Here is a 49,363-nt window from a genome sequence, read left to right as displayed (position 1 = left end):
GCGAGCCGAGGGATCTCCCGCGTCGGCACCGCGCCCGGCGAATGGGGAGGAGGCATGACTTCGGTCGCCCGGTATGAGGGGCCGAGCCCCTGAACGGCTATTTCAGCTTGGTTTCCTTGAAGACGACGTGCTTGCGCGCCTTCGGATCGTATTTGCGGAACTCAAGCTTTTCGGTGGTCTTACGCGGGTTCTTCTTGGCCACATAGAAGTAGCCCGTGCCCGCCGTGCTCTGGAGCTTGACCTGGATGGTTGCCGGCTTTGCCATGGGTCGGATCCCGCTTGCGTAATGGGTCGAGGAAGAGCCGCGCACCATACGCCGAACGCGGCCGATGTCAAGGATGTGTCCACCAAATGCTCAGCGATAGGCGGCATTCGCCCCCACCAGGCCGATGGCCCGGGCGTACAGACCCGGATCGCGAATCAGCCGCCGCGCCACGACCTCGTCCAGGCCGTCCGGCTCATGGTGCTCGGCCGGGCACAACGCCCGCAGGCGAAGGCGGCGCTCGGTGTCCTCGAAGGCGGTGTGGCGCCATGACGACAGCCGTCGGGCGATGGTGTCGGCGTGGCCGCGCACATCGGCCAGCACGCGCTCGACCATCGCCGGCTCCGTGCGCCGGGCGCGGCCGCTGGTGCAGGCCACGGGGGGCACGCCCAGCCCGTGCAGGACATACCCGGACGGACTGTGAAACCGAGACCAGGTGAGTGTGATCTCGCCGCCGTTGGGCAACTGGACAACCGTCTGCACCGTGCCCTTGCCGTAGCTGGTGGTGCCGATGACCACGGCCCGGCCACCGTCCTGCAGGGCGGCGGCGACGATCTCGGCCGCCGAGGCGGACTCGCCGTCCATGAGGACGACGATCGGCAGGCCACCGGCGATGTCGCCGCGCGTGGCGCTGTAGTACTGTCGCGCCTCCGGATGGCGGCCGCGCGTCGAGACGATGGTCCCTTCGTCCAGGAACAGGTCGGCGACGGTGACCGACTGGTCCAACAGGCCGCCCGGATTGCCGCGCATGTCGATGATCAGGCCGCGCGTGTCGCCCCAATGGCGCGCCTCGCGCACGGCGTCGGCGACGGCCTCGGCGGTGGCCTGGTTGAAACTGCTGAGGCGCAGCACCGCGATCCCGTCCTGGCGGACCAACTCGACCGTCGGCATGACGATCAGGCCGCGCTCGACGGTCACCTCGACCAGCGAGTCCCGCCGGATGGTCAGCCGCACCGGCACGCCCACGGGGCCGCGCAACAGCGCGCGCACCGTCTGGTTGGTCGGCCGGGTGAACGGGACGTCCTCGACGGCCACGATCCGGTCGCCCGCCTTCAGGCCGGCGCGGTCGGCGGGGCCGTCGGCCACCACCTCGCGCACCATCACGGCGTCGGTCTCGTCGATCTCGAACAGAATGCCGATGCCGCCGAACCCGTTGCGGGTACCCCGGTTCAGGCGCGCTTCCTCGGCACCGGCATAGCGCGAGAAGGGGTCCAGGCTGGCCAGCGCGGCATCGAACAGGGCGTCGTACACCGCCTCGGCATCCGCCGCCGCCAGCGGCGGGGAGACCGCCCGCGCCGCCTGGATGGCGTCGATGCTCAGCCGCGCCCAGTCGCTGCCGCGTCCGTCGGCCGGGGTCGGCAACGCGGCCACGGGCTGGTCGTCCCGCGACAGGGCGAGCACGCCGTCGCGGATGCCGAAGTCCAGCGCCGGGTCGATCCGGGTGAGCCCGTGCAGGCCGGCGCTCACGAAGGTGGCCATGTCCACGGGTTCGATGTAGCGGCTGGACACGGCGACATAGCCGTGGGTGAACAGGCGCTGGGCCTGTTCGCGGGTGAACGGCTCCGGGGGGATCGGGCGGGCGTCCGTACTCGGCGATCCCGGCGTCGGCGGCAGCGCGCGCGGCGGCGCGCAGGCGGCCAGGAACAGGCCGGCCAGGATCAGGCCGACCAGCACCAGGAGCCAGGACACGGGGCGAGCAAGACGACTCATCGACGACACGGCTTCATTCTGTCGAGGGGAGAGGGCCGGACCACTCGGATCCCGGGCCGCCGCCCGCGCCGATGTGAGCCTGATCCGCACTGTACGGGAAAAGGGTTAGGAAATCACTACAGGGGACGGTGGCAGGGGCGGAGCCGGATCGACCACGACGAATCGGAGCATCACATGGGGTGGGCAATTGGGGACAGGACGCGTATCGTGAGATCATCCGTGTCAAACGCATTCCCGAGGCAGCCATGGCGACACTGGTGACCAGCAAGGGTCAAGTGACGATTCCCAAGCCGGTGCGCGACCGTCTCGGCATCGGTCCGGGCAGCGCGGTCGAGTTCGAGGTCGCGCCGGACGGCGGCATCGTTCTGCGCAAGGCGGATCAGGGGCCGGTTCGGCCGAGCCGGTTCGAGCGGTTGCGCGGCACGGCGACGGCCGGGCTGACCACCGACCAGATCATGGCCCTGATGCGAAACGAGGACAGCGCGGGGTGACGCTGGTCGATACCAACGTCCTGCTTGATGTTGCCACCGACGATCCGGTCTGGGCCGAATGGTCCATCCACCACCTTGATGCCGCCGCCGTGGCTGGCCCTTTGGCCATCAATCCCGTCGTCTACGCCGAAGTATCTGTTGGATATGAGCGGATCGAAGCGCTTGATGCTGTCCTTGCGGACATCGGGATTGGCATGGAGGACATTCCCCGTCCGGCGCTGTTCCTGGCTGGCAAGGCTTTCCGGGCCTATCGTTCCAAAGGGGGCGCGCGAACCAGTGTGCTTCCGGACTTTTTTATTGGCGCCCATGCCGCCGTTCTGAACCGGCCGCTCCTGACACGGGATGCCCGCCGGTACAGGACATACTTTCCGTCCATCACCCTGATTGCGCCGTGACGGGCGTCTGGAACGGCCGCCATTCGCCCTACCGCCGTCCGCCAGCGCGTTTCCCGGGACCCCGCCGCACCGCCGGGGGGCGCCCCCGCCGGCCTCGGCCCGGGCCGGACGACGGGGCGGCGTCCTCGTCATCCTCCAGCAGCTCGAACAGCAGGCCGCCGGCGATGGGGTCGGCCTCGCGCAGGCGCACGGTGACCGGTTGGCCCAGGCGGTAGACGCGGCCGTGCTCGCGCCCTTCCAGGCAGCGGGCCTCCTCGTTGTGCCAGTAGAAATCCGCCGGCAGGGTGCTGATGGGGATCAGGCCGTCCGCGCCGGTGTCGTTCAGGGTGACGAACAGGCCGGCCCGGGTCACCCCGTTCACGCGGCCGGTGAAGGTCGCCCCCACCCGGCTGGCCAGGAAGGCGACGGTGAACCGATTCACCGCGTCGCGCTCGGCGGCGGCGGCGCGGCGTTCGGTCGAGGAGATGTGGCCGCCGATCTGGGCGAACTGATCGATCTGGTCATCCGCCAGCCCGCCGTCACCCAGCGAAAGGCCCCGGATCAGCGCCCGGTGCACCATCAGGTCGGCATAGCGCCGGATGGGCGAGGTGAAATGCGCGTAGCGCCGCAGCCCCAACCCGAAATGGCCGATGTTGTCCGGATTGTATTCCGCCTGCGCCTGGGCGCGCAGCACCACCTCGTTCACCAGGTGCTCGTGCTCGGTGTCGCGGGCGTGTTCCAGCACGCGGTTGAACAGCTGCGGGGTGAGGACCTGCCCGGGCGCCAGCTTGATGTCCAGGGTGCGCAGGAAGTCGCGCAGCGCCGTCAGCTTCTCCTGCGACGGCTCGTCGTGGATGCGGTACAGGCAGGGCTGGCGCACCCGCTCCAGTTCCTCGGCGGCGCAGACGTTGGCGGCGATCATCAGTTCCTCGATCAGCCGGTGGCTATCGTAGCGCGGACGCGGCTGGATGTCGGCGACGGTGCCGTCCTCGGCGACGATCACGCGCCGTTCCGGCAGGTCGAGATCCAGGCTGCCCCTCTTGCGGCGCGCGCCGTCGAGCGCCTGGAACACGCCGTAAAGTGGGGTCAACAGCGGCTCGACCAGCGGACCGGTGGTGTCGTCCGGGCTGCCGTCCACGGCCATCTGAACTTGCGTATATGTCAGCCGCGCCGCCGAGCGCATCACCCCGCGCAGGAACCGATGCCGCAGCTTCTTGCCGTCGGCGTCGAACCACATCTCGACCGCCAGACAGCCCCGGTCCTCGTGCGGGCGCAGCGAGCACCAGCCGTTGGACAGCGCCTCCGGCAGCATGGGCACCACGCGGTCGGGGAAATAGACCGAGTTGCCGCGCCGCATGGCCTCGTCGTCGAGCGCGTCGCCCGGGCGCACGTACCAAGCCACGTCGGCGATGGCCACCATCGCGTGCCAGCCGCCCCGGTTGGTCGGCTCGGGATCGGGCTCGGCCCACACCGCGTCGTCGAAGTCGCGCGCGTCCTCGCCGTCGATGGTCACCAGGGGCACGGCGCGAAGGTCCTCGCGGCCGTCGGGCGGGGTGGGACCGGCCGTTTTCGCCTGATCCTCGGCTTCGGGCGGCCACTCGGTGGGAATGCCGTGGCTGTGGATGCAGATCAGGCTGACGGCGCGCGGGTTGGCGGTGTCCCCCAGGCGGTCCAGGACCTTGGCCATGCGCAGGCCATAGGTGCGGCCTGGCACCACCTCCGCCTCGACCAGTTCGCCGGCCTCGGCGCCGTTCCGGTCACCGCCGCGCACAAGGTATTCGTTGCGGTCGCGCTTGTTGGTGGGGCGCAGGCGCCAGCCGTCCGGCCCCTCGGCCAGCACCCCCAGCAGGCGGGTGGGGGCGGAGGCCAGCCGCTTGATCGGCTTGGCGGTGTAGCTGGTTTCGCCGTCGCGGGTCAGGCGCGCCAGCACGCGGTCGCCGACGCCGACGGCGGTGGCGTGGCGGCCCTTCATTTGCAGCACCAGCACGCGCGGCGGCGGCCCCAGGTCCTCCGTGTCCCAGGTGTCCGGGCGGGCCAGCAACTCGCCGTCCTGGTCGGTGGCGTGGATGGTCAGGACGGTCACCTCGGGCAGCGTGCCCGGCGGCGCGAACCGCCGCTTGCGGCCTCGCTGGATGTGGCCCTCGTCCTCCAGTTGCTTGAGCATCTGGCGGAGTTGCGGGCGCTGTTCCGCGTCCAACTGGAAGGCGCGCGAAATCTCCCGCTTGCCCACATGGTCGGGGTTGTCGCGGATGTAGTCCAGCACCTCCGCCCGGGTGGGGAAGGGCGCTTGCTTGGTTGGCTTGGCCGGGGGCACGGGCATATCCCAACGCGGGTGACGGCGCCGCATCGCGCCGCGCCCCCACCATGGGGAGCGGCCGCGGGCGGGTCAAGGTCGCGGGCGCCGCGCCCTCACCGCAAAAACGGATTGCTCATCCGCTCTTGGCCGAAGGTGGAGGTGGGGCCGTGGCCGGGGACGAAGGTGATGTCGTCGCCCAGAGGCAAGAGGGTGTTCATGATGGATCGGATCAGGGCGTCGGGATCGGACTTCGGAAAATCCGTCCGCCCGACCGAGCCGGCGAACAGCACGTCGCCGACGAAGGCGATGCGCGCCTGGGATTCCACGAACACCACGTGGCCGGGGGTATGGCCGGGGCACAGGTACACATCCAGCGTCAGGCCGCCCACTGTTACCGTGTCGCCCTCCTCCAGCCACCGCGTCGGCGTCACGGGGGCCGGTGTCTCCGGCCAGCCGAACATGCGCGCCTGCTGGTCCAGTTGATCGATCCAGAACGCCTCGTCGCGGTGCGGTCCCTCGATGGGCACGCCGAGGCGGTCGGCCAGGGTTCCGGCGCCGGCGATGTGGTCGAGGTGGCCGTGGGTCAGAAGGATCTTTTCGAGGGTCACGCCCTTGTCGGCCACCACGGACAGCACGCGGTCGATGTCGCCGCCGGGGTCGATCAGGGCGCCGGTCATGGTCGTATCGTCCCAGATCAGGGAACAGTTCTGCTGGAACGGTGTCACGGGGACAACGACGACGCTGATGGCCATGGCGGACTCTCCGGTGCGGTCGGCGGGGCGAGGCTGGTCTGTGGGGCGACCGTACAGAACCCCGTGAAGAACTCAACCCGTCGCTGGGGTGGTCCGTCTTAGGGGGGCCACTTCTATGATGCCATCATGGACGTGAAGGCCCGTGAGTCGTCGTTGCGGGCGCGCGTCGTCACGGGTGGACGCGTAAACCAGGATCCGATCCACCCGAACGGGGTCCGACGGGCCTGATCCCAAAGGCATATTTCCCCACAAGGGCTTTGGTACTATTCTGCCATAGGCGCCGACAGAGTCGTGTCGGGACGCGGCCGGTGTCACAGAACACGGGTCGTTGGGCGCGAACAGGCGCCGTGACGGTGCGGAGGCGCGCGTCGTGCGGGAAGGCAGCATCGGGCAGACAGCGGACAGGCCGGGACAGAGCCCGACACCCCAGCCTCGGCCACACGCCACACGGTACCGTCTTTGGCGGCGTCTGCTGCCGCCGCTGGCGATCGTGCTTGGCGTGCTCGTGGCGTTGCTCGGCGCCGTCCTGATCACGGCCCGCAAGGAGGCCCTGGATACCGAAAGCCAACACGCGTTCCAGGACACGCTGGGCGACCTGGCCGACACCGTGGCGTATCAGGCCGATGCCATGGACATGCTGAGCGCGTCCCTGGTGCGGCTGCCGGAGTTGCAGCGGTCCCTGCGGGCGCTGAACCGCCAGGCCCTGTACGACCGGTTCCTGCCGTTGTTCGAGGACCTGCGAACGCGCCACGGCATCACCCACTTCTATTTCCATCGCCCGGACGGCGTGGCCCATCTGCGTCTGCACCAGCCGGACCGCTACGGCGACGAGATCTCGCGGGTCACGCTGCGCGAGGCCCGCCGCACCGGCGATGTCGCGTCCGGGGTCGAGCTTGGGCCGCTGGGAACCCTGACGCTGCGGGTCGTACGGCCGGTGACCGAGGGTGACGTCACGGTCGGCTATGTCGAACTGGGCCGCGAGATCGACGAGGCCCTGGACCACGCCCACGGCGTGGACGGCGTCGAGCTTGCGGTCCTGATCGACAAATCCCTGCTGCGTCGGGAGGACTGGGAAATCGGCATGGCCATGCTGGGGCGCGACGCCGCGTGGGATCGCTACCCGAGCCATGTCTTGATTTTTGCGTCCGACGAGGCCGTCACGGGCGCCTGGGACCCCGTCTTCCGCTCGCTCACCACGGCCGGCGCCGACGTCGCGCCCGACGGCTTGGTGCAGTTCCAGGGCGGCACGACGCTGTGGCAGGCAAGGGTGGTTCCCTACCGGGATGCCGCCGGGGCGGTCGTTGGGGCGATCGTCATGGCCCGGGATGTCACGCGGGCGGTGGCCGCGTTCCAGTCGCGGGTCGTCGGGATCGTGGCGGTCACCGGGTTGGTGCTGGCGGGGCTTGTGTTGATGCTGTCGGTGATCCTGCGGCGGGCCGAAACGGACGTCGTGCGGCACGAGGCTGATCTTGCCGCCAGCGAGGAACGCCTGCGCGCCACCCTCTTGTCCATCGGAGATGCCGTGATCAGCACCGATGCCCAGGGCCGGCTGGTGCAGATGAATCCGGTGGCGGAGGCCCTGACCGCGTACCCGCAAGGCGAGGCCGTCGGCCGTCCGCTGGACGATGTGTTCGTCATCCAGGATGCGCGGTCGGGGCTGCGGATTCCCAGTCCGGTCAGCCAGGTGCTCGACAGCGGGCAGGCCGTGGAGTTGGGCAACGATACCCTTCTCGTCGGCCGCGACGGGTCCCGATTCCAGATCGCCGACAGCGCGGCGCCGATCCGCGCGCGGGATGGGACCATCCTGGGCGTCGTGCTGGTGTTCCGCGACGTGACCGAGATGTATCGGGCGCGCCAGGAGATCCAGCGACTCAATGAACGCTTTCATGTCGCGGCCGACTCGGCCGGCATCGGCGTTTGGGATATGGACCTGTCGACCCGGGTCCAGACGTGGGACGATCGTATGTTCCCTTTGTATGGGCTCCGTCCCGGAGAGGGAGAAAGCACTTACGAGGCCTGGGCGCGGCGTGTCCATCCGGATGACCGCGAGCAGGCGGTCGCGGATACGGAGGCGGCCATCGCCCGTGGGACTCGGCTTGAGACCAGTTTCAGGGTCCCCCGGCCGGACGGTTCGGAGCGGCACCTGAAATCGTTCGCCCACGTGGTGCACGATGAGAGCGGGCAGCCCGTTCGTCTGGTCGGCGTCAACTACGACATCACGGAACGGCGGCATCTCGAAAACCGCCTCCGCGCCTCGGAACGACGGTTCCGCGATATCGTCGAATCGATGTCCGACTGGGTGTGGGAGGTCGACCGCGAGGGTCTGTTCACCTATGTGTCCGACCGGGTGGCGGTCTCCATGGGGCACACGCCCCAGGAGCTTCTCGGGCTGCGGCCACGGGATTTCATCGACGCCGACGACGCGGACCGTTTCGAGGACATGTTGCGCGGGGCCGCCAGGAGCGGCGAGGCCTTCAAGGGCTTCGACGTCTGGGCGCGGACCAAGGCGGGCGCGTCCGTGCGGCTGCTGACGAACGGCCTGCCGGTGTTCGATGATGTCGGCGTGTTGCGGGGATTCCGGGGCACCACGACCGATGTCACCGAACAGCGGCGCATCGAGGACATGTTGCGCCTGCGCACGCGGGCGCTGGACGCCGCCACCAACGGGATCCTGATCACCCGCGCCGACCAGGACCAGCCGATCGTCTCCTGCAACCCCGCGTTCGAGCGGATGACCGGCTACACACAGGCGGAGGTCGAGGGGCGCCCCTGCCGGTTCCTGCAGGCGGATGGTCAGGAGGCACCCGATCTCGGGGCGATGATGGCCAGCCTGATCGACGCCGACCTTGCCGGCGAGCGGTCGTTCAGCCTGTTGCGCCTGCTGACGAAACACGGGGAGGCGTTCTGGTGCCAGGTCGGTCTCGCGCCGGTCGGCGACGAGTCGGGCCGCCCGACCCACATCGTCGCCGTGCTGGAGGACGTGTCCGAGCGGATCGCCCGGGAGCAGGACCTGCGCGACGCGCGTGAGCAGGCCGAAAGCGCGAACCAGGCGAAATCCGCGTTCCTGGCCCGCATGAGCCACGAGCTGCGCACGCCGCTGAACGCCATCAACGGCTTTTCCGAACTGATGCAGCAGAAGATTCTCGGGCCGCTCGGCCACGAGCGCTATGAGGAGTATGTTCGCGATATCCGGGCCAGCGGCGAGTATCTGCTGTCGCTGATCGACGACGTGCTCGACATGGCGAAGGTCGAGTCCGGGCGCATCGTCCTGCGGGAATCACGGGTGACGCCCCACGAGGCGATGTCCGCGATCCTGACCATGATGCGCCGGAGGGCCGAACAGCGGGACCTCACGCTCTCGGTCGACATCGACGAGGCCGCGCCGGACCTGTGGATCGATGCCCGGGCGTTCAAGCAGATGGTCAGCAACCTGCTGTCCAACGCGATCAAGTTCACCCGCGCTGGCGGGCGGGTCACGGTCGGTCTGCGGCAGCGCGAGGACGGCGCGGTGGCCCTGCGGGTCGAGGACACCGGCATCGGCATCCCGCCCGAGGACGTGGCCACGATCTTCGAGCCGTTCCGCCAGTCGCGACTGACGCAGGACTCGCCGGAGCGGGGGACCGGCCTCGGTCTCGCCCTCGTCAAGTCGCTGATCGACCTGCACGGCGGCGAGGTCACGCTGGACAGCACGGTCGGTGAGGGCACGACGGTCACCCTGGTGTTCCCGGCCCACCGCGTGCTGCGCGCGTCGGGCTGATCAATACCGTCCGGACTCGACGATGCGGGTCAGGGCCGCCAGCACGGCGGGATCGTACCGGTCCGGCATCTTGTTCAGGATGTCCAGGATGTCTGTCGGTCGCGCGCCCTGGCGGTAGGACCGCTCGGCCGTGCGCGCGCTGAACACGTCGGCGACGGCCAGGATGCGGCCGGGCAGGCTCAGGGTCTCGCCGGTGCGACCGTTCGGGTACCCGGAGCCATCCATGCGTTCGGTGATCTCCGTCAAGGTGCGGCTGATGGGCAGGCTGGTGTGCAGGTCGTCGAGCAGTGCGCAGGCGTGCTTGATGTGCGACTGAAGCACGGCCCGTTCGTCCTCGGTCAGGCGTTCCGTCTTGGTCAGCAGGTCGCGCGGTACGAACAGCTTGCCGACCTGCGAAACCTGAGCGGTCAGCTCGATGGTCAGACGCGGGTCGCCGTCGACGCCCATCTCGTCGGCGATCAGCAGGGCAATCCGCTCCATGCGCGCCGCCTGGTCGGCCAGATAGGGGTCGGCGGCGGAAACCGTGCGGCTCAGGGCGCGCACGACGGCCCGTTGCAGGGTGTCCGTCCGCCTCCGTTCGTGAACCAGATCGGTGACGTCCTGGATCAGGATCACCCAGCGGCTGTCTTCCGCGCCGCTCCGGGCGAGCGGGTTTCGCAGCACCATGACCCAGCGCGACTGGCCGCCCAGGGTGCACGAGATCGGCTTCGAGCGCCGTCCCTCCGGTGTGCCCGCCAGCAGCAGGGTGGCCGTGTCACGGTCGTCGAGAAGGGTCACCAGTTTGTGACCGAGCAGCCCGCCGAGCGAGGCCCCGACCAGGTCCCGCGCGGCTGCGTTGGCGTGCAGCACGCGAGCTTTGGCGTCGACCACGAACAGGTACTCCGTAATCCCGTCAACGATGGTGTCGAGCAGATGCCGCTCGGCGGCCATCTGGGTCGCGAACTGCTGGTACTGTTCGGCCAGGGTCCGGTTGTTCTGGGTGCCCTGCCGCCAGGCGACACCCAGGATCAGCATGACGGCGGTGATGGCGGCGGCGCCGGAGAGCAGCCGACCGGCGATCAGGGTGGGGCGGCTTTCAGACAGGATGGCGTCCAGGGGCCGAGTATAGCGAAGGTGCCACGACAGCCCCTCCGGCTGGCGTATCAGGGACAGGACGGGCGCGTCATCGGGCGCCGCTTTCGGCGGCGCCACCGGCGCCGCCAGGGCCTCCGTGTCCGGCCAAACGACATGGACGCGCTCGCCCGGCAACGCCAAGGCGTCGGGTTCGTTCAGGGCCTCGGCCAGAGAGACGACGGGAAAGCGGCCCGCCATGACGCCGACCGCCCTGTCGGGCTCCTGGAGGGAGGCCACCGGGACCATCACGTCGACCGCCCGTGTGCTGGGGTCGTCGGCTTCGGCGATCACCGCCCGTCCCGTCTCGGCGGTGGTCTGGATCGCTATTCCCGGCCGCTCGGCCAGATCCGGACCCGCGTCGCCGACCACCAGCCAGGGCACGCCGTCCGGATGCGTCAGGGTCAGCCCGGTGGCGCCGAACGCCGCCGCCTGCCGGTCCAGCGCCGTCCGCAGGAAGGTCAACTCCGTGGAGACCGAAACCTCGCGCCCCTCCGCCCGCGCCGCCCGCAGCTCGGTGGCGATGATGCGCAGCGCGTCACCCTGGGCCAGCGCGCTCAGGCTCTGCTGGCGGCCGACCAGCCAGTCCACGACGCGGTCCATGCGGCCGGCCAGCACGGCCTCGGCCCGCGCCTGGGCGGCGCCCCGCAGGCGGCCCCGCTCGGCGTCGACGGTCATGGTCGTGAACACCAGGCCACCCGCGAGAACCAACGCCCCAACAACCACCGCCAGCACGAACACCCAGATGGGCGGGCCGGACCGGACCGCGCGATCCGCGATCGACTCGTCCGGCGACCGTGCCCCATCGGCCGGGCGATGCGTCGAGTCGAGGGTATAGGCAGACGTGTCGCTCATTCGGGGAGTCCTTCCCGTCGCAAGAGGGACGGCCGATCCATCGGTCCGGCGGGCGCGGTTGTGGGCGTGACCGCGTCGGGGAAGTACAGCCACCGGCCGGCGTGGTCGACGGCGTACAGTGGCACGAATGCCGGCTCGTCGCCGTGGGTCAGGGGATGCACGCCGTACCGCGTCATGGCGATGGGACCGGCCGCCGTCTCGATCAGGATCACGTACAGGGTATCCAGCGTCAGGGTGTCGCGGGCCATGGCCAGCCGCAGGGCCGAGGGGGCCAGGCCGGCCGCCCGCAGGGTGTAATACCGGGCCAGGGCGAGGGCGCGGGCGTCGCGCTGGCCGCCGACCAGGATGTCGCGCAAGGTCGGCCAGGAACCGGCGGGCGGAGCGACGTCGTCCGTGGCTTCGACGCCCAGCAGATCATCAAGGAACTGCGCCGCGCGGCGGGCCATGTGTTCCGGCGGCAATAACGCCAGCCCCTCCACCCGGTTCAACCAGACCGTTTCGATCAGCGACAGGTCGTCGCAAGCCGCTTCGAGGCAGGCGGTCGCGCGCTCCAGCCAGGCATCGAACGCGTCGAGCGCGGTGCGCCAGTGGGGAAAGGCGGACAGGTCCGGGGCGCGCACCGACACGGTGCCCATGATGTCGGGGCGCGCCTGGTCCGCGGGCGGCGGGGGCTCGTCGGCCCGCGCGGTGCCGCTCGCCAGCACCAGGACAGCGGCGACGAGCAAGGCAACACCGAGTGGGGAGCGAAGCGGGGGGACGGTGGCCATGCCTAGCGCTCCGTCAGGGCCCGCGACTGGGTCTTCAGGATCGGTTTCAGCAGGTAGTCGAGGATCGACCGCTTGCCGGTGAGGATGTCGACGCTGGCCACCATGCCCGGCATCAAAGGCAGTTCCTCGCCCTTGCGGGTCAGCTTGTTCTCGTCGGTGCGCAGGGTGACGAGGTAGTAGCTCTCGTCCGTCTGTTCGTCGACGATGGTGTCGGCGCTGATCGATTCCAGCGTGCCCCGCAGACCGCCGTAGATGGAAAAGTCATAGGCGGTGAACTTGATCATCGCCTCCAGCCCCGGACGCAGGAAGCCGATGTCCGAGGGCCGGATCTTGGCCTCCACCAACAGGGTGTCGTCCACCGGCACGATTTCCATGATGTCCATGCCCGGGCGGATGACGCCGCCGATGGTGCGGATGTGCAGCGTCTTGACCAGGCCGCGCATGGGTGAGCGGATTTCGGTGCGTTGCACGCGGTCCTCGGCGGCGGTCAGGCGCTCTTCGATCGCCGCCAGTTCCGACCTGGCCTCGTTCAGTTCGGTGCGCGCCTCGGTGCGGAAGGCGAGGTACTTTTCCTCGATCCGCTGGGTGGCCTCCTGAAAGGCGGCCTCGGCGCGCGGCTTGGCCAGTTCCGAGGCCTGGATCTCGCCTTCGAGGTCGTTGGCCTGACGGCGCAGGCGCAATAGGTCGATGCGCGGCACCACGCCGCTGTTCACCAGCGGGCGGGTGATGCCGATTTCCTCATGGATGAGGGCGAGGCTCTCGCGGGACTGCTCGATCTTGTTGTCCAGTTCCAGCAGTTCCTGGCGGCGTTGCGCCACTTGGTCTTCCAGAATGTTGATCTGGACCTCCAGGCTTTCCCGGCGGCTCTGCATCAGGTCGCGTTCCGCCCGCGCGACGTCGGGGGCCTTGGCCACGAATTCCGCCGGCAGGCGCAATTCCGTTCCTTCCACTTCCGCCGTCAGGCGGGCGATGCGGGCGATGAGTGACGTTCGGCGGGCCTGGATCTCGCCCAGGTCGGAGCCGAAGCCGACCGAATCCAGGCGCATGAGGATCTGTCCGGCCTCGACCAGCTCACCCGTCTGCACCAGCAGGTCCTTGACGATGCCGCCCTCGAGATTCTGGATCACCTGAACCTTCGAGGACGGAATGACCCGACCCTCGCCCCGGGTCACCTCGTCGATGTGGGTATACTTGGCCCACAGGACAGCGACGACGAAAAAGACGATCACGAGGAAGAGGATCACATAGGCGAGGCGTCCGGGACCGATGGTTTCGGCCTGGATACGATGGCGGGCGAAGCGAAGATCCTTCCATGAGGTGGTCATGACGACTCTCCGCGATGGCGGCCGAACGGACCCGGTCGCGCCTCCGTGGGGGTGGCGCTCGTGCCGGGACGGGGCCGGCCCTGCGCCGTGGACGGCCGCGCCGTCGGTGCCGTGGCCTCGCTGTCGTCAGACTGTCGGTGTCGAATGGATTCGGCCCGGATGGATTCGGCCACAGGCGGCGGCCACTGGCCGTGCTCTTCGCTGGCGGCCTCCCTCGCCGGGGCGGTGCGGGGCGTCGAGGGGGGCCTGTCGCCCGAGCGGGCCATGGCGCGGTCCAGCGTTTCATCGAGAGGCCGGCTGTGCGCGGCTGCCGCCTTGGCTGGTGCCGGAGCCTTGGCCGGGGGCGCCACGGCGTCGCCCTCGGGGGCGGGCGATGGCGGTGTGGGACGCGCTTCGGCCGAAACGCGCGCCGGCGGACGGGCCGGCGGCCCCGGTGCGGCCGTGGGGGCATCGGCGGCCGGGGGCGGTGAGTGTGGCGGCTCGGGCGACCGGGCCGGTTGGGGGTGCCGGCCGGGCGGCTTCGCCGGGCGCGCGCTCTGTTCCTGACGTTTGGTCCGGGCCGCCTGCATGGCGGCGGAGATGGCTGGCGAGACGGGCCTGTCGGAGGCCTGCTGCCCGGCTTCCGGCGTTGGTCGTGTCGAGACCTTGGCCCGGGGGCCGGGGCGCGGCGGGCGTTCATCCCTGGACGGGCCTTCCGGTGCCGCCGGATCCGGCTTGGCGGTCGGCTCTTCGGTCGACTTGGCGGCACGCTCGGGGCGTTGCAGGCGACCCGTCACCGACCGTTTCCCGGGTGTGTCGGACCCCGCAGGCACGCTGCCCGGCACAAGCTTCGGCCGCAGGTCGCTCACCGGGCCGTCGGCCGCCACCTCGCCCCGGCGCATCACGATCACCCTGTCGACGACGTTCAACAGCGAGGGCCGGTGGGTGATGATGATCAGCGCCTTGTCTTTCAGCGAGGCGCCAAGGCGTTTCACGAACGCATCCTCAGCGGCCATGTCCATCATGCTGGTGGGTTCGTCCAGCACCAGGATGGGCGGGTCTGGCAATAGGGCGCGGGCCAGGGCGATGGCTTGGCGCTGGCCGCCGGACAACAGACAGCCCCGTTCGCCGACCGGCATGTCGTAGCCCATGGGGTGGCGGCTGATGAAGTCGTGCGCGCCGGACAGCTCGGCCGCACGCAGGATCATGGCGTCGTCGGCCTCCGGGGCGCCCATGGCGATGTTCTCGCGCACGGTTCCGGTGAACAGCACGATATCCTGAAGGATGACGCCGGCGGTGCGGCGGATGTCGGCCGGGTCGATCTGCTGCAGGTCGGCGCCGTCGATCTGCACCGATCCCTCGGTCGGGTCATAGAGGCGCGTCAGCAAACGGGCGATGGTCGACTTGCCGGAGCCGATAGGCCCCATGATGGCCACCCGCTCGCCCGGTTCAACCGCGAACGAGATGTTGCGCACGGCCGGCGTCTGGGCGTTCGGATACGTGAAGGTGACGTTCTGGAAGTCGATGCGTCCGGCCATGGCCGGGCGGCTGAGGAACTGTTTGCCGCGCGGCCGATCCACCGGCAACGCCATGATCTCGTCGATCGCCTTGCGGGCTGTCGCGGCGTGGTGCAGGCGCGAGACCAACCCGGCGACCTGGCCCAGCGGCGCCATGATGCGTCCGGTCAGGATGGTCGAGGCGATCAGCCCGCCCATGGTCAGTTCGTTGTTGGCGATCAGGTAGACGCCGATGATGACCACGGTCACCGTGACGATCTGTTGGACCAGGGACGAGTAGTGAACGCCGAGCCCGCTCAGGAACTTGACGCGGGCGCTCAGCCCGGCGGCCTCGCCGGTGAAGGCGTCCCAGTCGCGTTGCATCCGGCCTTCGGCGCCCAGGCTCTTGATGGTGTCGAGGGCCGAGATGGCCTCGACCAGGATGCCGTGCTTTTGCGCGTTGCCCTCGATCGTCTTGCGCGTGGCCTGGCGTAGCGGGGCCTGCAGTAGCAGGCCGCCGATGATCACCACCGGCACGGCGATCAGCGGCACGTAGGCGGCCGGACCGGCGATCAGGTAGATCACGCCGATGAACAGGAAGATGAACGGGATGTCCACCAGGGCGACAACGGTGGCCGAAGTGAAGAAGTCGCGCACCGCCTCGAATTCCTTCAAGCGATTGGCGAAGGCACCTGACGAGGCGGGCCGCGCGCCCATGCGGACGTTCATGGCGTGGCCGAAAATGATCGAGGACATGACCACGTCGGCGCGCTTGCCGGTGTGGTCGATCAAGTAGGCCCGTAACAACTTCAGGACGAAGTCGAACGCGTAGACGATCGCCACGCCGCTGGCCAGTACCCACAACGTCTCCAGCGCCTGGTTGGGCACGACGCGATCGTAGACGTTCATGGTGAACAGGGGGCCGGCCAGGGCGAACAGGTTGATCATGATGGCGGCCAGGATGACGTAGAAATAGACCGGCGCCATCTTGCGCAAGGTGGACCAGAACCAGTTGCCGCGCGGCTCTTCCGCGCGTTCGTCCATCTGGCCGCGATAGGTGATCTCCGGGCGCGCCAGGATGGCGTAGCCGTCGTACCGGTCCTCAATGGCTTTGCGATACAGGATTTCTGTGCCGGTGCCGGTCTCGGGCAGCAGGACCTCGTACTCGTCCCGCTGCACCTGCCTCAGGACGACGCCTGTGGTCCGTCCCTTAAGGAGCAGCACGACCGGGTAGACGTGCTGGGGAATGTCCTTGAACGCGCGCCGCACCACGCGGGCGCTCAGGCGGGCGCGTTCTGCCGCCACCGGGAACAAGTCCGGGGTCAGCCTGTTGTTTTCCAGCGGCAATCCGGCCGTGAGCGAGGCGGCCGACCGGGGCCGCCCGTGCAGGCGACACAGCGCCATCAGGGCGCCGAGCAGCGGGTCGGCCGTTTCCGGCTTCAGGTCGGTGGGACGCAAAGCCCAATCGGAGTCCGCGTTGGTGTCGGGGCCAGATTCCGACGGGGACGCGGGATCGGCGGACGCCGCCGTATTGGGAGCCGCCATCGGGCTTGGCGGGCTTGTCTCGGCCGGCGCTGGGGGCGTCTCGTGTCGTTGCTTTCGTTTGCCGAACATCGTTGGAGCCGCCGTTGTTTGGTTTGACACGCTTGGATGGGTGTTGCGCGCGAGCCGATGTCTTCACTCCGCTGCCGGCTCGGGCGCCACGGGACGTGCGGCGGGTGGCCGGGCGGCGGGCATGGCGGTGATCACGGCCGGGCCGGACAGAACCAGTTTGATGACGTCCGACTGCCGCCGAGTGTTGGTCTTGCGAAAGACCGATTTGACCTGGGTGCGGATGGTGTTGAGTTGCTGGCCGCGCGTGGCGGCGATCTCCTCCAGGGTCAGACCGCGCGCCAGCCGGGCCACGATCTGCGCCTCGGAGCGGGTCAAACCGTACAGGCTCATCAGGCGGTCGTCACTGATCGAATAGTCCGCATCCGGATCGGCGATGAACAGCGCGGCGCCCGGATGGGCGGGACCGGCCGGCACCAGGATAACCGACAGCGTCCTGTCATCGTCGCGCGAGCGCACGGCGATGGCGCCTTCGTTGACGCCGTCGCCGCTGTTGGAAGCGGTCTCCCCGGCCACGGCGGCGATGGCCTCGCGCAGCCGCGCCGTGTCGTCCCCGCGCGCGGCAACTAGAAGGCCCTCGCGCGTGCGTGTCAGTGCCCGTCCGTCCGCGAGCAGACGTGCGGCATGGGCATTGGCGTGAACAATGCGTCCGTCCGGGCGAGTCAGGATCAGCGCCAACGGCAGGCGGTCGAGCATCCCATAGGCCGCGCGCCGCGACCCTTCCGCGTCGTGGGCCATGGCATGGCGCACGCGAGCGCGGTTGATGGCCCGCGCCAGGGCGGATGGCGTGACATCGTCGAGTGCCACGACCTCGTTGACCCCGGCCCGCATCAACGCCTCCTCGCCCTCGGCCGTCAGGTCCTTGACTACGGCCGTCGTGGCGGCCGCGCGTGGGGGCAGGTCCGGAGACGATTGGCTCCCCGGGTCATTCAGAAGCAGAACCATCGGCGCGTCGGCCGCCTGCGCGATCTGTGTCGGCGTCGCAAGCAGCCGATACGGAATGCGCGCGTCGTCCAGGGCCGCCCGCAGGCGCGCCGGGTCGCCGGCCAGGGTGGCGAGGACGATGGACGTTGACATACTGTCTTGGTCGAGCATGGGTTCGGCTTTCTTTCCCAACACCAGCGGTCTGGATCCTTCGGCGATCGGGGCGGCAGTCCTTGCCACCGAGCGTGATCTCCTGCGTGTCGACCGCAGGCGGGACCCATCGTCTGCCCGTGCAGTTTAACACAGCTCGACAGGTTTCGAATGTGCTTATCCATGTGATCTGTGTCACATGAGGTGCATCCGACGATCTGTTCCGTCGGGAACGCGGGCCGCGCTCACGAATTGCCGGCCGCAGTGAGGCGTGGCACCATGTCCATTGAACAGCCGGAGCACGTGTGTGGTCTTCGGCCATGTCCGTGTGGCCGGTCTGGGTACCGCCACGCGGGCGTGTCAGGGAGGACGACCGGTGAGCGACGACAAGGGAACCGGCGGCCGCACTGCCGACGCCGAGGGGGCTCGGCCCGATGATGGCCTTGAGGCCGACGCCGGTGCCCGCCGCGCGCGGCTGCGGATGCTGGCAATCGCGGCCGTCCTGGTCGTGGTGGCCGTGGTGGGCGTTGCCCTGGTGCTAAGATTCATCGGCGCGGAACGCGACCGCGAAATCCAGAACTGGCAGGTTCGCCTGGGTATCGTGGCCGATGGGCGCGCGGGGGCCGTGACCCAGTGGCTAGACGAGCAGACGGCGGTTCTGACCCGATTGGCGAGCAATGCCAATCTTCAACTCTATGCCATGGACCTCGCCGGCGGTGGCGCCGACGACCTTGATCAGATCGAAGGCAACTACATCCGCAATCTGCTCAACGCCACCGCCGACCAGACCGGGTTCGTGCCCAATCGCCTGTCGGGGCGCGTCGACGCCAACATCGGCGCGCCGGCGAGCGCCGGGCTGGCGATCGTCAATCCGGCCGGCGGGACGATCGTCGGCAGCACGTACATGCCGCGCCTGCCCGACGGATTCGGGCCGATGCTCGCCCGGGCGGGGGAGGGGACCACCGCTATCCACGGGCCGCGGATCGGCCCCACCGGCGAGCCGCTTCTGGCCTTTGCCGCGCCGCTGTATGCCGTGCAGCAGGACGCGGCGGCGGGCGCCGAGATCGGCTTCGTGGTCGGTCTGCGGCCGTTCGATCGTACCGTGTTCGACCTGCTGGTCCAGCCGGGCACCATCTGGGAGAGCACCGAGACCAACCTGGTGCGCCGGCGCGATCGCTCCGTCGAGTACATCACGCCGCTGTCCGACGGCACGCCGGCGATGGGCAAGACCTTGTCGACGGACACGCCGGAGCTTGCTGCGGCGCGGGCGCTGGCCGAACCGGGCCTGTTCGGGTTCGGCCGCAACCACGCCGGCGAGGACGTGCTGTTCACCAGTCGCGCCATACCCGAAACGAACTGGGTGCTGGTGCATTCCATCACCGAGGCGGAGGCCCTGGGGGCCGCCGAGGCCCGGCTGAACACCCTGTTGATCGTGTTCCTGTTGGTGATCGCCGGCATCTTCATCGGCGCCTTGGCATTGTGGCGGCATGGAACGTCGGTGCGGCTGGGCGAGATCGCCGCCCGGCACAAGATCGCGGCGGACCGCCTGCACAACTACATGAAGTTCATTCGCGTCGTGACCGACGGGCAGCCAACCGCCATCGCTTCGGTGGACGAAAAGGGCCGATACACCTTCGCCAACATCGGCGCGACGTGGAACTCGGGCCTGACGCCAGACCAGGTTGTTGGCCGCTCCATGGTCGAGGTGATGGGGCCGCACACGGCCAAGCTGTTCCAGGATCTGAACACGCGGGCCTTCCTGACCGGCGCGCCCGTGTCGGAGGTGCAATCCCTCGATCAGGGGGGGCGCACCCGCATGATCAAGTCCGATCACATTCCGCTGGCGGCGGATCGGGACCATCCACGCTCGGTGCTGATGGTGCTGGAGGACGTCACCGACCTGATGGCCGAACGCGAACGCCGCGAAGCAACCATGCGCGACCTGGTCGGCACCCTGGTCAGCCTGGTGGACCGGCGCGATCCCTTCTCGGCGAACCATTCGAGCATGGTCGCGGAGCTCGCCAGCGCCATCGCCGTCGAGATGGGCGAACCTGACGAGACCCGGCGGACGGTCGACATCGCCGGCAACTTGATGAATCTGGGCAAGATCCTGGTTCCCGAAGCCATCTTGACCAAGACCGGCCCGCTGACCGATGCGGAAAAGACAACCATTCGCGACTCAATGGTGCAAACGGCTGACCTTCTTGCGTCCGTGCGCTTCGACTTGCCGGTGGCCGAGACCGTGCGCCAACTCCAGGAACGCTGGGACGGTCAGGGCTATCCGGACGGCCGGGCCGGCGAGGAGATCCTGTTGAGCGCGCGGATCGTCATGGTGGCCAATGCCTTCGTCGGCATGGTCAGCCCGCGCGCGTTCCGCGATGGCTTGCCGGTTGAGCAGGCGTCCGCGGAGATGCTCAAAGGAGCCGGCGCCCAATTCGACCGGCGTCCCGTGGCCGCGCTGTTGAATTACCTGGAGAACCGGGGCGGGGCCGAGAGATGGCGTGACATCGATGGCAAGACCGGCACCGCGTGAGTGGCGATAATGCCACACCCACCGGATTTGGCACGAAACCGCGCGGCCCGACCCAGGGATGGGGCGCTATCCGGGCCGTGCCCATCGTGGACTGTGTAGCTGTTCAGGGTGGTTTTCCATGTACTCTTTTGCGGGACCGGCGTGCCGACGGTCATCGGGGCGGCGCTGGTGGCCGTTGCGGGGTGTGGGAGCCAATAAAAAGGACCTTTCGAAAGTCATACGGCCACCGCGCTTTACTTTGTGTGTGGCGAGTAGCGGCGTTTCTATGCAGGATATACCTGTTGATGGGTGTGCGTTTTTGAGGCACCTTAATAGTTCCTGTGTTCTTTCGGTTGTGCTTTAGTTAATTGACAGAACATGGTCACTTGATCTAATCATGGTTCTCGACTCTTTACCGAACGCAAGTGCCGACGGACCCCGCGAATCCGCACTGCCGGGGCGGCTTGTCACAACGGAGGAAATCATGCGTCTGTGTAGGCACCTGTTCTTGGCCACCACCGCGCTGACGATGCTGGGGGCGCTGCCGGCCCAGGGCATGTCGCTGCAGGAAGCCGCGTTCCAGGCCACCGCGACCAACCCGCAGATCGAAGCCGCCAAGGAAAACCGTCGCGCCCAGGTGTTCGAATTGAGACAGGGGCGAGGGCTTTACTTCCCGCGCCTGGATGTCAGCGCCGACGTCGGGCCGGAATGGACCGAGACGCGGGCCATCGATGAGAAGACCCTGCTGCGCTACGACACGCAGATTCGCCTGACCCAGCTTCTGTTCGACGGCTTCGACCGCGAGGCCAAGATCGAGCAACGGGCCGCCCGCCTGGATGGCGCCTCCCTCCGCGTCGAGGAGCGGGTCGAGACCCTGTCGCTGGACGCGGCAGAGGTCTACATGGACGTGCTGCGCTACCAGGAACTGCTCGACATCGCGGCGGAAAACATCGCGGTCCACGAGGATATCCTGTCGCGCGTCGGCCAGCGCGTGAACGCCGGCCAGTCCGGCGTCGGTGACCAGCAACAGACCGAAAGCCGTCTGTCGGCGGCCCGCGACACCCTGGTCAGCGCCGAACAGGACCTGGCCGACGCCCGCGCCCGGTTCCTGACGATCGTCGGCAGCGAGCCGGAGGCCCTGTCGCCGCCGCCGTCCCTGGAGTCGGCGCTGCCGGCTTCGGTGAACGAGGCGGTTGTCTATGCCGTCAACAACAGCCCGACTTTGCGGGCGCGGGCGGCCCAGATCGACGAGGCCCGCGCGGCCCATCGCGAGGCCGGCGGCGCCTACTATCCGACCATCGAACTGGAACTGCAGCACAAGCGCAACCACAACGTCGACGGCGTGGAAGGCATCAACAACGACGCCAGCGCCATGGTGATGCTGTCCTGGAACCTGTTCAACGGCGGCATCGACACGGCCCGCCGGGTCGAGATGTCGCACCGCATCGGCGAACAGCGCGCCGAGACCATGCAGGTCGAGCGCGCGGTGGCCGAGGAAACCCGCCTGTCGTGGAATGCTTTGGAGTCGGCCCGCAACCGGGTGGCCATCCTGCGCGATCAAGTGGCGTCCAATACCGAGGTGGTCGATACCTATCGCCAGGAGTTCCTGATCGGTCAACGTGATCTGCTGGATTTGCTCGACAGCGAGAACGAACTGTTCCTGTCCCGCAGCGCCCTGGTCAGCGCCGAATACGTCACCGACTTCGCGGTCTACCGCATCCTGGCAGTGATGGGAGCGCTGTCCTCCGCCCTGGGGGTCGCCGATCCCGAGGAGGCCGCGGCCGACGCCCGGGCCGGCGCCGGGGTGGTGCCGGACTACGCCTTCGGCGACCGCACGGTCGAGGGGGTCACCCGTCCGGCGCCAGACATGCAGGTCCGCGCGCCGGCGTCCGCGCCCGCCGCTGAGGCGGTGGAGGTCTCGCACCGACCGGCGCCGGTGCCCGGCACCAAGCCGACCTCGACCCAGTAGTCAGACTGTGTCCGCGCCCTGGCGGTTGTGTTCCCCGGGGCCGGACGGCTGTCATGTTCACACGTCTCCACCAGTGTTCGAGCGAGCCGACGGGGTGGCGCAAGACCCCACCCCAACCCTCCCCGTAAACGGCTATCATATTCACACTTCTTTTCCCGCCAAGCTGGGGTTGACGGCCCCGGCGGAAAATGGCCCGTCATTGCGAACCCTCGTCGCAAGACGAGGGTGAAGCAATCCAGAGCGTAAAACGCAGATATCCGCCCTGGATTGCTTCGTCGCTGCGCGCCTCGCAATGACGATCTGAAGAAAAAATGTGTGAATCAGATAGGTAAACGGGGAGGGGGTCCGGCCTGCACCCTCTTTGCGGGCCGTTCTCCAGCTCGCCGAAAAGTGCCTGCCGGAACTCCTCCCCCATTTAAGGGGGAGGTCGGGAGGGGGTTCAGGCGGCAAACAACGGCTTTGGATGTGTGTGAATCGGATAAGGGCGGACGGGGCGGCGGGGCGCATCAAGGTGGGCGGTCGTGCGTCGGCAGGTGCGCGGCCTCGGTCCGCGCGCGACGCAACGCCGCCAGGCCATCGGCGTCCCCCAGCGCCCAGACCCCGCCGCCGATCAGGCCGGTCACCACGGCCGACGCCCCGTACAGCAGCGAACAGGCCAGCGCCGCGTCGGCGGGCAATCCGACGATGCCAAAGCCGAGCACCAGTGCGCCTTCGCGCAGGCCCCAGCCGGCCACCGACACCGGCACGGCGGCGGTCAGGATGGCCGGCGGAAACACCAGGGCGATGGTGGTCCACGCGGCGTCCGTGCCCAGCGCCAGCGCATACAGCCAGACCACCGTGATATCGATCAGGTGCGGCAGCAGCATCAGGCCCAGCACCGGCGGCAAAGCGCGCCGGCTGCTCAGCACGCGCCACGCCGAGCCCGACAGGGCGACCAAAGGCCGGACGGCCGCGCGGTCAGCCAACGCCGACGGCAGCCAGCGAAGACCGAGAAGCACCAGCAGGCACCCCAGCCCGCCCAGCACCAACGTCAGCAGGCCGCGCGCCACCAGCGGGTCGTCGGCACTGGCCGCCAGCACCGGCAGGCCCAGCACGCACAGCAGGATCAGCCCGAGAAAACTGAACACCCGGTCGACGATCAGCGACCGCGTCGCCAACCCGAGCGGCAGGCCCAGCCGCCAGCCGTTCCACACCCGCAGCGCGTCACCGCCGATGGTCGACGGCATGGCCTGGTTGCCGAACAGTCCCAGCAGCACGTTGCGCCATGTGACCGTGAAGGGCAGGACCTGCTCGTGCACCGACAGCACCAGCCGCCAGCGGGCCGCCGCGCCGACCGCCTGGACCTGAAGCAGCAGCAGCGCCGCCCCGCCGGCCAGCGCCACGTCGGCGTCCAGGCGCGCCCACAGCGCTCGCAGGTCCACACTGGCGAGGATCACCCCCAACAGGCCGAGCGACACCCCGGCCTTGAGCAGGGGCAGGATCGCGGCTCTGGCTTTCATGGGCCACCATGGGGTCGGCCGTGGTCACTGGCCGCGGCGCGCCAGACCGGCAGCAGGTCGTGCTCCAGGACGTCACGCCAAGAGGGCGCCGTCGCCTCGACGGCCGCGCGGGCGCGCGCGCCCATGGCGTGTCGGGCCTCGGCGTCGCCCAGGAGCGGTTCGATCGCCGCCGCCCACGCGGCCGGGTCGGGATCGTCCACCAGAACGCCGTCCAGGCCGTGGGCGCGCACGAAGCGGGCGCCGCCGTCGCGGCTGGACAGCACCACCGGCACGCCGCAGGCGCGCGCCTCCAGCACGACGTTGGGCGAGACCTCGCTTTCCGACGGGAACACGAACAGGTCGGCACTGGCGTACAGCGCCGGCAGGGCATCCTGCGGCAGGGCGCCGGGGGCGCTGGCGTGTTCGGGGCCGAGCAGCGCCAGCAGGTCGGCGCGCCGGTTGCCCTCGCCAACTGCCACGACATGCACCTCCCGGCCCTGGTCGAGCAGCCGTCGCGCCGCCCGGGCCAGCGTCATCAGGCGCTTGCTATCGTCGGCGCGGCCCACGAACAGCAGCAGCGGCCGGTCCGCCGGCACACCCATCTCGATGCGCAGGCGTGCCCGGTCGCGGTGGCGCGGGTTGAAGCGGTCGAGGTCGATGCCCCGCCGCAGCCAGTGTACGCGGTTGGCGCCCAATGCTGCGGCGGCCATCGCCTGATCCGCCTCCTTTGAGACCAGTACGCGGTCGCACGCGGCGACGAACGTTGACACTTTCCGTGCGGCGTCACGACCCAGCCGGCCGGGCAGGTCGAGGTCGTCTAGCACCCGCCGGCCCAGCCATCCCGTTCCGACCATCCGCGCCAGGATCTCGCGGGAGTAGACGGTGGTAAAGGTGGGCAGGTCGGTGTGGATCGACGCCACCAACGCCGCGCCGTGACGCTTCGCCACCCGCTTGGCCGTGCGGGAAAAGGTGAAGGTGTCGGTGCAGTGCAGCACATCGTGGCGGCGCAGGTGGCGGGCCAGCCGGGCGTGGTGCGGGGCGAGGTCGGTGTGCCCCGCGCCCTGGGCCAGGAGCGGAAACCGGGCCGTGCCCAGGGTCGGCGGCAGGGCGTGGAAGCGCACGTGCTCGGCCAGCGGCTCCACGGACTCGGTGTCGCCCATGGCGTAGACGGTCAGATCCAGGGCGCCGGGCGCCAGGGTGGCCGCCGCCTCGGCGAACCGCTCCCAGCACTTGACGTGACCGCCGGCCGACGGCCCGCGCGCCAGCGTGATCAGCACGGCGACGGACAGGGGGCGTGACGAAGCGGGGACGGCGGTCGGCGACGACGGCATGGGTGCAATCCGAAAGGGCGGGGCGATCGGACCATGCCACGGCGGCGCCCGGGTCCGCAACTCGGCGGCGTTCGCGTGTTGCACCGCCCAGGCGGCCTCGGTATAGTGCCTCTCCCGCTGGCGCCGGACCGTGCTGGCCGGGGTTTCGGAGAGTGGCGCAGCCTGGTAGCGCACTTGACTGGGGGTCAAGGGGTCGTGGGTTCGAATCCCGCCTCTCCGACCATTAAATCAAAGACTTAATCGAGTAGGGGGATTCCTCGCGGTCTCCCCCCCTCTGATACCAAGCGACGGAAATCGTGACACGTTTTCCGGACCGTCGGCACACGACCTTGGGAGATCCCTCGCGTCCTAACGGACGCTTCGGGATGACGTATGTATTTGTTCCTTAAAGAAAATCGTCATCCCGAGCGAGCCCCCGCGACCATCGGGACGATGGTCGCGCTTCTATGATCTCGGCGACGCGAAGCGTCGCCGGGGGCGAGCCGAGGGATCTCCCGCGTCGGCGCTGCGCCCGGCGAATGGCGACGAGTCATGACTTCGGTCCGTTGGTATCACTCATCATGCAATGATAGCTTGATTGCCCTCGCGGCGGATGATGACCTGATCCTGGGACACGGGGTACGGCCTCTTTGGCCTCATGATCCTCTTCCTTCTGGCATCTGCCGGTGCGGGCGTGGCAGTCTCCGCTGAGGATCAATGGTCGTATTGGCTGCTGAGCGACTATGCCATCCAAGAAGACCCTCAGTGCCAAGAACCTGCAAGCCCTTGGCGCCGAGCGGCTGGCCGAGCTGCTGCTGGAGGTGACCGCCGGCAACGCGGCGGCGAAACGGCGGCTGCGCCTTGCTCTGGCAGACGCCCAAGGGCCGCGTGAGGTTGCCCACGAGGTGCGCAAGCGCCTGGGCGAGATCAAGCGGGGGTCCCGGTTCATCGAATGGTCAGAGAGCCGTACGTTCGCCTCCGATCTGGAACTCCAGCGGAAGGCCATTGTCAACAAAGTAGGGGAAGGCGATCCGGGCGCCGCAGTGGACCTGTTATGGCGGTTCGTCGAACTGGGCAACGCGGTCTATGCGCGGTGCGACGACAGCAGCGGGGTGATCGCGGATGTATTCCGAACCGCCTGCGAGGATCTCGGCAGGCTCGCCACGGCGGCGGGGGCGGAGCCGGTTGCTCTAGCCGACCGGACCTACGATGCCCTGGTCAGCAACGACTACGGCCTGACCGACCGCCTGATCAGCATCCTGGCCCCGGCCCTCGGGGCGAAGGGCTTGGAGCACCTAAAGGTGCGAATTGTGATCCTGTCGAATACGCCGGTGAAGAGATCGCCCGACAATCAACGAAAAGTCGTGGGTGGCGGCTCCTTTGGTCCCACATATGCTGACGAGGTGGAAGAGAGGTCCCGCCAGAGCACGGTTCGCCACGCCTTGCAGGACATCGCAGACGTCCAGGGTGATGTCGATGCATTCATCGCTCAGCACCCACCTGAGTTCCGCAAGGCTCCGAAAACCGCGGCCGAGATTGCCCAGCGTCTGGTCGCGGCCGGGCGCGCCGACGAGGCCCTGCGGGTTCTGGACGAGGCGGATGCACCCCGACACCACTGGTGGCTGCCGGACTTCGACTTCGCTGATGCTCGGATCGCCGCCCTGGAAGCGCTGGGGCGCTTAAACGAGGCGCAAGGAGCGCGGTGGTCGGTCTTTGAACAGGACTTGTCGCCGGACCACTTGCGCACGTACCTCTCCAAGCTGCCAGACTTCGAGGATCTGGAGGCGGAGGAGCGGGCGTTGACACACGCGGAGGGCGTAGACAACGCGCATCAGGCTCTTTGGTTCCTGCTCGAATGGCCGGCACTGGATCGGGCCGCGCGGCTTGTGCTGGCGAGGGCGTCTGATCTGGATGGCAACCACTATGGCCTTCTGACGCCGGCCGCCGAGGCGCTGGCGGAGAAGTATCCCCTGGCGGCGACCGTCTTGTTGCGCGCCATGATCGACTTCTCGTTGGTGCGCGCCCGAAGCAGCCGCTACCGCCATGCTGCCCGCCACCTGATGGACTGCGCCGGCCTGGCGACGCGGATCGAAGACTTCGGCGCGTTGGAGCCTCACGCGGATTATCAGGCACGCCTGCGCCGGGAGCACGGGCGGAAGTCGTCGTTCTGGGATGCCGTGGCATCGGCTTGAGACAGGCACGATACACTGATGCAGAGTAATACCGGCCGGCGATGAGGATGACTCGTTTGGCCGGCCTTGAACGTCAAGCGCTCCGCGATGCGGTGATCCGCTACAATGCGGAAGGGGTTGAAGGCTTGCGGGACCGGGCGGCGCCGAGGCGCGCCCCGTTTCTGGCCGAAGAGGAGCAGGCCAAGCTCCTGGATGTCGTCCGTCAAGGCCCGGACCCGGACACCGAAGGAGTCTGCGCCTGGACCCTTGAAGCGTTGGCCGTTTGGATCTCCGAGACGTTCGGCAAGGCCCTTCCGTACTTCGTATCTCGCCCTAAAGATGCGACAGGACGTTCTCGGCGCTGGAGACCTCCAGTTGCGGGCCGCCCTCCAGGAACAGGTGTTCGACCAGGCCGTTGCGGACCACCATGGCGTAGCGCTGCGAGCGCGTGCCCAGGCCCATGGCCGAGGCGTCGAGCTCGGTGCCGGTGGCGGCGGCCAGGGCGCCGTTGCCGTCCGAGATCATCAGCACCCGGTCGTCTGCGCCGCTGACCTTGCCCCAAGCGGCCATGACGAACGGATCACTGACCGAAACACAGGCCACGGCGTCCACGCCCTTGTCGGCGAAGCTGTCGATGTGGCGGATGTATCCTGGCAGGTGCTGCTCGGAACAGGTCGGCGTGAACGGCCCGGGCACCGAGAACAGCACCACGGTCTTGCCACCGAACAGCTCTTCGGTTGTGACCGGGCGGATGCCCTCGTCGGTCAGCATGAACAGGGTGACGTCAGGAATGCGGTCACCGGCCTGGATGGTGGGCATGGCTCTCTCTCCTGGTCGTTTCCGTGACGGTGTTGTTGGGGATCGGACCGCGACGGCCCCTCGGGATGTCACGATCCGGGTGACGCGGCACGGGTGGTGGTGGCCGTCGCCGTCTCGATGGCCTCCAGCACCGCGCCACTGGTCAACAGCTCCGGCAGGGGAACGCCGTCCGGCGCCGCCGGCCCGTAGACCGCGTTGAAGGGAATGCCGTAGCGGCCGAAGCTGGCCAGGTAGGCCGTGATGGCGTCGTCGGGGCGGGTCCAGTCGCCGCGCATCAGCACCGTGTCCGGGGCCGCCAGACGCTCGGCCACGGGCGGGCGGTCCAGCACGACGCGCTTGTTGACCAGACAGGTCACGCACCAGTCGGCGGTGACGTCGACGAACACCGTGCGTCCCTCGGCCACCAGGGCCGGGATGGCGGCCGGGTCAAGCGGCCGCCAGTCGCCCGTGAGGGGGGACCCTTGCGCGCCGTCATCGGTCGCGCCGCCGGGCACCCTGTCCGCCCAGGCCGGCAGGGCCAGCGCCGCCACCGCCGCCACGCCGGCCAGCACGGCGCGGCCCGGCAGGCGGCGGGCGGGGATCGCCACCACCAGCACCATCAGCACCATCAGCCCGCCCACCAGGGCGGCGGCCAGCGGCGGCACCTGCGCCGCCAGCACGGTCAGCAGCCACACCGCCGTTCCGGCCAGCGCCACGCCCAGCACGACCTTCATGCGGTTCATCCAGCGCCCGGGCCGGGGCAGCCGGGTGGCCAGGCCCGGACGCGCGGCCACCAGCAGATAGGGCAGCGCCATGCCCACGCCCAAAGCCAGGAAGATCAGCGCGATCTCGCTCCACCCCCGCGCCAGGGCGAATCCCACCGCCGTCCCCAGGAACGGCGCCGAGCACGGCGTCGCCAGCAGGGTGGCGAAGGCGCCGGTGCCGAACGCGCCCCACAGCGAGCCGTGGTCGGACTCGCCGCGCCCGCCGCCCGCGTCGGCCAGCCAGCCCGGCAATCCGATCTCGAACAGGCCCCACAGGTTGGCGGCGAACAGGGTCAACAGCACCACCATGGCCACCAGGAACAGCGGGTGCTGGAACTGGATGCCCCAGCCCACGGCCATGCCGGCGGCCTTGACGGCGATGGCCGCGCCGCCCAGCAGCAGGAACGAGGCGATGATCCCGGCCGCGCTCATCAGGAAACTGGCCCGCGCGTGGGCCGGGCTGGCGCCGCCGTGGCCCATGGCGCCCAGCACCTTCAGCGACAGCACGGGCAGGACGCAGGGCATCAGGTTCAGGATCAGGCCGCCGGCCAGGGCCAGCCCGAGCATGGTCAGCAGCGTGCCGAGGCTGCTCGCGCCCGCCGCCGCAGAGGCCGGCGCGAGGGGCGAGGGTCCCACCGCCGCCGCCGGGGTGACCTCGGCCTCCAGGCCGCGCGCGCCGTCCACCACGGTCAGGGTCAGCGGCACGCCGCGCAGGTCCTCGATGCCGCCGGCGCGGCTCCACAGCACCGTCAGGCCGGCGTCGTCACCTGCCACCTCGGGCGCCGAGAACCAAGCGCCCTCCGGCCCCTCGACGAACAGGTCGGGTTCGGCCAGGGGCGGATCGGCCCGCACCGCCACCCGCAGCACGGCGCCGTCGTCCTCGACCACCGCCTGTTCCAGCGCCATGCCGTGCGCGGCGCCGTCGCCCGGCACCGCCGACTCGGCCCGGTTGATCGCCTGCGCATGGGCCGAGGCGCCGCCCGGCCCGGCCGGCAGGTCGAGCGACAGCGCCACCGTGCGCGGCACACAGATCTCGTGGCAGGTCAGGTAGTCCACGCTGGCCCGCAGACGCAGGCTTTCGCCCGGATCGGTCACCGTGGCGTGGACGGGATAGATGACGTCGCCAGCGTAGCCGATGGTCTCGATGCCGATCACGGAGAACCGTTCCGGTGCCGGCCACAACAGGCGAGCCTCGGCCAGGTTCTCGCTGCCGGTCCAGTCGATGGAGGGCGGATAGCCAGCGTCGCCGGGCGAGCGCCAATAGACCTTCCAGCCCTCGACCGGTTCGAATTCCAGGCCCAGCCGCACGGCCGAGTCGCCATCCAGCGCGCGGCGGGCGGCGATCAGGCGCACGCGCCCCTCGGGTGTTTCCACCCAGGCGCCGGTGCCGGGCGGTGTCCAGGCCGGCAGGTCGGCCCGGGCCGGCGGCGCGCTTGCCAGCGCCAACGACCACACCACCACCGCCAGGACCCAGATCAGACTCCATGACGCCATGCGCGCGCCGCCGTTGGCCCTTGCCCTCACCGGGTGCCCTCCTGTCCTGGCCGACCGATCAAACCGTGCCCAGCATATCGGAAAAGGCCCCCACAGGCGCAAGGGGACACGTGCCGCCCGCGAAAGGACGGCAAAGGACGGTACGGCGGACACGGTTCCGCTTGGCATGGCCTGTCGGACGTGTTCGAATCCAAAGGAGGGATCGCGGATCCGAAGGGAGGCGGAAATCCATGGTGGAGACGTTCGCCAGCGTCGGCGCGCCGGACGGCTACCTGACCGGCAAGTGCCTGGTGGCCATGCCGGCCATGAGCGATCCGCGCTTCGTGCGGTCGGTCATCTACATTTGCGCCCACACGTCCGAGGGCGCCATGGGCCTGGTGGTCAACCGCGCCATCCCGGATTTCAGCTTCGTCGACCTGCTGGAACAGCTCAATATCCCCGCCACGCCGCGCTGCCAGCAGATCCAGGTGCAGTTCGGCGGCCCCGTGGAAAGCCAGCGCGGTTTTGTTCTGCACACGGCGGACTACATCCACGAGGGCACGCTGGTGGTCGACGAGGCCGTGGCGCTGACGGCGACACTGGAGGTGCTGCGCGACATCGCCGTCGGCACCGGGCCGAGCCGGACGCTGATGGCTCTGGGCTACGCCGGCTGGAGCCCGGGGCAGCTCGACGACGAACTGCGCCGCAACGTGTGGCTGACGGTGGACGCCGACCCCGAGTTGGTGTTCGCCCCCGACCTGGACGCCAAATACGATCTGGCCATGGCCCGCATGGGCATCGACCCGGCGCTGCTGTCCAGCGAGGGCGGGCACGCGTGAGGTGGATGTGAGCTTCGGGGGGCTGCGGCCGGCGGAGCCGCCCGGCCGGGGTAAGACCCAACCTGCGACGTGCCATCCCGTTCAGTGGGTTTTGCCTTTTCCCACGTGACCGATAGAATGCCGCCCCACGGACAGACCGCAACCTTACGGATGGTGCCACATGCGACCTCCCGGGGCCGATCAGGCCATTCAGAATCTCTTGGCGTGGTCCCGCAAGGACGAGTGGGTTCCGCTGCTGGAAAACATATTCGCCAATCACCTTGATGACGTTCTCGAAGACTACGACCTTGATGATGAGGAGCTGGTCGAACTTCTCGGGCCGGCGTTTCAATCGCTTTACAGTGTGATTGTCGAGGACTTGTTTTCGACCCCGATTGATGACGACGGCCGCACCATCATTGACGACTATCTGAAACGACGCGGTTGGCGCGAAAAGGTCCACGGCCGTCGCTATCTCGAAGCCCTGCGGGACTCGACGATGTCTCTTTATGAGGTCGTTGATCTCGACCGGGGAAAAACCGTGACGCTCCGCGACATGGTTCGGGGCGGCGACCCGATCACCGTGCACGAAAAAAGGGGCTCGGAAACCGCCGCCCTTTGGGACCGGATTGGTGCCAGGGTCCTTCTCGTCAACGGGAAGCACTATCTTGCCGGCGGATTGCTCGTGTTCTCCCGCGAGGCAGGAGATCGCTTTCTTGACTCCCTTGAACGGGTCATGGAGGAGATTGCCGATCACCCGGACGGCGAAGCCGAAACCGAAACCGAACAGACGGAGGAGCCTCCCCTCCTGAGTGACGCTGATCTCAGAGACGCCGTCCTCGGCATCACGGGTACGATCGTTTTCACGCGGTTGTGGCTCACGGAAAACCTGGGTCGGGTCCTTGGACCGCCACCACACGCGGTCAACACGGACGGTGACGATATTGTTTTCTCCACCGTTCGCTTCCCCATACACGGCGACGAAACCGACGTGGCCCAGGTGATTGATGGCATTGCGGAGATCGACCGGATCGAACCGGACACGGTGAGCTGGTCCTGGACCGGTCCCGGTTCCCCGACGCAACGGATGGCGAAACGCGACCCCGATGACGGGGACGATGGCATCATTCTGCACAGCTCGGACGCATCGGGCCGCACCTGCCTGGGGACCCTGGATATCGAGAATGGGACGCTGATCCTCAACACCAACTCCCGGGAGCGCGCGGAAAAGGGGCGCGATCTTCTGGCGGCCCACCTGAAGACCATGGTCGGCACGCCTTTGATGACGCACGAGGACATCCAGCAGACGCTGGAAAACCGCCCGGATCGGCCCGCGTCCGGGGCGGAAGACATCCCGCCGGAGGTCCAGGAGCAACTCCTCAATCAGTATTTCGACGACTACTATCACCAGCTTTTGGATGAGCCCATTCCGGCTCTCGACGACAAAACGCCGCGCCAGGCTGCGAGCGCGAAAGACGACCGCAAGACCGTCATCGACTGGTTGAAACACCTGGAAAACGGCGAGCAACGGCGCGCCGCGTCTCAAGGACAACAGCCCTACGATTTCCGCTGGATGTGGAAGGAGCTTGGGCTTGAGAACGAGCGGTGATGGGAACCCAGGTCTCGAACAGGCTCCTGATGGTCAGTCATCCGGCCCAATGACCACGCCGTAGGCGTCGAGCAGATCGCTGGCGGTGGCAAGGTATCGCGGCCCCAGGAAATCCTCGTGCGGATCGGCGATCAGGGTCCGCCACCATATCGCGTTGATCGGGCCAGTTCCAGCGCTTCGGCGCCGGCGCCTTCCCGGAGCAAGTCCAGACCGGTGCGACCACCGACCTGCGGCCAGGACGTCGTCAGAAACGTGTGAACCGACCATGGCCCGCCGAGACTCTCCAGCAACGCCGGCAGAGTCTCCTTTAGCGCCGGCAACACATACACCGGCTGTCCCTCGGAGTTCTCCAGTTGCCATACCGGATACCGAACACCGCGCTTCTCGCCCTGGAGACCCAACACAGTCCCGGCCTTGCGGCGCTTGTCGAGCGCCTGCCGCGTCAGGCCGATGCGGGCGGCGAAGTCCTCGCCCGACAGGTAGGTCGTTTCCGAGAGCATGGTGTCGGCGGCATCGCGACCCTTGGCGCGCAACCGTGCGACCAACGCGTCGCGCTCAAGCGTGCCGAAACGACCTGCCTGGGATGGCGTGCTGTCTATGAGCGCCCGCGTATCCTCACGATCCCCCTCAATCATCGCGCTCCATTCGCGCTCCATCTGGGCGTCCAGACGTTCCTGAGCGGCGGTGGGGATGCGTTCAGAGGTGTCGTTGCGTTTCTTAGGTGCGGAGGCCATGGCCCCTCCTGATCGACGTATCGGCGGGGATCGTTCCAACTGCACAGCAAAAGATGGGCGCTTCCGTCAATGTCGTCAACCTCGTCAACTTTGTCAATTTGCGTTTGCCTGCCGCCCGCCGAAACGCCAACCGCCCCGCCATCGGGAGATGGCGGGGCGGTTGTGATCGTTGGAACGGATGCGGCGACGCCTACCGCCGCGCGTCGGCCTCTTCCAGGGGCGGTTCCTCGCCCTTGGCGCACGGCTTCATGGCCCGTTCCATTTCGTGCTCCGACAGCTGCTGGTCGGTGCCGCTGCCGCAGCCGCCCATGGCCGACAGCATGGCGTGCTCGCTCATCTGCTCGTCGCCGCCGCCGCAGGCCATGACCTTGGCGCTCGCCGCCTTCTGGTTCTGGGTGGCGTCGAGCGGCTGCCCGGCCTCCTTGTAGGCGCGGATGCCGGCGTCGATCTCCTCCTGCTTGCGCTTGGAGGCCGACTTCCAGTCCGCCGTCGCCGCCTCGTCCGGGGTCTGCTCCAGCTTGCGCGAGCGATCGAAGGCGAACTTCACCTTCTTGATGGTGTGCGGCCCCCAGTAGCCGACCTTGCCCAGGTTGTAGAACTGGCGCTTCATGGCCGACCGCAAATAGGCCTTCAGACAGCCCTGCAGGTACTTGCGGCGCACCTTGTCGCCCGGCACCCACGGATAGCTGAAGATCGCCTTCTTGGAATAGAAGCGCCGGTAGCAGGACATGACCGCGTCCAGCAGCTCGCCGCGCTCCATGGCCTTGGGCTTCATGATCGGCGTGACGAAGTTGTACTGCGAGAAGTCGTGCACCTCCACCTGGTCGCCCATCTCGCGGTACAGGTCGGAGAACGGCCACGGCGTGAACATGGACCAGTTGGCCATGTCCGGGTTCCAGTCCATGCACAGCTGGAACGTTTCCTCGATGGTCTCGACCGTCTCGTTCTCCAGGCCGACGATGAACTGGGCCTCGGTGACGATGCCGTTCTGGCGCAACAGGTCGATGGCGCGCTTGTTGTCGGCGACCGTGGTTTCCTTGTGGAACAGGTCGAGGTTGAGCTGCGCCGCCGCCTCGGTGCCCAGCGAGATGTGCACCAGCCCGCAGGAGCGGTAGAACGGCAGCAGGTCCTCGTCGCGCAAGACGTCGGTCACGCGGGTATTAATGCCCCACAGAACGTCCAGCTTGCGGGCCTTCAGTTCCTCGCAGAAGGCGATGAAGGCCTTCTTGTTGATGGTCGGTTCCTCGTCGGCGAGGATGAAGAAGCCGACCTTGTACTCCTTCACCAGGGTCTCGATCTCGTCGACGACCTTCTTGGGGTCGCGCACGCGGTAGTCGCGCCAGAACTTCCACTGCGAGCAGAAGGAGCAGGTGAACGGGCAGCCGCGCGCCATGTTCGGCGTGGCGACGCGGGTGCCGGTGGGGATGTAGATGTACTTCTTCCAGTCCAGCACGCCCCAGTCGGCGACGATGTCGTCGACGTCGCGGATCGGCGCCTCGGCCTGGGTGGCGATCACCTTCTCGCCCTCGCCGTAGGCGATGCCCTTGACCTGACCGCGCGCGTCCGGCCACTGGCCCTGGTCGACCGAGCGCACCAGGTTCAGGAACACTTCCTCGCCCTCGCCGCGCACGATGGCGTCGATCCACGGCGCCTCGCGCAGCACCTGCTGGTACATGAACGTGCCGTGGATGCCGCCCAGCACGGTGACCGCGTTCGGGAACATCTCGCGGGCGATCTCCAGCACCCGTTCGGCCTTGTAGATGGCCGGGGTGTTGGCCGTGGTGCCGACGATGTCCGGTTTTTCATCGGCCAGCGCGGCGCGCAGCTGGTCTTCCGACATGTCGTCGGTCATGGCGTCGATGAAGCGGATGTCGGTGTAGCCGCCCTTCGCCTTCAGGTATCCGGCCAGATAGGCGACCCAGGCGGGCGACCAGTTGCCCGCGACCTCGGCGCCGCCGGAGTGATAGTTGGGCTGGATCAGAACGATCCGCATGAGCGGCCTCCCCAAGACAACAGATGAAGGGCGAATGACGGACGGCGGAAACACCAAAACGCGCCACGGACCGTAGCCCGTTGCGTTGAGGATCCGTCAAGATCGGGTTCGGTGCGCCAATCTCGTGCCACCAACCGGCTAAGTCCTTGAGATTGCGTCATTCATAGCCGCGCATTATCGTGGGTGCAACATGGCGTGTCAACCACGCTCTCGCCCGGTTGTCAAGCGAACGAGACAGGCGAACGGCGCCTGGCGCCGTCACACGTCCCGCACCATGAACACGGCGTCGCCGACGTCCTGGCGCGGCGGGTCCGACACCAGCCAGGTGTTCCAGCCCAGGCGGGGGCCTTCGCCGCTGCCCGTGGGCATCCGCAGCTGCGGCACCTCCTCGCGGGCCAGCACCACCTGCACGTCGAAGCAGAACTCCGGCCCGACGTACAGCCGGGTGACCGCCGCCAGCCGCTGCAGGTCGGCGCCGTCCGGCTGGAAGCGGCGGAAGCCCTCCCACGACAGCGGCCCGACGCGCAGGCGCAGACTGCCCTGGACGTCCCAGACGCGGGCGCCGGCCACGGTGTCGACACCCAGGCGGGAGCCCTCCGGCGCGCCCACGCGGCTTTGTTCCTCCGGCGGCAGGGTCAACCAGCGGCCATGGAACTGCTCGACATGGACCGGTCGGCCGAACAGATCGCCCAGGGCCTGCTCCAGGCCCACCGCCGTCGGCGGCCGGTGGCTGAACAGTCCGCCGTAATAGAGGATGGTCTCGTCGCTGACGGGCAGGCGGTCGCGCAGCCCCGGCAGGCCGAGCCCGACCAGCGACAGCAACGCCTGCGTCACCGGGTCGGTGGCGCCGTGCTCGATCAGTTCATAGGACTGGTCCAGGCGGTACTTGGCCCCGGCGCGCCAGAACAGCGACAGCAGGCGGTGATTGAAGATGTCGAAGAAGTCCCGCAGCGCCGGGTCGCGCTCGCGGGTGCGCTGCATCACCGTCTCGGTGTAGTGCTGCGGCAGGGCGCCGTTGGGGCCGGTCAACCCCAGGAACGTCGCCGCCACCAGCGGCCGGGGGTCGTCGTCGCCGTCACGCCGGCGGGGCGCCGCCACCTGCCCCGGCTGAAACCCCAGCGCCTGGTGCGAGGTCAGGCGCACCGCCAGGTCAGCCGGCGCATGGTCGTAGCCCACCGGGCGGCCGTTGCCGGTGCGGCGGCCCTCGCGCTGCCACAGCCGCACCGCCTGCTGGAAGGTGAAGCGGTGCGGCTCGGCCCGCAAGCGGTCGATCACACCGTCGCCGCCGTCGCTGTCCCGCCCGTCCGTCACAGCATCACCCGCGTGCCGGCCCGCGCCGGAAAGCGGCACAACAGGCCGGGGCGCCCGCGCACCGACACCGACAGCCGGGTGAAGGAATTGATGGAGCAGTACAGCCCCAGGAAGCGGTTGAGCACGTTGACGAACAGCATGGTGCCCGCCGTCGGGGTGGCGTTCTCGTCCAGTTCCAGCGCGACGTCGACACCGCGCGCCACCGCCGCGCCGACTTGCGCCGCCGTGCGCGCCACGCCGGAGGAGGCCTTCACCCCGACGATGCTGTCGATCAGGGCGCGGGTCTCGGCGGTGCCCCGGATGTCGTACAGGGCCAGGATCTCGCGCAGCGCCCGCACCGCCTCGTCGCCGCCGGACAGCGACAGGTGGTTGAGGGCCAGGTGCGAGACCAGCCGCCAGCGGCCGCCCGGTCCACCGGACGGCCGCAGGGTCCGGGTCGGCGCCGTCAGGGCGGTGACGCCGGTGATGGCGGCGGTCGCCTGCACCAGCCCGAGCCGGGGGTTGCCGCCGCCGAACGGCAGGGCGTTGGGCAGGTCGCGGTTGATGCACAGCGTCTCGACCGACAGCACCCAGCCGTCTCGGCCGGCGCGTTCGAAATCCATGTCCACCAGGCCGAGATAGACCTCGGTGCCGCCGTCGTCGGTCACCCCGGCGCGGCGGTCGGCCATCCAGTACCAGGGCCGTGCGTCCTCGTCCCCGCCCCGGCCGTGGGTCATGCCGTAAAACGGCTGCACCTCGACCGTCTCGTCGGTGGGGGACGTGGCCGTGACCCGCAGCACCTGATAGACCTCCAGCCCCTGAGGGCGGCGCACATCCGGAATGACACGATACTCAGGCACGTTCTGCGTGACGGCGATGGGCTCGGCGCGTTGGCGCAGCATGTTGACGATCGGCGTGCACCCGAGGGCGAAGCTGCCCGCCGACACACTGCGCTCCAGTTCGCTGAAGCCCCGGTTCAGGTAGACGAAGACCTCCAGACGGTTGCCGGCCTCCAGCAGGGTCTTGGCGTCCAGCCCTCGGATATCGAAGAACAGGAACTTCTCGGGGAAAGCGAAGAACTCGGTCAGCAGCCGGTAGCCGGGAGCCGACCGCGCCGACCACGGCAGCAGGCCCTCGTCCTCCTCGAACCCCACCGGCTGGATCGCCTCCGGTCCCAGGATCACCGGCGACCGGTCCTCGGGCGTGTCGGCCAGGGCGACCGACAGCACCTCGTTGGCCAGCAGTTCGTACAACGAGAACGCCTCGTGCGACTCCCCGGCCAGGAACAGGCGCAGGCGGTCGACGCCCAGCTCCGAGAAGGTCTTTTCCGCCTGCATACAGCGGAACGTCAGGCGCAGGCAGGCGGTCGCGTTGGCGGCGCGCGGGTTGTTGGGGGCCTGAAAGGGGCGACCGGTGAGCGAGGCCTGTTCCAGCGTCACCGGCCACAGCACAGTGTCGAAGCCGGTGCGGAAGCGGCAGGTCTCGCCGTGCGCCGCGCTGGTGTCGATCTCGGTGCCGCGCGGCACGGCGTAGGATCCGTCCAGGTCCGGCTGGCAGGCCATGGAGACCACGGCCATCGACGGCACCGGCGCCAGATAGTGCGGATACAACACCCCCAGCAGGGCGTCCGTCAGCTCGGGGAACGAATCCTCAAGCTTCAGCCGGATGCGCCCGGTCAGGAAGGCGAAGCTTTCGATCAGGCGGGCGACGTGCGGGTCCTCGGCCACCGTCTCCGACAGGCGCAGGCGTCCGGCGGCTTTCGGATGGCGGGCCGCGAACCCGCCGGCCAGGCGGCGGATGGCCGTCAGCTCGGCCTGGTAATGGGGCAGAAGGTCATCAACCATGGTCGGCGTTGCGTACCTCCAGGCCGCGCGTGACGGGATCGAGCACGCTGTCGAAGATCACCGGCTCCGGCGACGGATAGGCCCGCATCAGCGCCTGGATACGGAAACACAGGCTGCGGTCCAGGGGCTCGTCGTCGTCCCCGGCCAGCGAGACCGTCACTTGCAGAAAGCGCGGCTCGTAGCGGCGAATGGCCTCCTCGACCGCCTTGCGCAGCGCCTCGCGGTGTTCGGGCGCCGACATGTCCTCGCCGCTGAAGTCGGGGATGCCGTAGTTGACCACCGATTGGCGCAACTCGTCCAGGTCCGCCGGCGGCGACAGACAGCGATGGCGGGTGTTGAGCAGAACCTCAAGATCGCGCCGCACCGCGCGGCGCAGGGCCTCCAGGTGGCGCGAGACAGAGGCGCCCCGCCCGTCGAGCCCGTCGTCGTCGCCGTCGTGCACACGGTCCAGGACCGAGGGCAGCGGCGGCTGTTTGAGCGCGCCCGTGGCCATCGGCTCAGGCCCCCTCCTCCACCGGGGCGACCGAACGCGGCGCGTCCATGGTCAGGCTGGTCAGATCCATGATCGGCATGTCCTGGTCGCCCAGCAGCCAGCAGCGTTGGCCCAGCCCGAACACCGGCCCGCTCTCGTCGTCGCCGAGCCACTCGGTGACGCGGCCCAGCAGGTGGTCGGTGCGCGGCGTGGCGCCCGGCGGCGGCACGTACAGCGCGGGGATGAACACCTCGCCCTCCGGACCGTCCGAGACCTCGATCGAGGCGCGGCGCCAGATCAGGTCGCGCGGCCGCTCCGGCGCGTGGAACTCCAGCGCGACCACGGTGTCGAAGGCGATCCAGTAGTACGAGCCGGAGGCGGCGATCACCTCCAGCACACCCCCGGTCAGGTCGTCCAGGTCGCGGACGTCGTCGAACGGCGTGTCCTCGCGCTTACCGGCGGCCGGCCGGCGGGCCTCCTCGGCCTCGGCCAGCAGGGCGCGCACGCCGTCCATGTCGCCGGCGCGCAGGGCGGCCAGCGCCTTCAGGTGGGCCTGCAGGCAATCGTCGGGGGGGCCGACGAAATCGGGCGCGCGGCCCTCGCGGAACACCTGCTCGCGCTGGATGGCGCCGCGCAGGACGCGGCGGAAGACGCCGATGCCGGCCGAGTGCTCCTCGTCCTGCAGCGCCATCACCTCCATCATCTTGTCGGCGCGTTCGATGTCGCCCTGAAAGCAGAGCATCTCGGCCAGCCGGCCGCGCGCCTGCACGTCCTTCGGCTGGGCCTTGACCTCGGCCGTCAGGGCGGCGATGGCCCCGTCGAGGTCGCCGGCTTGGAACAGGGCGGTCGCTGAACTGTCGGTCATGGTGAGTCCTCCAGGGGCAACGGGGCGAGGGCAACAGGGCGCCGCCGGCGCGCGGGGACGGTCAGTGTCCCGCCCGCAACGGCGTGGTGTCCAGTTCCAGCCTCAGGGTGCTGAAGACCTGATCGATCTGGAAGTGAGGGACGACGTGGCAGACGCAGGAATAGGTGCCCGGCCGGCCCGGCAGTTCCCGGACCTGGACCGAGGCCTCGCGCAGCGGCCGGCGCGCCTTTTCCTCGTAGGTGGCATTGGCGCGCCCCTGCACATACTGCATCAGGCGCGTGTGCAGGAAGTGCTCGCACTCGCCGGGACTGGCGAAGGAGCCCGTCTTGTCGCGGGCCATCACCTTGATCAGGTGGGCGAAGCGCGAAATGCACAGGATATAATGCAGCATGGCCGACAGGCGGGCGTTCACCGTGGCTTCGGGCCGGTCGTAGTGCTGCGGCGCCTGCACCGAGCCGACCGAGCGGAACACCGCGAACGGGGTGTGTTGGTGGGCGGCCAACGGCATCAAGCCGACTTCGCTCAACTCGCTTTCGCGGACCTCGGGCATGGCGACCGCCACCGGGCCGCGCGTGGCGACGCCCGGCCGGTCGGTGCCGAAGTCGGGCGCCGGCAGATCCTCGACCAGGCCGCCGCCGGCCTCGTCGCGGCGGGCGCCGCGGATGTTGGCGAACCAGCGGCAGTCAATGAAGGCGCGCACCGCCACCCGGCCGAACGCGTACACGGACGACGCCCACAGCCAGGCGGAGGCGTCGGGGGCCGAGACGTCCTCGGCGTAGCGGAACGGCTGGCGGCCGCTGCCGTCGTCGTCGTGGCGGTCGCGGATGAGGACGGTGGGCAGGGCGATGGCCAGGAAGCGGCTGTCGTCGGCCTTGCGCAGGCCGCGCCAGCGATCGAACTCGGGGCCGTTGAACAGGCCGGCCAGGCGGATCGGCGCCGTCAGTTCGCCGAATGAATCGAGCCCCAGCAGGGCGGGCGTGCAGCCAACGACCATGGGGGCGAAGGCCGCCGCGCAGACGCCGGACATGCCCATCAGGCCGGCGATGTCATCGGTGGGGTGGCCGGGGCCGAGCTTGTGCTGGACCGCGTAGTCGCCCAGCAACAGGCTGAAGGGCTGGCCGCCGGGGGTGCCGAACTCCTCCTCGTAGATCTTCTGGAACATCTGGCTTTGATCGAACTCCAGCGCCCGTTCCAGGTCGCGGCACAGGTCGGACCAGCTCAGGTCCAGCACCCGGATGTGCACCAGCTCGTCGCCCTCGGTCGAGTCGACAAGGTAGCGCAGGCCCCGCCAGGAGGCTTCCAGGCGCTGAAAACGCGGATGGTGCAGGATGGCGTCCGCCTGCGCCGACAGCAGACGGTCGAGCGCGGCGATATCGCGGTCGAGAGCGCCCAGGATCTGCTCCCGGGTCAGGGCCGTAGCGCGGTCCGTGCCCATCCAGGCGAGCAGGGCGAGATCCCAGCGCTCCAGTGCGACGATGCGGTCGAGCGCGCCGTCTCCGGCGGCCCGCCAGCGCGAGCCGGCGAGGCCGGCCCGCACACGGGGATCGGGACGCGGCCGGGCTGGTCGCGCGATGACGGTCGCATCTGGATCGAACGCACCGTCGGAATGCCGCACGCCAGCCCCCGTGGCCCGATTATGCCTGTTTCGGAATGCGCGCCACCAGCCGCATGGAAGTGGTCAACTCCTCCATCTGCAGCCACGGCCGCAGGTAGGCGATGGCGTTGTACGAGCCCGGCTGCCCCGGAATCTCGCGCACCTGCACCTCGGCCTCGCGCAGCGGATACGAGGCCCGCATTTCCTGGGCCGCGCCCTCCTTGGAGTTGACGTAGTTCATGATCCAGCGGTTCAACCAGGCCTCGACGTCCGGCGCCTCCATGAAGGACCCGATCTTGTCGCGGGCCATGACCTTCAGGTAGTGCGAGAACCGCGAGGTGGCCATGATGTACGGCAGACGCGCCGAGATGGCGGCGTTGGCCGTGGCCTCCGGCCGGTCGTACTTCTTCGGCTTCTGCGTCGTCTGGGCGCCGAAGAAGACCGCGTAGTCGGTGTTCTTGTAGTGGCACACCGGCAGGAAGCCCAGCTTGGACAGCTCCGCCTCGCGCCGATCGGTGATACCGATCTCGGTCGGGCACTGGGTGTCGGTGTCGCCGTCGTCGCTGATGAAGTTGTGGGTGGGCAGGCCCTCGATCTTGCCGCCGCCCTCGGCGCCGCGAATGGCCGTGCACCAGCCGTACTTGGCGAAGGCGTCGGTCAGGCGCGCGCCCATGGCGTAGGCCGCGTTCATCCAGCAGTAGTGCTCGTGGTCCATGCGCTTGGGCGTGCCGTCGGGATTGGCCGGGGCCTCTTCGTAGGCGAACTCCTCGATCGTCTTGGTGGCCTCGCCGTACGGCAGGCGGGCCAGCACGCGCGGCATGGTCAGGGTGACAAAGCGGCTGTCCTCGCTGTCGCGGAAGCCGCGCCACTTGCCGTATTCGGCGGTGTCGAAGATTTTTTCCAGGTCGCGCGGCTTGGACAGGTCGGTGAAGTCCTGCAGGCCGAACAGCTGCGGCGAGGCCGCCGAGATGAACGGCGCGAAGGCCGCCGCCGCCACGTTGGACATGCCGGACAGCAGTTCGATGTCCTCGGGGTGGTTGGAGAACTCGAAGTCGCCGATCATGGCCCCGTAAGGCTCGCCGCCGGGCGTGCCGAACTCGTTCTCATAGATCTTCTTGAACAGGCCGGACTGGTCGAACTCGACGGCCCGCGTCAGATCCTTGTGCAGCTCGCGTTTGGTGGCATTGAGAACGCGAAGCTTGAGGTTGGCCGACGTCTCGGTGTTCATCACCAGATAGTGCAGACCACGCCACGTTCCCTCCAACTGACGGAACTTTTCGTGGTGCATGATCTCCGCCAACTGCACGGAAAGCTGCCTGTCGATCTCGGCGATGGCCTGGTTGAACGTCTGCGTCAGGTTGCGCGAGAAGGTAATGGTGCCCTTCATCGCCTGTTCGGTCAGGGTCTTGATCAGTTCCTGGGCGCGATCCGGTTCAGTCTGCTTGGTGGCGGCAATGGCCTGATCCAGCAGGCTGGGGCCTTCGGCGACCGTGGTTTCGGCGGCCGACTCTTGGGCCTTCTGGGCTTCGTCGCTCATGCCTTGTCCCCTCCATCGGCGGGCTGCGTCGCATCGTCGCCGGCGCCTTCGTCGACGCCAAGCGCCTGTTTCAGCGCCTCAAGGTCATCCTTGTTCTGAAGGACCTTTTCCAGCAGCGCCTCCAGGTCCTCCGAGCGGTCGGCCTTGGACATCAGGTCGCGCAGCTTGTTGCGGGTTTCCATCAGCGACTTGAGCGCCGGCACCTGCTCGGTGACGCGGCCGGGGTCGAAATCCTCGATGCCCTTGAAGGTCAGGTTGACGGCCATTTCGCTGTCGTCGCCCTTCAGGGTGTTCTTGACCTTCATGTTCAGGCCCGGAGTCATCCGCTGCATGACCTGATCGAAGTTGTCACGGTCGATGGTGACGAACTTGCGGTCGCGCAACGGCGGCAACGGCGAGGTCGGATCGCCCGAGAACGAGCCCAGGACGCCCACCACGAAGGGCAGCTCCCGCTCGACGACGGCGCCTTCGGTTTCGACATCGTACTTGATGTGCACACGTGGCTTTCGCACGCGGGACAGTTTGCTGTGAACGCTCTCGGCCATGATCGTCTCCCGTCTGGCAACAAACTCTCGTCATTGTTGATGGGCGCCCGAGTCTTTGTGTTCTTCGGCGCTCAACCGTCGGGCCGCCGGTTGGCGCGCTGTGTTCCCTCCGGACCGGCGTGTCGCCATCGCCGGACGCCAGGTCACCACGAACCGCCGTCGCCGTCGCCGTCGGCCGGGGGCGTAACGCCGGCCCGGACGAAGAACGTTTTGCGCGCGTCGGCGTCGGGGATCAGTTCCTCCAGCAGCTTGTCGAGGGGCAGCCGGCCGCGCCGCACCAGATCCTCCAGCGTCTGGGGAATCACCGATTGCGGCTCGGTGCGGCGGAAGAACTCGGCGATTCGCAGCATCTGGCCGAAGGCCTGTTCGCGGTCCTTGATCGGGCCGGCCGCGCCGCCGCCCCCACCGCCGCCGGCCGCCGCGGCACCGTCCGCGCCGGACGCGACGTCCGCAGCTTCCTCGGCGCCGGTCTCTTCGCCGGGCGGCGGACCCTTGTTCCAGGTGCGCATGATGACACCGAGCGCGTCGGCCACTTCCTCCAGCGTGCGGGAGATGTTGGACGACGGCGGTGCGTCGGCCCCGCACTTCTCGGTCATCACCGCGTCCAGGCGGGCGAAGCTGTCGCGGGTCTGCTGCACGGTGGCGGCCAGGGCCGCATAAAAGGTATTGGGCGTCTCAAGCACCGCCTGCCCGAACTGCTCATAGCTGATGGTCCCGGCGTTGACCCGCGCCTGAACCTTTTCGGGATCGTTCAGCTTGCGCAGTTCGTTGGCCTGCTCGAACTGCCATAGACCGAAGGAACCACTCATGCCCTCGGTCAGGGGCATCAGGCGGATGGGCGCGATCAGGGCCCCGTCGCCGCCGACTCCGTTGAGGCCGGCGATGGGGTCGGTCTTGTCCTCGATCGAATCCTCGATCGGGGGATAGAGGTCATCCCAGTACTGTTCGACCAGACCGGCGACCAAATCGAACCCGTCGCGCAGGCCGGCGAAGCCGTGATAGCGCGCCGCCGCCTCGATCAGCCAGCAGGCCACGCGCAGGTCCTTGGAGCGGGTGGCCAGCACCTCTGGCGCCTTATCGAGGATCTCGCCCCACTGTTCGGGGATGCCTGCGTCCTCGTCCATGACCATGGAGCGCTCGGCGGCGGCGGCCGTGCGACGCAGGTCACTGAGGGTGAACAGGGGCGAGGACCCCGACGTGTCGTCCCGCAGGTTGACGCCGACGGGACTGTCCCCCTCGATCGGCGCCAGCATGGCATCGACATCAAGCACGCGCTCGACCATCAGACCGCCGTCCCCCTTATTGATGTGTCGCCCCGACTATTGGTGAGCGGCTTACTGGGATGAAAGACTACTGTGTCATCGGGAGGCTGCCAAGGGCATCGCATCAAATCCAAGCAACCGCGGCGCTCCGGCGGGCCTGAACCCGGGGTGCCGAGCGCACCGGGCGGTCCTCCCGCTCCGTTACGGCCGGATCCTCGTGCCCGCAAGGGGGGCGGGGGCCGGCGGAGTCGAGGCAACCTTCCACCGAGCAAGCCCCTCGAAAATCGTTCATAGGTTTGTATTCCCCCAGCCGACTGTCCAACTGTCACCGGTCCAGCCTTGCCTTTTCCGCGAATTCATCTCACCATTCCGATGCGATACCAAACGGCCACGGTCGGTCATCGCCATGACGGATGCCGCTGACGCTCGGGGGCGTCTTCGGCGGCCGCGACCGAAACCATGGCGGACACGATGGCGGGCATCGCGTTCGACGTAGGGCGCGATGAACCTGAGGGATTTTTTGAAGGGGGTGCGACATGGCGGGTGTCGATATCGGGTCCTTGCTGGGACGCCTGTCGCCAATGGCTCGGCGGACCCTTGAAGGCGGTGTCGCCACGGCGGTCTCACGCACCCACTTCAACGCCGAACTCGAACACTGGCTCCTGCGCATGGTCGAGGAGACAGAGGGCGATGTCCCCCTGATCCTGCGCTCCGAGGGGATCGACCAGGGGCAGGTCGCCGCCACCCTGACGCGGGCGCTCGATTCGTTGAAGACCGGCAATGCCCGCACGCCTGGGCTGTCACCGCAGATTATCGAGGCCGCGCGCGATGCCTGGAACCTAGCCTCGCTGAAGTACGGATCGGATCGCATTCGGACCGGACACGTCCTGCTGGCCATCCTGTCGCGCGAGACGCTGGCGGCCACCGTGCTGCAGTCGGCGCCGGCGCTGGCGCAGATTTCGGTGGAGGCGCTGACCAACACGCTCCCCGACCTGACGGCGGACTCGCCCGAGGGCCAGGGCGCCGGGGCCGGCGGCGGCGCCGTGACCGCCGGGGACGGCACCGCCGGCGGCGCGGCGAAGAAGGGCGGCGCGCTCGACCAGTTCACCATCGACCTGACGCAACGCGCCCGTGACGGGGCCATCGACCCGGTACTGGGCCGCGACCAGGAAATCCGCCAGATCATCGATATCCTCACCCGCCGCCGCCAGAACAACCCGATCATGACCGGCGAGGCCGGCGTCGGGAAGACCGCCGTGGTCGAGGGCTTCGCGCTCCGGGTCGCCGCCGGCGACGTGCCGCCGTCCATCAAGCCGTGCGTCATCCGTACGCTCGACCTCGGCCTGTTGCAGGCCGGCGCCGGAATGCGCGGCGAGTTCGAGAACCGGCTGAAGTCGGTGATCGAGGAGGTGAAGGCCTCCACCCAGCCGATCATCCTGTTCATCGACGAGGCGCACACGCTGATCGGCGCCGGTGGCCAGGCCGGCCAGGGCGACGCCGCCAACCTGCTGAAGCCGGCGCTGGCGCGCGGCGAATTGCGCACCATCGCCGCCACCACCTGGGCCGAGTACAAGAAGTACTTCGAGCGCGACGCGGCGCTCGCCCGACGCTTCCAGGTCGTGAAGGTCGAGGAGCCGACGGAAAAGGTCGCGGTGCAGATGATGCGCGGCCTGGTGTCGACGCTGGAACAGCACCACGGGGTGCGCATTCTCGACGAGGCGGTGGTCGAGTCGGTGCGCCTGTCGCATCGCTACATCACCGGCCGCCAGCTTCCCGACAAGTCGGTCAGCCTGCTGGACACCGCCTGCGCCCGGGTGGCGCTCAGCCAGCACGCCACGCCGTCGCAGGTGGAAGACCTGCGCCGCTCCATTGAGCACCTGGACACGGCCATCGGCATCGCCGAACGCGAGGCCCAGGTCGATGCCGCGCGCGGCGTCGATGCCGCAGACATGCGGGCGGACCGCGAGGCCCGCGCGGCGGAGCTGGAGGCGCTGGAGGCCCGATGGACCCAGGAACTTGAGCTGGTCGGGGCCATCCGCGACCTGCGGACCAAGCTGGAGACGGCCGCCGCCACCAAACGGGCCACGGCCGGCGCCGGGGCCGCGCCGGGCACGGAGGCCGGCCCGCTTAACGGCCTGGACGAGGCCGAGGCGGCGGAGCCGCTGACGGACGCCGAGGTCGCCGCCCTGCGCACCGACCTGGACGCCAAGGTGACGGCGTTGCGCGAGCTCCAGGGTGAGGACCCGCTGCTTCAGGCCGTGGTCGACGGTCAGGCCGTGGCCGCCGTGGTGGCCAACTGGACCGGCATTCCGGTCGGCCGCATGGTCTCCAACGAGATCAACACCATCCTCTCGCTGAAGGAGAAGATGGGCGAGCGCATCCTGGGGCAGGACTACGCCCTGGAGGTGGTGGCGGAGACCGTCATGTCGGGCCGCGCGCGCCTGTCCGATCCGCGCAAGCCGCTGGCCGTGTTCATGCTGGTGGGCACCAGCGGCGTCGGCAAGACGGAAACGGCGCTGACGCTGGCCGACCTTCTCTATGGTGGCGAGCAGAACATGACCGTCATCAACATGTCCGAGTTCAAGGAGGAGCACAAGGTCTCGCTCCTGATGGGCTCGCCGCCGGGCTATGTCGGCTACGGCGAGGGCGGCGTGTTGACCGAGGCCGTGCGGCGCAAGCCGTACTCGGTGGTGCTGCTCGACGAGGTGGAAAAGGCGCACCCCGGCGTTCAGGACATCTTCTATCAGGTCTTCGACAAGGGCATGTTGAAGGACGGCGAGGGTCGCGACATCGACTTCAAGAACACCGTCATTATCATGACGTCGAACGCCGGCACCGACACCATCCACGCCCTGTGTTCCGACCCCGAGACCATGCCGGACGCCGAGGGGCTGTACGAGGCGCTGCGGCCGGAACTGCTCAAGGTCTTCAAGCCGGCCTTCCTGGGCCGCTTGGCGGTGGTGCCGTTCTTCCCGCTGCCACCGGACATCATCAAGGGCATCGTGCGCCTGCAGCTCGGCCGCGTGAAGACGCGCGTGGCCGAGGCCTACAAGGCCGATCTCGAGATCGAGGACGCCGTGATCGACCTGATCGCGGAACGCGCGACCGAGGTGGAATCGGGCGCGCGCGTCATCGACCGCATCATCACGCGTTCCATCCTGCCCGACCTGTCGGCTCGCATTCTCTCATGCATGGCGGCGGGTCAGGTCGTGCGCCGCGCCGCGCTCAAGGCCGGCGCCGATGCGCGCATCGACTGTGAGGTCGAGGGTGTCGACGCGCTCACGAGACCGGACGCCACGCCAGCCGACCCCGGCATGGCGGAGGCCGACCGGAGCGCGGTGGGTGGTGCCCCGGCCGGGTAAGGGACTCGGACCGTGGGCGTGCTTCCCCCCGGGTTTACAACGGTAAGCGTACCCCCCTAAGCGTTGAGGACAGGACCGGATCAACTGAAAACGAGGGACAGGGCCATGGCCATTTACGTGAAATACGGCAGCATCAAGGGCAACGCGACCCACGAAGAGCACAAGGGCTGGCTTGACATCTCCAGTATGCAGTGGGGCGTGGGCCGGGCGATCAGCACCCCGGTGGGCTCGACCCAGAACCGCGAGGCCTCGGAGCCCTCGGTCTCTGAAATCTCGCTGACCAAGCTGATGGACGAGGCGTCGGTGGCGCTGTTCCAGGAAGCCTGCACCAGCCACGACGGCAAGGATTGCACCATCCACTTGGTGTCCACCGGCAAGCCGGGCCGCACCTACGCCGAGTACAAGCTGACCAACGCGCTGGTCAGCGCCTACAGCATGAGCACCGGCGGCGAGCGTCCCGACGAGTCGATCTCGATCAACTTCACCAAGGTCGAGTTCAAGCACATCGCCTACGACGAGGCCGGCAAGGGCACGCCGGCGTCGGCGCACTACGACCTGGCGACCACCAAGGGCGGCTGACCGGGGTTTGGTTCGGCTTTCGGCGGTGGCGCGGTGTGCCATCGTCGGGCCGGACCCTACGGTTTCTTCCTAAGGCTTCTCCCTACGGTTTCTCAGGCGCGCCAAGGGACTGCGAATGAGCGAAGGCTTCCGGATCGAGGAAGGCGAACGGTATCTGCGCCTGCGCACGCCGCTGGGTCAGAGCGAGTTGATCCTGACACGTCTGGAGGGCGAGGAAGCGGTTTCCGAGCTGTTCAGCTTCCGGTTCGAGATGGTCTCCGCGTCCCTGGACCTGAAGGCCGAGGATCTGCTGGGCCAGTGTATCACCGGCATTGTGCAGCGGCCCGAGGCGGAAGAGCCGCGCCATTTCTGCGGTCTCGTGACCCGGTTCGGGCGCGGCCCCATGTTCACCCGCAATTACCGCTACTATAACTGCGAGATTAGACCTTGGCTGTGGTTCCTGACGAAGACGTCGGACTGTCGCATCTTCCAGGATCGCGATGTGATCGAGATCGCCGAGGAGATCTTTCAGGACTACGGTTTCAC

General features: G+C 68.5%; 34 protein-coding genes, 1 tRNA gene and 1 pseudogene (1 of these 36 running past the window's edge). 13 read left to right on the top strand and 23 right to left on the bottom strand.

Features of this window, described 5'->3' with window-relative positions:
* Positions 1–97: 97 nt before the first annotated feature.
* Together rpmG and Q0309_RS08280 are read right to left on the bottom strand one after the other, a co-directional pair.
* Positions 98–265 (bottom strand): 50S ribosomal protein L33, encoded by a 168-nt coding sequence (gene rpmG / locus Q0309_RS08285; protein ID WP_299439433.1) that lies wholly within the window; start codon positions 263–265, stop codon positions 98–100.
* Positions 266–355: 90 nt separating this feature from the next.
* On the bottom strand, positions 356–1,972 hold the full coding sequence (locus tag Q0309_RS08280) for a S41 family peptidase (RefSeq protein ID WP_299439431.1): 1,617 nt from the start codon (positions 1,970–1,972) through the stop codon (positions 356–358).
* Positions 1,973–2,217: 245 nt separating this feature from the next.
* On the opposite strand from Q0309_RS08280, the gene Q0309_RS08275 reads away from it, so the two are divergent.
* The gene (locus Q0309_RS08275; protein ID WP_299439429.1) at positions 2,218–2,463 is read left to right on the top strand and encodes an AbrB/MazE/SpoVT family DNA-binding domain-containing protein; all 246 of its coding nucleotides are present in this window, start codon (positions 2,218–2,220) and stop codon (positions 2,461–2,463) included.
* A complete protein-coding gene (locus Q0309_RS08270) occupies positions 2,460–2,858 on the top strand; it encodes a type II toxin-antitoxin system VapC family toxin (protein ID WP_299439427.1) in 399 nt (132 codons plus the stop codon). Before Q0309_RS08275 ends, Q0309_RS08270 begins: the two co-directional genes overlap by 4 nt.
* A 28-nt stretch (positions 2,859–2,886) precedes the next feature.
* Here the strand turns inward: Q0309_RS08270 and rnr are convergent, their stop codons facing one another.
* Together rnr and Q0309_RS08260 are read right to left on the bottom strand one after the other, a co-directional pair.
* Positions 2,887–5,151 (bottom strand): ribonuclease R, encoded by a 2,265-nt coding sequence (gene rnr, locus Q0309_RS08265; protein ID WP_366940577.1) that lies wholly within the window; start codon positions 5,149–5,151, stop codon positions 2,887–2,889.
* 95 nt (positions 5,152–5,246) lie between these two features.
* Complete coding sequence (locus Q0309_RS08260; RefSeq protein WP_299439423.1) at positions 5,247–5,885, bottom strand: MBL fold metallo-hydrolase; 639 nt, start codon at positions 5,883–5,885, stop codon at positions 5,247–5,249.
* Between the two features lie 370 nt (positions 5,886–6,255).
* Between Q0309_RS08260 and Q0309_RS08255 the strand changes: the two genes are divergently transcribed.
* Positions 6,256–9,642 carry a PAS domain S-box protein gene (locus tag Q0309_RS08255; protein WP_299439421.1) on the top strand — a complete coding sequence of 1,129 codons (3,387 nt, stop codon included), beginning with the start codon at positions 6,256–6,258 and terminating at the stop codon, positions 9,640–9,642.
* Here the strand turns inward: Q0309_RS08255 and Q0309_RS08250 are convergent, their stop codons facing one another.
* The 5 genes from Q0309_RS08250 to Q0309_RS08230 form a co-directional block, all read right to left on the bottom strand.
* Positions 9,643–11,607, bottom strand: coding sequence for an HD domain-containing phosphohydrolase (locus Q0309_RS08250; RefSeq protein WP_299439419.1), 1,965 nt, complete (start codon positions 11,605–11,607; stop codon positions 9,643–9,645).
* A complete protein-coding gene (locus tag Q0309_RS08245) occupies positions 11,604–12,374 on the bottom strand; it encodes a hypothetical protein (RefSeq protein ID WP_299439417.1) in 771 nt (256 codons plus the stop codon). Before Q0309_RS08245 ends, Q0309_RS08250 begins: the two co-directional genes overlap by 4 nt.
* A gap of 2 nt (positions 12,375–12,376) precedes the next feature.
* On the bottom strand, positions 12,377–13,699 hold the full coding sequence (locus Q0309_RS08240) for an HlyD family type I secretion periplasmic adaptor subunit (protein ID WP_299439415.1): 1,323 nt from the start codon (positions 13,697–13,699) through the stop codon (positions 12,377–12,379).
* Positions 13,696–16,719, bottom strand: a complete 3,024-nt coding sequence (locus Q0309_RS08235) for a type I secretion system permease/ATPase (protein WP_299439413.1) — start codon at positions 16,717–16,719, stop codon at positions 13,696–13,698. Before Q0309_RS08235 ends, Q0309_RS08240 begins: the two co-directional genes overlap by 4 nt.
* Positions 16,720–16,851: 132 nt before the next feature.
* Complete coding sequence (locus tag Q0309_RS08230; protein ID WP_299439411.1) at positions 16,852–17,880, bottom strand: hypothetical protein; 1,029 nt, start codon at positions 17,878–17,880, stop codon at positions 16,852–16,854.
* 355 nt (positions 17,881–18,235) lie between these two features.
* On the opposite strand from Q0309_RS08230, the gene Q0309_RS08225 reads away from it, so the two are divergent.
* A complete protein-coding gene (locus Q0309_RS08225) occupies positions 18,236–20,392 on the top strand; it encodes an HD domain-containing phosphohydrolase (protein ID WP_299439409.1) in 2,157 nt (718 codons plus the stop codon).
* 463 nt (positions 20,393–20,855) lie between these two features.
* Complete coding sequence (locus Q0309_RS08220) at positions 20,856–22,340, top strand: TolC family outer membrane protein (protein ID WP_299439407.1); 1,485 nt, start codon at positions 20,856–20,858, stop codon at positions 22,338–22,340.
* A 506-nt stretch (positions 22,341–22,846) separates the two neighbouring features.
* Here Q0309_RS08220 and Q0309_RS08215 read toward each other — a convergent pair.
* A complete protein-coding gene (locus tag Q0309_RS08215; RefSeq protein ID WP_299439405.1) occupies positions 22,847–23,839 on the bottom strand; it encodes a lysylphosphatidylglycerol synthase transmembrane domain-containing protein in 993 nt (330 codons plus the stop codon).
* Entirely contained in the window at positions 23,836–25,149 is a 1,314-nt protein-coding gene (locus Q0309_RS08210; protein WP_299439403.1) for a glycosyltransferase, read from the bottom strand. The genes Q0309_RS08215 and Q0309_RS08210 overlap by 4 nt, the downstream gene beginning before the upstream one ends.
* 146 nt (positions 25,150–25,295) lie before the next feature.
* Here Q0309_RS08210 and Q0309_RS08205 point away from each other — a divergent pair.
* From Q0309_RS08205 to Q0309_RS18610, 3 genes and pseudogenes are all read left to right on the top strand, one after another.
* Positions 25,296–25,372 (top strand) — tRNA-Pro (locus Q0309_RS08205).
* Between the two features lie 499 nt (positions 25,373–25,871).
* Positions 25,872–27,320, top strand: coding sequence for a DUF6880 family protein (locus Q0309_RS08200; RefSeq protein WP_299439401.1), 1,449 nt, complete (start codon positions 25,872–25,874; stop codon positions 27,318–27,320).
* A 41-nt stretch (positions 27,321–27,361) separates the two neighbouring features.
* Positions 27,362–27,595, top strand: a pseudogene (locus Q0309_RS18610) (helix-turn-helix domain-containing protein); the annotation flags it as partial.
* Between the two features lie 37 nt (positions 27,596–27,632).
* On the opposite strand, the gene Q0309_RS08195 reads toward Q0309_RS18610, so the two are convergent.
* Together Q0309_RS08195 and Q0309_RS08190 are read right to left on the bottom strand one after the other, a co-directional pair.
* A complete protein-coding gene (locus Q0309_RS08195) occupies positions 27,633–28,118 on the bottom strand; it encodes a peroxiredoxin (RefSeq protein WP_299439399.1) in 486 nt (161 codons plus the stop codon).
* A 68-nt stretch (positions 28,119–28,186) separates the two neighbouring features.
* Positions 28,187–30,355, bottom strand: a complete 2,169-nt coding sequence (locus Q0309_RS08190) for a protein-disulfide reductase DsbD domain-containing protein (protein WP_299439397.1) — start codon at positions 30,353–30,355, stop codon at positions 28,187–28,189.
* 230 nt (positions 30,356–30,585) lie between these two features.
* Between Q0309_RS08190 and Q0309_RS08185 the strand changes: the two genes are divergently transcribed.
* Together Q0309_RS08185 and Q0309_RS08180 are read left to right on the top strand one after the other, a co-directional pair.
* On the top strand, positions 30,586–31,173 hold the full coding sequence (locus tag Q0309_RS08185; protein ID WP_299439395.1) for a YqgE/AlgH family protein: 588 nt from the start codon (positions 30,586–30,588) through the stop codon (positions 31,171–31,173).
* 160 nt (positions 31,174–31,333) lie between these two features.
* A complete protein-coding gene (locus tag Q0309_RS08180) occupies positions 31,334–32,761 on the top strand; it encodes a hypothetical protein (RefSeq protein ID WP_299439393.1) in 1,428 nt (475 codons plus the stop codon).
* 131 nt (positions 32,762–32,892) lie between these two features.
* Here Q0309_RS08180 and Q0309_RS08175 read toward each other — a convergent pair whose 3' ends face one another.
* From Q0309_RS08175 to tssA, 10 genes are all read right to left on the bottom strand, one after another.
* Positions 32,893–33,495, bottom strand: a complete 603-nt coding sequence (locus Q0309_RS08175; protein ID WP_299439391.1) for a hypothetical protein — start codon at positions 33,493–33,495, stop codon at positions 32,893–32,895.
* Positions 33,496–33,685: 190 nt separating this feature from the next.
* The gene (gene bchE / locus Q0309_RS08170) at positions 33,686–35,488 is read right to left on the bottom strand and encodes a magnesium-protoporphyrin IX monomethyl ester anaerobic oxidative cyclase (RefSeq protein WP_299439389.1); all 1,803 of its coding nucleotides are present in this window, start codon (positions 35,486–35,488) and stop codon (positions 33,686–33,688) included.
* Positions 35,489–35,746: 258 nt separating this feature from the next.
* A complete protein-coding gene (gene tssG, locus Q0309_RS08165; protein ID WP_299439387.1) occupies positions 35,747–36,799 on the bottom strand; it encodes a type VI secretion system baseplate subunit TssG in 1,053 nt (350 codons plus the stop codon).
* Complete coding sequence (gene tssF, locus Q0309_RS08160) at positions 36,796–38,622, bottom strand: type VI secretion system baseplate subunit TssF (RefSeq protein ID WP_299439385.1); 1,827 nt, start codon at positions 38,620–38,622, stop codon at positions 36,796–36,798. Before tssF ends, tssG begins: the two co-directional genes overlap by 4 nt.
* The gene (gene tssE / locus Q0309_RS08155; protein WP_299439383.1) at positions 38,615–39,115 is read right to left on the bottom strand and encodes a type VI secretion system baseplate subunit TssE; all 501 of its coding nucleotides are present in this window, start codon (positions 39,113–39,115) and stop codon (positions 38,615–38,617) included. Before tssE ends, tssF begins: the two co-directional genes overlap by 8 nt.
* A 4-nt stretch (positions 39,116–39,119) precedes the next feature.
* The gene (locus tag Q0309_RS08150; protein ID WP_299439381.1) at positions 39,120–39,959 is read right to left on the bottom strand and encodes a type VI secretion system accessory protein TagJ; all 840 of its coding nucleotides are present in this window, start codon (positions 39,957–39,959) and stop codon (positions 39,120–39,122) included.
* A 61-nt stretch (positions 39,960–40,020) separates the two neighbouring features.
* On the bottom strand, positions 40,021–41,574 hold the full coding sequence (tssC, locus tag Q0309_RS08145) for a type VI secretion system contractile sheath large subunit (protein WP_299439379.1): 1,554 nt from the start codon (positions 41,572–41,574) through the stop codon (positions 40,021–40,023).
* A 19-nt stretch (positions 41,575–41,593) separates the two neighbouring features.
* Positions 41,594–43,090 (bottom strand): type VI secretion system contractile sheath large subunit, encoded by a 1,497-nt coding sequence (gene tssC, locus Q0309_RS08140; protein ID WP_299439377.1) that lies wholly within the window; start codon positions 43,088–43,090, stop codon positions 41,594–41,596.
* Positions 43,087–43,635 (bottom strand): type VI secretion system contractile sheath small subunit, encoded by a 549-nt coding sequence (tssB, locus tag Q0309_RS08135; protein ID WP_299439375.1) that lies wholly within the window; start codon positions 43,633–43,635, stop codon positions 43,087–43,089. Before tssB ends, tssC (Q0309_RS08140) begins: the two co-directional genes overlap by 4 nt.
* A gap of 143 nt (positions 43,636–43,778) precedes the next feature.
* A complete protein-coding gene (gene tssA, locus Q0309_RS08130) occupies positions 43,779–44,918 on the bottom strand; it encodes a type VI secretion system protein TssA (protein ID WP_299439373.1) in 1,140 nt (379 codons plus the stop codon).
* 515 nt (positions 44,919–45,433) lie between these two features.
* Between tssA and tssH the strand changes: the two genes are divergently transcribed.
* The 3 genes from tssH to Q0309_RS08115 all read left to right on the top strand — a co-directional run.
* Positions 45,434–48,259: a type VI secretion system ATPase TssH gene (tssH, locus tag Q0309_RS08125; RefSeq protein ID WP_299439371.1), complete on the top strand. Its 2,826-nt coding sequence runs from the start codon at positions 45,434–45,436 to the stop codon at positions 48,257–48,259.
* 105 nt (positions 48,260–48,364) lie between these two features.
* The gene (locus Q0309_RS08120; RefSeq protein WP_299439345.1) at positions 48,365–48,838 is read left to right on the top strand and encodes a type VI secretion system tube protein Hcp; all 474 of its coding nucleotides are present in this window, start codon (positions 48,365–48,367) and stop codon (positions 48,836–48,838) included.
* 115 nt (positions 48,839–48,953) lie between these two features.
* Positions 48,954–49,363, top strand: the beginning of a protein-coding gene (locus Q0309_RS08115; protein ID WP_299439343.1) for a type VI secretion system tip protein VgrG. Its footprint extends 1,525 nt past the window's final position; only the first 410 of its 1,935 coding nucleotides appear in the window; its start codon is at positions 48,954–48,956; the stop codon falls past the right edge of the window.

The sequence above is a fragment of the uncultured Rhodospira sp. genome, assembly GCF_937138205.1.
Classification (GTDB): Bacteria; Pseudomonadota; Alphaproteobacteria; order Rhodospirillales; family Rhodospirillaceae; genus Rhodospira.
Note: the sequence above shows the minus strand (reverse complement) of the source record. Positions and strands in the feature narration are given on the sequence as shown.

Excerpts from the sequence above, each read along its gene's own strand:
- Q0309_RS08230 (WP_299439411.1), bottom strand. The coding sequence starts at position 17,880 with ATGCTCGACCAAGACAGTATGTCAACGTCCATCGTCCTCGCCACCCTG.
- Q0309_RS08150 (WP_299439381.1), bottom strand. The coding sequence starts at position 39,959 with ATGACCGACAGTTCAGCGACCGCCCTGTTCCAAGCCGGCGACCTCGAC.
- bchE (WP_299439389.1), bottom strand. The coding sequence starts at position 35,488 with ATGCGGATCGTTCTGATCCAGCCCAACTATCACTCCGGCGGCGCCGAG.
- Q0309_RS08210 (WP_299439403.1), bottom strand. The coding sequence starts at position 25,149 with ATGCCGTCGTCGCCGACCGCCGTCCCCGCTTCGTCACGCCCCCTGTCC.
- tssA (WP_299439373.1), bottom strand. The coding sequence starts at position 44,918 with ATGGTCGAGCGCGTGCTTGATGTCGATGCCATGCTGGCGCCGATCGAG.
- rpmG (WP_299439433.1), bottom strand. The coding sequence starts at position 265 with ATGGCAAAGCCGGCAACCATCCAGGTCAAGCTCCAGAGCACGGCGGGC.
- tssH (WP_299439371.1), top strand. The coding sequence starts at position 45,434 with ATGGCGGGTGTCGATATCGGGTCCTTGCTGGGACGCCTGTCGCCAATG.
- Q0309_RS08200 (WP_299439401.1), top strand. The coding sequence starts at position 25,872 with ATGCCATCCAAGAAGACCCTCAGTGCCAAGAACCTGCAAGCCCTTGGC.
- tssE (WP_299439383.1), bottom strand. The coding sequence starts at position 39,115 with ATGGCCACGGGCGCGCTCAAACAGCCGCCGCTGCCCTCGGTCCTGGAC.
- Q0309_RS08235 (WP_299439413.1), bottom strand. The coding sequence starts at position 16,719 with ATGGCGGCTCCCAATACGGCGGCGTCCGCCGATCCCGCGTCCCCGTCG.
- tssC (WP_299439377.1), bottom strand. The coding sequence starts at position 43,090 with ATGAGCGACGAAGCCCAGAAGGCCCAAGAGTCGGCCGCCGAAACCACG.
- Q0309_RS08190 (WP_299439397.1), bottom strand. The coding sequence starts at position 30,355 with ATGGCGTCATGGAGTCTGATCTGGGTCCTGGCGGTGGTGGTGTGGTCG.
- Q0309_RS08180 (WP_299439393.1), top strand. The coding sequence starts at position 31,334 with ATGCGACCTCCCGGGGCCGATCAGGCCATTCAGAATCTCTTGGCGTGG.
- Q0309_RS08185 (WP_299439395.1), top strand. The coding sequence starts at position 30,586 with ATGGTGGAGACGTTCGCCAGCGTCGGCGCGCCGGACGGCTACCTGACC.
- Q0309_RS08260 (WP_299439423.1), bottom strand. The coding sequence starts at position 5,885 with ATGGCCATCAGCGTCGTCGTTGTCCCCGTGACACCGTTCCAGCAGAAC.
- Q0309_RS08220 (WP_299439407.1), top strand. The coding sequence starts at position 20,856 with ATGCGTCTGTGTAGGCACCTGTTCTTGGCCACCACCGCGCTGACGATG.
- Q0309_RS08240 (WP_299439415.1), bottom strand. The coding sequence starts at position 13,699 with ATGACCACCTCATGGAAGGATCTTCGCTTCGCCCGCCATCGTATCCAG.
- Q0309_RS08280 (WP_299439431.1), bottom strand. The coding sequence starts at position 1,972 with ATGAGTCGTCTTGCTCGCCCCGTGTCCTGGCTCCTGGTGCTGGTCGGC.
- Q0309_RS08195 (WP_299439399.1), bottom strand. The coding sequence starts at position 28,118 with ATGCCCACCATCCAGGCCGGTGACCGCATTCCTGACGTCACCCTGTTC.
- Q0309_RS08120 (WP_299439345.1), top strand. The coding sequence starts at position 48,365 with ATGGCCATTTACGTGAAATACGGCAGCATCAAGGGCAACGCGACCCAC.
- tssF (WP_299439385.1), bottom strand. The coding sequence starts at position 38,622 with ATGGTTGATGACCTTCTGCCCCATTACCAGGCCGAGCTGACGGCCATC.
- Q0309_RS08215 (WP_299439405.1), bottom strand. The coding sequence starts at position 23,839 with ATGAAAGCCAGAGCCGCGATCCTGCCCCTGCTCAAGGCCGGGGTGTCG.
- Q0309_RS08250 (WP_299439419.1), bottom strand. The coding sequence starts at position 11,607 with ATGAGCGACACGTCTGCCTATACCCTCGACTCGACGCATCGCCCGGCC.
- tssB (WP_299439375.1), bottom strand. The coding sequence starts at position 43,635 with ATGGCCGAGAGCGTTCACAGCAAACTGTCCCGCGTGCGAAAGCCACGT.
- Q0309_RS08245 (WP_299439417.1), bottom strand. The coding sequence starts at position 12,374 with ATGGCCACCGTCCCCCCGCTTCGCTCCCCACTCGGTGTTGCCTTGCTC.
- Q0309_RS08175 (WP_299439391.1), bottom strand. The coding sequence starts at position 33,495 with ATGGCCTCCGCACCTAAGAAACGCAACGACACCTCTGAACGCATCCCC.
- Q0309_RS08275 (WP_299439429.1), top strand. The coding sequence starts at position 2,218 with ATGGCGACACTGGTGACCAGCAAGGGTCAAGTGACGATTCCCAAGCCG.